At 38.8% G+C, this 57,671-nt stretch carries 55 protein-coding genes, 1 tRNA gene, 3 pseudogenes, 1 CRISPR repeat array and 1 riboswitch; of the genes and pseudogenes, 19 read left to right on the forward strand and 40 right to left on the reverse strand.

The features are described 5' to 3' along the window. Positions 1–63 precede the first annotated feature (63 nt). Positions 64–623: a CRISPR direct-repeat array (repeat unit 32 nt; unit sequence ATTTCAATCCACGCACCCATGAAGGATGCGAC). A gap of 168 nt (positions 624–791) precedes the next feature. The 10 genes from cas2 to OMHG_RS07990 all read right to left on the reverse strand — a co-directional run bounded on the left by cas2 (position 792) and on the right by OMHG_RS07990 (position 10,860). Next, on the reverse strand, positions 792–1,082 hold the full coding sequence (gene cas2, locus OMHG_RS07945) for a CRISPR-associated endonuclease Cas2 (RefSeq protein WP_010649891.1): 291 nt from the start codon (positions 1,080–1,082) through the stop codon (positions 792–794). A 9-nt stretch (positions 1,083–1,091) separates the two neighbouring features. Beyond that, positions 1,092–2,123 (reverse strand): type I-C CRISPR-associated endonuclease Cas1c, encoded by a 1,032-nt coding sequence (cas1c, locus tag OMHG_RS07950; RefSeq protein WP_010649893.1) that lies wholly within the window; start codon positions 2,121–2,123, stop codon positions 1,092–1,094. Next, positions 2,107–2,778 carry a CRISPR-associated protein Cas4 gene (cas4, locus tag OMHG_RS07955; RefSeq protein ID WP_010649895.1) on the reverse strand — a complete coding sequence of 224 codons (672 nt, stop codon included), beginning with the start codon at positions 2,776–2,778 and terminating at the stop codon, positions 2,107–2,109. The genes cas1c and cas4 overlap by 17 nt, the downstream gene beginning before the upstream one ends. Next, positions 2,768–3,631 (reverse strand): type I-C CRISPR-associated protein Cas7/Csd2, encoded by an 864-nt coding sequence (gene cas7c / locus OMHG_RS07960; RefSeq protein WP_010649897.1) that lies wholly within the window; start codon positions 3,629–3,631, stop codon positions 2,768–2,770. Before cas7c ends, cas4 begins: the two co-directional genes overlap by 11 nt. Positions 3,632–3,650: 19 nt before the next feature. Next, positions 3,651–5,534, reverse strand: coding sequence for a type I-C CRISPR-associated protein Cas8c/Csd1 (gene cas8c / locus OMHG_RS07965; RefSeq protein ID WP_010649899.1), 1,884 nt, complete (start codon positions 5,532–5,534; stop codon positions 3,651–3,653). Positions 5,535–5,538: 4 nt separating this feature from the next. After that, positions 5,539–6,249 carry a type I-C CRISPR-associated protein Cas5c gene (gene cas5c / locus OMHG_RS07970; RefSeq protein WP_010649900.1) on the reverse strand — a complete coding sequence of 237 codons (711 nt, stop codon included), beginning with the start codon at positions 6,247–6,249 and terminating at the stop codon, positions 5,539–5,541. 234 nt (positions 6,250–6,483) lie between these two features. Beyond that, positions 6,484–8,919, reverse strand: coding sequence for a CRISPR-associated helicase/endonuclease Cas3 (locus OMHG_RS07975; RefSeq protein WP_010649902.1), 2,436 nt, complete (start codon positions 8,917–8,919; stop codon positions 6,484–6,486). A 325-nt stretch (positions 8,920–9,244) separates the two neighbouring features. Next, on the reverse strand, positions 9,245–9,628 hold the full coding sequence (locus OMHG_RS07980) for a DUF2512 family protein (RefSeq protein ID WP_010649904.1): 384 nt from the start codon (positions 9,626–9,628) through the stop codon (positions 9,245–9,247). A gap of 332 nt (positions 9,629–9,960) precedes the next feature. Next, positions 9,961–10,260: a hypothetical protein gene (locus OMHG_RS07985; protein ID WP_010649906.1), complete on the reverse strand. Its 300-nt coding sequence runs from the start codon at positions 10,258–10,260 to the stop codon at positions 9,961–9,963. Positions 10,261–10,347: 87 nt separating this feature from the next. Further along, on the reverse strand, positions 10,348–10,860 hold the full coding sequence (locus OMHG_RS07990; RefSeq protein WP_010649908.1) for a YehS family protein: 513 nt from the start codon (positions 10,858–10,860) through the stop codon (positions 10,348–10,350). Between the two features lie 175 nt (positions 10,861–11,035). Between OMHG_RS07990 and OMHG_RS07995 the strand changes: the two genes are divergently transcribed. Beyond that, the gene (locus OMHG_RS07995; RefSeq protein ID WP_010649910.1) at positions 11,036–12,217 is read left to right on the forward strand and encodes an alanyl-tRNA editing protein; all 1,182 of its coding nucleotides are present in this window, start codon (positions 11,036–11,038) and stop codon (positions 12,215–12,217) included. Between the two features lie 277 nt (positions 12,218–12,494). Here OMHG_RS07995 and proC read toward each other — a convergent pair whose 3' ends face one another. Next, positions 12,495–13,295, reverse strand: a complete 801-nt coding sequence (proC, locus tag OMHG_RS08000) for a pyrroline-5-carboxylate reductase (RefSeq protein WP_010649911.1) — start codon at positions 13,293–13,295, stop codon at positions 12,495–12,497. A gap of 196 nt (positions 13,296–13,491) precedes the next feature. Beyond that, on the reverse strand, positions 13,492–14,145 hold the full coding sequence (locus OMHG_RS08005) for a hypothetical protein (RefSeq protein WP_010649913.1): 654 nt from the start codon (positions 14,143–14,145) through the stop codon (positions 13,492–13,494). 173 nt (positions 14,146–14,318) lie between these two features. On the opposite strand from OMHG_RS08005, the gene OMHG_RS08010 reads away from it, so the two are divergent. Both OMHG_RS08010 and OMHG_RS17510 read left to right on the forward strand, forming a co-directional pair. Then, a complete protein-coding gene (locus OMHG_RS08010; protein ID WP_010649915.1) occupies positions 14,319–14,546 on the forward strand; it encodes a hypothetical protein in 228 nt (75 codons plus the stop codon). Between the two features lie 159 nt (positions 14,547–14,705). Further along, entirely contained in the window at positions 14,706–15,452 is a 747-nt protein-coding gene (locus tag OMHG_RS17510) for an EAL domain-containing protein (protein WP_010649916.1), read from the forward strand. A gap of 36 nt (positions 15,453–15,488) precedes the next feature. Here the strand turns inward: OMHG_RS17510 and OMHG_RS08020 are convergent, their stop codons facing one another. From OMHG_RS08020 to OMHG_RS08075, 12 genes are all read right to left on the reverse strand, one after another. Further along, a complete protein-coding gene (locus tag OMHG_RS08020) occupies positions 15,489–15,800 on the reverse strand; it encodes an STAS domain-containing protein (protein ID WP_010649918.1) in 312 nt (103 codons plus the stop codon). Positions 15,801–15,816: 16 nt separating this feature from the next. After that, positions 15,817–17,889: a FapA family protein gene (locus tag OMHG_RS08025; protein WP_010649920.1), complete on the reverse strand. Its 2,073-nt coding sequence runs from the start codon at positions 17,887–17,889 to the stop codon at positions 15,817–15,819. 19 nt (positions 17,890–17,908) lie between these two features. Continuing rightward, complete coding sequence (locus tag OMHG_RS08030; protein WP_010649922.1) at positions 17,909–18,742, reverse strand: PP2C family protein-serine/threonine phosphatase; 834 nt, start codon at positions 18,740–18,742, stop codon at positions 17,909–17,911. Continuing rightward, positions 18,743–19,069 (reverse strand): STAS domain-containing protein, encoded by a 327-nt coding sequence (locus tag OMHG_RS08035; protein ID WP_010649923.1) that lies wholly within the window; start codon positions 19,067–19,069, stop codon positions 18,743–18,745. 12 nt (positions 19,070–19,081) lie between these two features. After that, entirely contained in the window at positions 19,082–20,662 is a 1,581-nt protein-coding gene (locus tag OMHG_RS08040; RefSeq protein WP_010649925.1) for a methyl-accepting chemotaxis protein, read from the reverse strand. Between the two features lie 5 nt (positions 20,663–20,667). Further along, entirely contained in the window at positions 20,668–22,122 is a 1,455-nt protein-coding gene (locus tag OMHG_RS08045; RefSeq protein ID WP_010649926.1) for a class I adenylate-forming enzyme family protein, read from the reverse strand. Continuing rightward, the gene (locus tag OMHG_RS08050; RefSeq protein WP_161603062.1) at positions 22,119–23,438 is read right to left on the reverse strand and encodes a phosphopantetheine-binding protein; all 1,320 of its coding nucleotides are present in this window, start codon (positions 23,436–23,438) and stop codon (positions 22,119–22,121) included. The genes OMHG_RS08045 and OMHG_RS08050 overlap by 4 nt, the downstream gene beginning before the upstream one ends. 18 nt (positions 23,439–23,456) lie before the next feature. Continuing rightward, on the reverse strand, positions 23,457–24,371 hold the full coding sequence (locus OMHG_RS08055; RefSeq protein WP_010649928.1) for an ATP-binding protein: 915 nt from the start codon (positions 24,369–24,371) through the stop codon (positions 23,457–23,459). Between the two features lie 53 nt (positions 24,372–24,424). Then, positions 24,425–25,111 carry an SDR family oxidoreductase gene (locus tag OMHG_RS08060; RefSeq protein WP_010649929.1) on the reverse strand — a complete coding sequence of 229 codons (687 nt, stop codon included), beginning with the start codon at positions 25,109–25,111 and terminating at the stop codon, positions 24,425–24,427. After that, positions 25,101–25,928, reverse strand: coding sequence for a 6-carboxytetrahydropterin synthase (locus tag OMHG_RS08065; protein WP_010649933.1), 828 nt, complete (start codon positions 25,926–25,928; stop codon positions 25,101–25,103). The genes OMHG_RS08060 and OMHG_RS08065 overlap by 11 nt, the downstream gene beginning before the upstream one ends. 14 nt (positions 25,929–25,942) lie before the next feature. After that, complete coding sequence (gene folE / locus OMHG_RS08070) at positions 25,943–26,518, reverse strand: GTP cyclohydrolase I FolE (protein ID WP_010649935.1); 576 nt, start codon at positions 26,516–26,518, stop codon at positions 25,943–25,945. A gap of 98 nt (positions 26,519–26,616) precedes the next feature. After that, a riboswitch (cyclic di-GMP riboswitch) is annotated at positions 26,617–26,706 on the reverse strand. 255 nt (positions 26,707–26,961) lie between these two features. After that, entirely contained in the window at positions 26,962–27,324 is a 363-nt protein-coding gene (locus OMHG_RS08075; RefSeq protein WP_044476872.1) for a response regulator, read from the reverse strand. Positions 27,325–27,707: 383 nt separating this feature from the next. Between OMHG_RS08075 and OMHG_RS08080 the strand changes: the two genes are divergently transcribed. After that, positions 27,708–29,489: a putative bifunctional diguanylate cyclase/phosphodiesterase gene (locus OMHG_RS08080; protein WP_010649940.1), complete on the forward strand. Its 1,782-nt coding sequence runs from the start codon at positions 27,708–27,710 to the stop codon at positions 29,487–29,489. Here the strand turns inward: OMHG_RS08080 and OMHG_RS18760 are convergent. The 3 genes from OMHG_RS18760 to OMHG_RS19445 form a co-directional block, all read right to left on the reverse strand. Further along, entirely contained in the window at positions 29,449–29,679 is a 231-nt protein-coding gene (locus tag OMHG_RS18760; protein ID WP_081498510.1) for a DNA-3-methyladenine glycosylase I, read from the reverse strand. The two genes, OMHG_RS08080 and OMHG_RS18760, sit on opposite strands and share 41 nt — an antisense overlap. 63 nt (positions 29,680–29,742) lie before the next feature. Next, positions 29,743–30,726: an oxidoreductase gene (locus tag OMHG_RS08085; RefSeq protein WP_010649941.1), complete on the reverse strand. Its 984-nt coding sequence runs from the start codon at positions 30,724–30,726 to the stop codon at positions 29,743–29,745. An 886-nt stretch (positions 30,727–31,612) separates the two neighbouring features. Then, positions 31,613–31,942 (reverse strand): dihydrofolate reductase family protein, encoded by a 330-nt coding sequence (locus tag OMHG_RS19445; RefSeq protein WP_147629034.1) that lies wholly within the window; start codon positions 31,940–31,942, stop codon positions 31,613–31,615. Between the two features lie 768 nt (positions 31,943–32,710). Here OMHG_RS19445 and OMHG_RS17875 point away from each other — a divergent pair. Next, a pseudogene (locus tag OMHG_RS17875) lies at positions 32,711–32,896 on the forward strand (tyrosine-type recombinase/integrase); the annotation flags it as partial. Between the two features lie 288 nt (positions 32,897–33,184). Here OMHG_RS17875 and OMHG_RS19450 read toward each other — a convergent pair. Both OMHG_RS19450 and OMHG_RS08090 read right to left on the reverse strand, forming a co-directional pair. Further along, a complete protein-coding gene (locus tag OMHG_RS19450) occupies positions 33,185–33,310 on the reverse strand; it encodes a hypothetical protein (RefSeq protein WP_081498522.1) in 126 nt (41 codons plus the stop codon). 229 nt (positions 33,311–33,539) lie between these two features. Beyond that, the gene (locus OMHG_RS08090) at positions 33,540–34,421 is read right to left on the reverse strand and encodes an AraC family transcriptional regulator (RefSeq protein WP_010649945.1); all 882 of its coding nucleotides are present in this window, start codon (positions 34,419–34,421) and stop codon (positions 33,540–33,542) included. Positions 34,422–34,688: 267 nt separating this feature from the next. On the opposite strand from OMHG_RS08090, the gene OMHG_RS08095 reads away from it, so the two are divergent. Continuing rightward, positions 34,689–34,958 (forward strand): Atu4866 domain-containing protein, encoded by a 270-nt coding sequence (locus OMHG_RS08095; RefSeq protein ID WP_010649947.1) that lies wholly within the window; start codon positions 34,689–34,691, stop codon positions 34,956–34,958. Continuing rightward, positions 34,958–35,689, forward strand: coding sequence for an SDR family oxidoreductase (locus OMHG_RS08100; RefSeq protein WP_010649949.1), 732 nt, complete (start codon positions 34,958–34,960; stop codon positions 35,687–35,689). The genes OMHG_RS08095 and OMHG_RS08100 overlap by 1 nt, the downstream gene beginning before the upstream one ends. A gap of 442 nt (positions 35,690–36,131) precedes the next feature. Here the strand turns inward: OMHG_RS08100 and OMHG_RS08105 are convergent, their stop codons facing one another. Next, a complete protein-coding gene (locus tag OMHG_RS08105; RefSeq protein ID WP_010649951.1) occupies positions 36,132–36,416 on the reverse strand; it encodes a hypothetical protein in 285 nt (94 codons plus the stop codon). A 1,133-nt stretch (positions 36,417–37,549) separates the two neighbouring features. Here OMHG_RS08105 and OMHG_RS08110 point away from each other — a divergent pair. Next, the gene (locus OMHG_RS08110; RefSeq protein WP_010649953.1) at positions 37,550–38,221 is read left to right on the forward strand and encodes an Ltp family lipoprotein; all 672 of its coding nucleotides are present in this window, start codon (positions 37,550–37,552) and stop codon (positions 38,219–38,221) included. A gap of 1,021 nt (positions 38,222–39,242) precedes the next feature. On the opposite strand, the gene OMHG_RS08115 is transcribed toward OMHG_RS08110, so the two are convergent. The 3 genes from OMHG_RS08115 to OMHG_RS08125 form a co-directional block, all read right to left on the reverse strand. After that, on the reverse strand, positions 39,243–40,121 hold the full coding sequence (locus OMHG_RS08115; RefSeq protein WP_010649954.1) for an alpha/beta fold hydrolase: 879 nt from the start codon (positions 40,119–40,121) through the stop codon (positions 39,243–39,245). Positions 40,122–40,237: 116 nt separating this feature from the next. After that, a complete protein-coding gene (locus OMHG_RS08120) occupies positions 40,238–40,765 on the reverse strand; it encodes an AAA family ATPase (protein ID WP_010649956.1) in 528 nt (175 codons plus the stop codon). A gap of 279 nt (positions 40,766–41,044) precedes the next feature. Further along, positions 41,045–41,117: transfer RNA gene (locus OMHG_RS08125), tRNA-Val, on the reverse strand. Between the two features lie 335 nt (positions 41,118–41,452). On the opposite strand from OMHG_RS08125, the gene OMHG_RS08130 reads away from it, so the two are divergent. The 6 genes from OMHG_RS08130 to OMHG_RS08155 all read left to right on the forward strand — a co-directional run bounded on the left by OMHG_RS08130 (position 41,453) and on the right by OMHG_RS08155 (position 47,758). Beyond that, positions 41,453–43,183: an ABC transporter ATP-binding protein gene (locus OMHG_RS08130; protein ID WP_010649959.1), complete on the forward strand. Its 1,731-nt coding sequence runs from the start codon at positions 41,453–41,455 to the stop codon at positions 43,181–43,183. Next, a complete protein-coding gene (locus tag OMHG_RS08135) occupies positions 43,173–44,990 on the forward strand; it encodes an ABC transporter ATP-binding protein (RefSeq protein ID WP_010649960.1) in 1,818 nt (605 codons plus the stop codon). The genes OMHG_RS08130 and OMHG_RS08135 overlap by 11 nt, the downstream gene beginning before the upstream one ends. Before the next feature lie 149 nt (positions 44,991–45,139). After that, entirely contained in the window at positions 45,140–45,865 is a 726-nt protein-coding gene (locus tag OMHG_RS08140) for an alpha/beta hydrolase (RefSeq protein ID WP_010649962.1), read from the forward strand. Positions 45,866–45,991: 126 nt separating this feature from the next. Then, positions 45,992–46,504 carry a YjcG family protein gene (locus OMHG_RS08145; protein ID WP_010649963.1) on the forward strand — a complete coding sequence of 171 codons (513 nt, stop codon included), beginning with the start codon at positions 45,992–45,994 and terminating at the stop codon, positions 46,502–46,504. Positions 46,505–46,506: 2 nt separating this feature from the next. Further along, positions 46,507–46,932: a GNAT family N-acetyltransferase gene (locus OMHG_RS08150; protein WP_010649965.1), complete on the forward strand. Its 426-nt coding sequence runs from the start codon at positions 46,507–46,509 to the stop codon at positions 46,930–46,932. Between the two features lie 115 nt (positions 46,933–47,047). Further along, entirely contained in the window at positions 47,048–47,758 is a 711-nt protein-coding gene (locus OMHG_RS08155; RefSeq protein ID WP_010649966.1) for a YetF domain-containing protein, read from the forward strand. Between the two features lie 46 nt (positions 47,759–47,804). Here the strand turns inward: OMHG_RS08155 and OMHG_RS08160 are convergent, their stop codons facing one another. Next, positions 47,805–48,056 carry a hypothetical protein gene (locus tag OMHG_RS08160; protein WP_010649968.1) on the reverse strand — a complete coding sequence of 84 codons (252 nt, stop codon included), beginning with the start codon at positions 48,054–48,056 and terminating at the stop codon, positions 47,805–47,807. Positions 48,057–48,337: 281 nt separating this feature from the next. Between OMHG_RS08160 and OMHG_RS08165 the strand changes: the two genes are divergently transcribed. After that, a complete protein-coding gene (locus OMHG_RS08165) occupies positions 48,338–48,808 on the forward strand; it encodes a CotY/CotZ family spore coat protein (protein WP_010649969.1) in 471 nt (156 codons plus the stop codon). A gap of 240 nt (positions 48,809–49,048) precedes the next feature. On the opposite strand, the gene OMHG_RS17515 is transcribed toward OMHG_RS08165, so the two are convergent. Both OMHG_RS17515 and mgtE read right to left on the reverse strand, forming a co-directional pair. Next, positions 49,049–49,519 (reverse strand): CotO family spore coat protein, encoded by a 471-nt coding sequence (locus OMHG_RS17515; protein WP_010649971.1) that lies wholly within the window; start codon positions 49,517–49,519, stop codon positions 49,049–49,051. 140 nt (positions 49,520–49,659) lie between these two features. Continuing rightward, positions 49,660–51,046: pseudogene (gene mgtE, locus OMHG_RS08175) on the reverse strand (magnesium transporter). A 228-nt stretch (positions 51,047–51,274) separates the two neighbouring features. Here mgtE and prpE point away from each other — a divergent pair. Beyond that, positions 51,275–52,015 (forward strand): bis(5'-nucleosyl)-tetraphosphatase PrpE, encoded by a 741-nt coding sequence (gene prpE / locus OMHG_RS08180; protein WP_010649973.1) that lies wholly within the window; start codon positions 51,275–51,277, stop codon positions 52,013–52,015. Here prpE and OMHG_RS08185 read toward each other — a convergent pair. The 4 genes from OMHG_RS08185 to yjbM are packed head-to-tail and all read right to left on the reverse strand — an operon-like array spanning position 51,999 to position 54,376. Further along, positions 51,999–52,667, reverse strand: a complete 669-nt coding sequence (locus tag OMHG_RS08185; RefSeq protein WP_010649975.1) for an RluA family pseudouridine synthase — start codon at positions 52,665–52,667, stop codon at positions 51,999–52,001. The two genes, prpE and OMHG_RS08185, sit on opposite strands and share 17 nt — an antisense overlap. A gap of 2 nt (positions 52,668–52,669) precedes the next feature. Next, a complete protein-coding gene (locus OMHG_RS19340) occupies positions 52,670–52,897 on the reverse strand; it encodes a hypothetical protein (RefSeq protein WP_010649977.1) in 228 nt (75 codons plus the stop codon). Positions 52,898–52,917: 20 nt separating this feature from the next. After that, positions 52,918–53,721 carry an NAD kinase gene (locus OMHG_RS08190; RefSeq protein WP_010649979.1) on the reverse strand — a complete coding sequence of 268 codons (804 nt, stop codon included), beginning with the start codon at positions 53,719–53,721 and terminating at the stop codon, positions 52,918–52,920. Positions 53,722–53,767: 46 nt separating this feature from the next. Further along, positions 53,768–54,376, reverse strand: coding sequence for a GTP diphosphokinase (gene yjbM / locus OMHG_RS08195; protein ID WP_044476826.1), 609 nt, complete (start codon positions 54,374–54,376; stop codon positions 53,768–53,770). 135 nt (positions 54,377–54,511) lie between these two features. Between yjbM and OMHG_RS08200 the strand changes: the two genes are divergently transcribed. The 3 genes and pseudogenes from OMHG_RS08200 to OMHG_RS08210 all read left to right on the forward strand — a co-directional run bounded on the left by OMHG_RS08200 (position 54,512) and on the right by OMHG_RS08210 (position 56,679). Next, positions 54,512–55,084 (forward strand): CYTH domain-containing protein, encoded by a 573-nt coding sequence (locus OMHG_RS08200; protein ID WP_010649982.1) that lies wholly within the window; start codon positions 54,512–54,514, stop codon positions 55,082–55,084. 297 nt (positions 55,085–55,381) lie between these two features. After that, positions 55,382–55,767: pseudogene (locus OMHG_RS08205) on the forward strand (globin domain-containing protein). 18 nt (positions 55,768–55,785) lie between these two features. Then, a complete protein-coding gene (locus tag OMHG_RS08210; protein ID WP_010649988.1) occupies positions 55,786–56,679 on the forward strand; it encodes a ClpXP adapter SpxH family protein in 894 nt (297 codons plus the stop codon). The last annotated feature ends 992 nt before the right edge of the window (positions 56,680–57,671 follow it).

Here is a 57,671-nt window from a genome sequence, read left to right on the forward strand (position 1 = left end):
CAATCCACGCACCCATGAAGGATGCGACGAAAATACAATCAGGACTATCTCTTCTTAGTTTGTATTTCAATCCACGCACCCATGAAGGATGCGACCATTCAAGTGAATCATTTAAATGCTGATACACAAATTTCAATCCACGCACCCATGAAGGATGCGACCAATGCATGATTTTTGCTTATTAAATTATCCATATTTCAATCCACGCACCCATGAAGGATGCGACGGTATTTGACGAGATAAAATCACGTTGTTCCGGTATTTCAATCCACGCACCCATGAAGGATGCGACAAGAGTCAAAAGGGGGATTAATGTGGGATTTTTATTTCAATCCACGCACCCATGAAGGATGCGACTGGCTACCATATCGCAGCCCCTTTTGGTTAAAAGATTTCAATCCACGCACCCATGAAGGATGCGACCGAGAGAAATAAACGGTAACTTGATGATTTCAGTGATTTCAATCCACGCACCCATGAAGGATGCGACGCGATAGAATTAAGGTTTTTGATGACTTCATGGGAATTTCAATCCACGCACCCATGAAGGATGCGACAAGGTATACCGATCTATGACAACACCAAACGCAAATTTCAATCCACGCACCCATGAAGGATGCGACGGCGATTTTATCTAAAAATAGTCTTAAAATATATCTATTTTTAAATAAAACCTCCATTTTCTTCTTAGAAGAAGAACATAGGTTTCTAAATTATCCTTTATTTATCGCAAAACGAGAAAATTCATAGTGCGAAACGAACTAGAAAATTGTGTGTACTACATGTTCGCACTAGAAAATTAAGGGGCCTTCCAAATCAAGCGATTCCTTAATTCCGACATGTTCGACCTTTGATCGATAGTTATTCCCTAATTGGTAAAATCTCAAACTGTCTTGATCTTCATCGATCATATTGATTAATTCCAGTTTTAATGAAGTAAATTGTGTAGCATCCACAACACATTCGAAAACAGAATTCTGCACACGCTGCCCATAACTTTGACACTTTTTAGCAACTCTTCTTAACCGTTTCCGTCCATTAGCATTTGTGGTACTCACATCATAAGTAATTAATACTAGCAAAAATAACACCTACTTCCACAAAAATGGTGGATATTCATCTATATCATCTCGCAGATAACGTGCTAGCAATAATGCCTGAGCATGTGGGACTAATCCCCATGAAATCTTTTCTCCCAGATAAGGGTGGGTTATCTTCTCTTGCTTCTTATTTTGCCAGGCTGCCACAAACTTTTTCCTTGCCTCATCTTTCATAATGACTGCGCCATTTTCTTTCTTGTGGAAGTCCTCTTTATTCACTACCTTTTTATTTATTAATGAAAGGACGAATCTATCCGCATAGACACCACGCAATTCTTCCATCACGTCTAAAGCAAGGGATGCTCTTCCTGGACGATCACGATGCAAAAATCCTACATACGCGTCTAGTCCAACACCTTCTAAAGCGGAAGACATATCATTAGCCAGTAAAGTATAGGCAAATGAAAGCATTGCATTGACATTATCTACTGGCGGTCTGCGATTACGATAATGAAAATAGAAGTCTTCTTTTTGCTGCAAAATAAATTGATCAAATAATCTATTGTAATTAATAGCCGCTTGACCTTCTAACCCTCTTAACCTATCTAAATCTTCACATTCCCTTATATCTTTCAAAATAGCCGATAACTGTTTGGAAATATTTTTGAATTGAGCCACATCTATCCGTAATGGATAGTCTCTGGTCATTCGTTCAATGATCCATTTATTATTGTAAATTTTCCCTATGATAAAATTACGGGCAATTTTTGCCGATGCAGCTTCATCATCTGACACGCGATATTGTCTTTTCCGTAAAATTACATTACCCTTGCTCTCACCTATTACTCTAGCAAGGAATCTGCCATTCATCGTGAAGAACTGTAAAGAGATATTCCGTTCTGCACAGTATCCCATCAAAGCAGGACTCGCACCTGTATAGCCAAAAGATACCACAGACTCCAAATTATGCAAAGGGACCCTTCCCAGCCTTTCATCTTCCTTAAGCAAGACAATATTATCCCCATCCAGCGATAAATAAACATTCGGCTGTGTGACAAACAGCGTATTAAGAAGTTTCTTCATCGTATATTTTCCCTTCTATATAACTTTTCACAGAACGTTTATTCATCAGTTTTGGAAGACAAATATTTTGAAGGGAGCAGCTTTTACAAAAGGGACCAGTCTTCACTTTTGGAGTATGTCTGCGTTCAAAATAAACCCTCATCTCGCCAGCTATCGATTTTACTTTATCCTTTAATTCTATTGTTATAGGGACTTCTACTCGATGCTTTATTTCGTTATAGTATAGAAACCCTTTATTGACCTCACAAAGAAGCATTTCTTCCAAGCAAATTGCTTGTGCAGCTAACTGCAGAACATCTTCGTCTTTCTGTTTTGGCTTACCGCGTTTATATTCAACAGGGTAAGCCATATATTTTCTATCAGAACCAGATAATTCTATACCTCTTTCGTCCGCAATAAACTCTACCACATCACAAATACCGGATATCTGGAGCTCTTGTGACTTAACCGGCATACCTCGAACAATCAGCTTATCTCCACGTTTCTCACGGATAAATGGTTTGTCTGCTTTCCTATGTAGATATTGCCCCTCGACTGTTCTTACATTTTCTTCCCATTGCTGCTCAATGTGAATAAGAGCCCATTGGCGTTTACAAAATTGAAAATGCTGAATACCAGATAACATCAGAAAATCTTCTTCCTCATTAAAGGCCATCAATGACCTCGGCTTCTAGTCCTTCCAACTCATTCAATTGTACCGTATAATCATCGAATGATTTGGGTTCATCTACATTTGAGCTTATATTTACCAATCGATGCACTTTTGCCGATGAATACTGCCCAAGTTTTGAAGAATGTTCCCACCAAAATACTTTATGAACTTCCATACTGCCTTCAGGCCGCGCAGAGGAAGTATCATTTTCAAATAAGCTCACAAGTGCTTGTTTCACTTTTTCAGCATCTTCATTTGAAAATCCTGTCTTCTCTGCCAATTGTGTATTAATGCTGCCATAAAAAACATAGGTTCCGAAATCAACTCGGTGCTTCATCCCCATCGTGTCGGATCCTCTTTCTTTACCAGATTCCGAATTTACGCTCTTTGTAATCTGCATGCTGGTAATATCAATAGGGTCTACACTTGTAGCTGTATGAATCGAAACTGGTCCTCTGACACCAACAGATACACCCGAACCTTTTCCTTTCCCTTTAAATGCAAATACTTGCCCAAAGCTACGAACATCCAACCACTCAGCGCAGGCTATTTCTGCAAATTCCTCATTCATGCTCTCTTTTGCTTTCAGTATTTTTTCCAATTCAGTTTGTGCTTCCGCTCTATCTTTCAAGCTCTTGTAACTATCCGTTTTTCTATCATTGGACTGAACAAAAATAGCTTCCCCCATATCCTGCAAGCGGTTCCTTATTTTACGCTTTATTGCCACATCCGAAATTTCCCCATAACCATCATAATTCTGTCTTGGCCGGTTACCGTTTAATGGATCTCCATTTGGATTTGCATTATTAACTGTTAAAACAACAGCAAAATCGATTTTATGATCTAAGATTGTCATATTCTTTTCCCCTTCTCTATTAATTAGTTACTTCTTCTGCAGCCTCTGTTTTTTCTTCCTTTTTCTGGTATAAAGCATGGCGTTGACTATAGAATCCAAGCAAGTATTTTCCTGATAACGGCTTATTGTTAAAATCATCAAAATCAATAGCAGAAGCCACTTCATCTATCATTTTTGATAGATTGTGTCCATTCGCACCCAATCTGGCTTGATAGGGCTGCAAGCTCTCTTGAATGGTTTTCCATGTCCTTGCAGGATGTTTTGAGAAAGAATTCATATATCGTATAGCATTACTTGATCTATTATCATCCGATTTTAGTGCACGTCTCTCTAAAACATCCGCAATTGCCAGTAAGCGTCCAAATAAATAATCGCGATTCATATTCTCCGTATCTAAAGCCACTGTATACCCCTCCTCATGTCTATTAATAACTGCACACGTAATACTTAAGGTCTTCTCCCATTCCCATTTTTCCATAGAAACTGGATTTGATGCTCGCTGATAGCAGCTCTTGATTATATCAATCGGTATCTTTTTATCATCTACAACACAAGGCAAGATACGTTCCATTAATCCCTTTACTACCTTTTCATTAGCCCTTGGACCATATGCTGCAAAGGCAATATCCTTGGTTGCTGGCGCTCCCGTAAATTCGATACCCTTTCGATAGCGGTGTTGCCAGATACACGTTGAATGCCATTTTTCTAATCGCTTAAAATAAAGCTCTTTATCCAAATTCCGGTAATAAAGAACCGCCATTCGGCCGGTGGTCGCCGAATCTAAAATCAGAATATTTATATTTGATTTTGTGGTTAAATCACTTTTATATCCATCCAGCATTTTAGCAAATCCTCGAGCAAAATCCTGATTCGTGAAAATTTTTTGTGACGCTTCCTCCTGAACAGGAAAATGCTTTGCCAAAATATCGAATGGGTCTTCCGTTGGGTCAGGCACATCTGGATTATCATTACTCCATACTAAGAAGACACGATTATCTATCGTTTTCCCTTGTCGGTGGATAAGCCACTTTAATGCATTATGAGCCTTTTGGGAAACTTCATAACTGATGCTGGCAACCTCATTGCTTTTGCTGAATCTCCCTCTATAAGTAAAGCCACTTGTATCATTGGCAGATATCAACTTTGCCTTATCCCCGGCATTTCTGATTTTATTTGCGTGCCTTTCCGTACTTGGCAATACTTGTCCAGTAACAAAACATAAATCTTCGTCGCCAAGCTGGTCATTATAAAACTTGATGAAAGAATCATACATGTCAGGGTCATTCCATACCTTCGTCAATATTTCTGCTGGCGAGTGCACATTGAATCGAATGAAGGCAGCATCCTGCCCGCCGGTAATCACTGAAAATATTTCCGGCTTTTGATCATATAAGGCTTCATATTTCTTATCCCAGGTTCCAATAAGCTGTTCATCTTCATCCAAATACAGAACCTTTTCTTTCACCAAATCTTTAATCAATCTCTTTTTATTCAAATACGTATAGATGCTTTTAACTTTTGAATTGCCGAATGGAGAATGTGCCCAGTTTTTCAATTGCTGGATATAGGTTGTGAAGGGTTCTTCCTTTTTTATTTTCCCGCCATATGCGACAAAGTCTCCAGCTACATAGCTTAATTTGTCATGTAATGGATAAGGAGCTACTTTTGACCCGGCTCTGCTTCCGGACTCTTCTGTAGAAGGTATGACCGTATTCACCTTTCCGATAACATCCGCACTGTGAAAGTTCCCATCTTCTGTAATGTTCACTTCAATATGCGCATTTTGTGTGGTATGTGATACTGGCAGTAACATATATTCTTTATCATTTCGTTTTTTTTCAATGATTCCCACTTGTTTCTGATTTGCCTCATAGGTCTCATATAAATTCAGCAGCCAGCTCATTTACTCACCTCTTTTCATATTGATTGTATAATTCCTCAACAGATTCCACATTTGTTGAATCGAATTTTTTAGGTTCCATTTCTGCGATTGGCCGTACGTGATCACATTGATCTGGTCTGATGAACTGGATGACACCGTTCTTCATCACAGGGTTCCAAAGCCGGACTTCCATCTGGTCTCTCCCAGTTTCATCTGGATAATTAATTCCATGGACCATTGTACCGAAGTGAAGATCGCCATAGTTGTCGTAAAACCCTTCTCCTTCCCCAAAAACACAAGGCTCTACATAAGCCTGACACTCTCGGGAACCTAAGAAGATATCCCTTCTGCCTCCTGCATTCAGTGATCGCTTTAGGATATTATGGTGCTTGTGTTCGTTACGATCAAATGCCATATCAGGACGGTGCTCGTTAAAGACAAAATGAGCTCTAACCTGGTACCTCACATTTCTTAGATACGTATAGTTAGCGAGTGTGTTTCCACCTGTGTATTCAATTGGACGGACGCCCTTCGATTCCATCTTAATAGAATTCATAACCCTGACTTCATCAATGATCATAAGCAAAGTGGGTTTCCAATATATCGATTCTGTAATTCCTTTTAACGCTTGATAGGTTGGAGCCTGATAGGAGAATTTTTCACCACCCATTTTCATAAGCGGGTCTGTAAACAACGCATAATCTCCATACACTTCAAATTCAATACAATTCCTCATTATATTCACCTCCTTTCTTTTTTAAAAAATTTTCTTATAATTATCACCTCCTCCCTTTTTAATTTTCTTATAATTCTTATTATAAAGATAAAATCTAAAATGTCAAATAATATAATATATGAACTATATAATTTAGAGTGTCTCATGTTATAATAAATTGTCGCTTTTAAAGCGCGGATTGAAAAATATAGTATATTATTTGAAAACCTATCTTTAAACGCAAAGGATAGGTTTTTAAAATACAAGCGAATCAAGCTGTCCATCATTTTCAAGTACAAGTCCAAATTCTTCGCTATATGAGCCATCTTTCAGTGCAAGAACATTACCATCCAGATAGCTTACCATCCCTCCATTTTTACTTAGTGCTTCCTTTTCAAACTCATAAATGCTAATTGTATATTGCTGTGCTCTTTTTAAGAAAGCCGATAGATCCTCAATGGATTGATTACTGTTTAACTCTGCAATAATTTCTTTTGCATTTCCATAGGGAACGATAACAGAGGTGGTCTGATTGGAAATCACATGAAAGTTTTCTGCAGCTGTTTTATAGCTGTTGGTTATGATAAGATCCAAATTTTTCCCGTATTTGCTCCTGTAAGAATTATAAAATCTATAAGCAGACCTTGGTGCAGATAACAATTCGGTCATTTCTATATCCAACTTTGTAACAGGATAGTTTAAATCTGCTTTAAATTCCGTATAAAATTCCTTGAAATATCGATCCATCGCTTGTTTAGATAATATACTTCCCCCATGAGCCTCTGGATTCCGCTGAATATCAACCAGAATTCGCCTTGTCACTTGCTTGCCCTTCTCAATCTCTTTTAATCGGCTTAAATTTTCTTCTTCATGATCAATAATATAGACATTTTGAATATCCTTTTCCCCATGACGGTTACACCTGCCCGCAGCTTGGGCAATGGAGTCTAAACCTGCCAATGAACGTATAACACAGTCAAAACTTACATCAACTCCAGCCTCAATTAATTGTGTACTAATGCAAATTACTGGCTGTCCTTCCCGAAGATGATTTCTGACCTTTCCTAAAATATCGTTACGATGAGCCGCGCACATAGATGTGCTTAGATGATATAAAGGAACATCAAGATTTTTATCTTTTAATGATAAATATAAGTCTTTGACTACCTTCTTAGTATTTAGGATAACCAATATACTTTGGGCCGTTTTCAGTCTGGACCGGACAAACCCTGTCAGTTTTTGATTGTTATAGGTCTTCTGACTTGCTTCATCGATAATTTCCACTCGTTTAAACGCATTGATAACCGTCTCTAAGTTATCGATAATCTCAGCTTCTAGCGGGATATCCAATTTATGCTCTACAAAGTCAAGTGCTGGTTGCGTAGCAGTACATAGAACAATACTGCAGTGTGCCTTATTCTTTAAAAAGTTTAATGCCTGGTTGAATAAGGAAATACACGATGTCGGCACCTTCTGGACTTCATCGAATATGATAATTGACTCACTCAGATTATGTAACCTTCTTATATGCCTGCTTCCCTTTGCGTAGAAAACATTCAAAAACTGAACCATCGTTGTGAAGATGATTGGAGAATCCCAACTATCCTTTGCCAATTTCAATTTTTGCTGAATATTGATCATGCCATCTTGTAATTCGTCCTCAATAGAATCATCCTCAATTACATTTGAATGATGTTCTAAAATATTGGAATCATCTTTAAGGATGTCCCTGACTTCCTTTGCATTTTGCTCAATGATGGTTGTATAAGGAACGACATATATGATGCGTTTTTTATTATGAAGCTTCCCATGTTTCAAAGCATACCGTAAGCTAGCTAATGTCTTTCCTCCTCCGGTAGGTATAGAAAGTGTATAAATCCCAGATGCTTTTTCTGCATGTTCATCACTTTTATCAGACATTTGCTTTCTAAGCATATTGATAGGCGAATCTGAACCTGGCTTATTTTGAAATGAATCAATCTTGTTCATCAGCCGCTGATAATAGGTCTGAAATAACTCTCTATGATTCGGTTCCGGCTCTGCTTCCTTATTTTCTTCAAATAATCTCGTATTTGTACGGTCAGCATCGATTAGTGCACTATAAACAAATTTCGTTAGAAACATAAACTCTTTCCCTAAATCTTCCGGACGGGAAGCTTCCAAATAGGACTGAATTTCTGTTGCTGCCTTGTCTACGTATGCCTCGAAATCCTGTATCCCAATAACCTGGCTAAAAAATTGCTGTTTGGTATACTCAAATTCTGGCAATTCCTTATTTTGAACTCTATTAAGATAGTTGGAATCCAACTCGGGATTTAGAAAATCCTGCAGATAGCTATGATGTGAAATAATTGCATTAGCTGTAACTTCTGCTAACACTCCTTTATAAATATTTCTTTTTACAGCTTCCTTTGAATGGAAGGACTCGTGTAAGAGTTTTCCTCCGGCAGTTGAGTGATCCACACTCCCTCTTTTTGGCGGTGCGTCAGGATTATTCACCGCATCCAAAATATACGTTCTAAATTCAAATGTATATTTACCAAGGTCATGAAGAAGCCCTGCAAGACCCGTGACATGTTTAATGCCAATCTTTTCGCCATACGATTCTGCCAAATCTCTAACTTCCAATAAGTGCTCTTTAACAGTTTGAATCTTACTGTCGATTTCTCTAATATGCGCAATAGAATTCATACCTATCCCCCTAAATTTTATTTATTCTGAAAATAACAATTATACTTAATCAATGTCGTCTATAAGATTTTAGGCTCTATATGTAACTTTTTAAAAGTATTTATCTTTTTTTGTCTTTATTACTGTTATGGTACTATTTTACCATATAGGGATATTATTCCAATGGAAATTTCTACTTTTATTATAATGTACAAGGTGAACAATAAACTGCACACCCTATAAATAGAATTGTATTTTTTTATTTTGTGCACACAATAAGCCAAGGATGCATCAGCAAATGTGCATCCTTGGCTTCATTATTGTTTATATTCACTTTTCCCCGTCTTTAATGGTTTGATGATGTTTCAAACCGGTGGCTGGTGCCTAGATTCTTCTTCAATATATAGATATGGAAGAAATATTCACCTATCGCCATGATTAGTGCCGAGATAATGGCAGCTCCTGCCAAAGTTCCCGCAGCCATATCAGTTAAAGCCATTCCCAATAACCAAATCACTAGGAAAGCCAAGCCCAAATCTGCTGTAGTTGCTGTCATATTAGATGTTTTTGGCAAAATATAAAGATCTCCAACTGCATAGGAAACTATTCCTAGAATCAGTGTAATAAGGAATACATTCCCAAAGGACATTTCAAAACCCAATCCAAGGACCAAATAAAGGACTACAAGAGTCATGACCCCTTTGATTGCCAATGCTTTTCCATGAACCATCAGGTACCTCTCCTTTTTAGATCATTTTATTAGAAGTAATCTCTTCTTTTATTCCCGTTTTCCTTAAACTGCTCTGTTAACAAAATTCACTTTTGGAACCTGCAGGAATCCTAAAGAACTGATGGCAGGTCTTTTAAAGAATATCTATTCCTCAAAAAACTTGCCAAACTAGTGTTATATAAGTGTATACCCCCATCTGTCTCAATAAAACATATTATGAAAAAAGACAATCACCCGCTAAGTAGTGATTGTCCTTCGATTAAAGCTTGCCTATTAAACTCTTTGCTCTTATTAATGACCTTTCTAATAGGTCTGAAATAGATTCCCTACATTCATACAGACTTCTGTTCAAGTTCCTCTTCATGCATCAATTCAAGCTGTGAAGCTTTTATTTCATTGGCACGTTCTATCATGATCTTTCTGGTAAAATGAATTCCCTCGGCAAAATGATTGCTTCTTTCAATCCTTTTCTCCAGTTCCTTCAATCTTTCTTCTTTTTTGAAAAAGTCTGTTGCCAATATGGATTTATCAGCCAAAGTTATACGCAGCTCTTTTGCTTCTTCTTCCATTCTGAAGACTTCATTCTTTTTCTCCCGATACAAGCTGGATACTTCATCAATTAATCTGTTCAAGTTATCCCCTTCTCATCTCGTTTTTTCTCATTATATCAAATTATATTGTGAAATGTTCCTTTGCACATTAATTTGTTCAGGGTATTTTTACCTATAGCGCATGCTTAAGCCCTTCAAGAAATTTCTGGCAAACCTGTCACCACATTTTCTATAATTAGGATGCCCTTCTTTTCGAAGCAATGCACTTAATTCTCCCTTGTTAATAGTGACACCTGTATCTTTTAAAATTTCCAGCATATCCTCACTTGTTAATGCAAGTGCAATCTTCAGCTTCTTCATCAGTACATTATTGACGCTGCCATCATTCTGTATCATCATTGGCGGACGCTCTGGCTGACCCGGTTTAGGTTCCTGTTTACCCCTTTTAAAGATAATAAGCCCATTCAAAAACGATTCCAGCATGAAATTATCACATGGCATATGATCTGCATTCTCTTCATTAATCTGCTCGTCATCTTCCTTTACTTTGGTAAGGATTTTGCGTACATCCTCTTTGGTTGTTTCAATTCCTCCAAGCCGGAAGATTTCTATCATATCCGTATCTCTTATGTCGAGAGCATATCTCAATCTAATTAAAATATCATTATTATTCATATCCATTTTTTCCATTCCTCCTGATTAGTCCTGTTTGCACGGCGGTCATTAAATAATTAGTTTAACACGTTCCGGGGTCATTTTATAGTTTGACCCAAACCTATATTCATATAATTCTAATATTGGTGTTATACTTAGTTATAATTTAACAGTCGTAATAATTTGGAAGGGACTGGAATCCTTGACTACAAAACTCTACTATTCATCACCAAAGACTGATCAGTGGAAGACTAATATAACGGAAATAATCGAAATAGCGCATGGCTATGATGTCATCTTGGAAGAGACAGCCTTTTATCCGTCTGGAGGCGGGCAGCCTTGTGACTTGGGAAGCATCGACGGTATTACCGTCCTTGATGTCTATATGGATGGAAATGAGGTAGTCCATCGATTGGAGCATCTTCCCGAAACAAGCAATGTTACTTGCATATTAGATTGGACAAGGAGATTCGATCATATGCAGCAGCACAGTGGGCAGCATCTTCTTTCAGCTATTTGCCTGGAACTTTTTCAGACGAAAACAGTCAGCTTCCATATGGGGATTGAGCATGTGACTATTGATGTGGACCAGCCTAATCTGACGAACGAGCAGCTTATCATGATTGAAGAAGAAGTAAATAGACAAATCTATCAAAATAGAAATATCCATCCATATTTTGTAACCAATGAACAGCTTCTCAGTCTCCCGCTTGTTAAACCACCAAAAGTAACAGAAAATGTTCGTATTGTAGAGATTGAAGGCATTGAATATAATGCCTGTGGTGGGACACACGTTGCAAAAACCGGAGAGATAGGAATAATAAAAATTCTTAAGGGCGAAAGACTAAAAGACACTACTCGAATTCATTTTAAATGCGGCTTGCGGGCACTGCAGGAATTTCAGGCAACGATGCAAATCACCAATGCCCTTTCTGAAAAGTTCCATACCGGCAGAAAAGATATTCTCGATCGATTTGGCAAGTGGGAAGAGGAGCTTAATCAGCTTCATGCACGGATTGCCAACTTGGAAGAACAAAATAACAGCTATTTGGAAAAGGAATTGCTCTCGGAAACGGAAGGAAATATTATCAAACATATCTTCTCTGACAAATCGCTAAAAGAACTGCAAAAGCTAGCAGCAAAAATCGCAGCAGAACACCATGTGATTGTACTATTCGCAACAACAGCTGAAAACAAAATCGTCCTGACCCATGACGGTTCTAAAACCCTTTCATGCGGTGCATTCTACAAGGAGCACCTGCCCGCATTTAATGGCAAAGGCGGCGGAAGCCCTAAATCTGCTCAAGCCGGTTTTTCTTCAAATGAAGATGTCTTGCGCTTCTTTCAATTTGTCTATAAAGAGATTCAGCAGGAAATTTTGTGAAGCTGTTTTCTATTCCATTTGAATAAATCAACGCTATGGACACCCTCCGCACCCGGAGATTCCAGGGATTCAATTGGAGAATAATGGTAAATTACTGATGTAACGTGAAAATTACTGATATATATTCAATCGGGTATATATTCAACGCAGTTTGCGCCCATTTTATATATAATCGAAAAAGCCAATCGCGTTAATTATTTTCTCCGATTCTATTAATATCAATGTTTCCGGGCAGCCCTCACTACATGTAAGAGTCGCCTGGTCTTTTTGCATGACGCTATACCTGTTCCATCTTCTTCATATTATCTTTGACAGCCTGAATGACAGCAGTCCGAAAACCACTCATCTCCAGACTGGCAACAGATTCAATGGTTGTTCCTCCTGGTGAACAGACCTCATCCTTTAATTGTCCTGGGTGAACACCCGTTTCAAGTACCATTTTGGCAGAACCAAGCAGTGCTTGTGCTGCAATTTTGTATGCCTTGTCTCTTGGCATACCATGCAGTACGGCACCATCTGCCAGGGCTTCAATAAACATATATCCAAATGCTGGAGAAGAACCGCCAACAGCACTGGCAATGTTCATAAGGCTCTCATCGATTATCTCCGCCCTGCCGAAGCATTCAAACAGCTCTGTTATTTCTCTTTTGTCGTCTTCTGTTACAAATGAATTGAGACTGATGCTTGTCATCCCTTCGCCAACATCAACGGGGGTATTTGGCATAGCCTTAATCATTTTCACCTTTTTTTCGAAACGTTCTTCATTCTGTGCAATAGTTTGACCGGCTGCAATGAGAATGACGATGGTCTCGTCCTGAATATAATCCCTGATTTCCTCTATTATGGCGGGGTATACATCCGGTGTAGCAGATAGGAATACAATGTCGCTTTCCTGTGCAACCGTTCGATTATCTTCCGCTGTTTGAATCCCGTAGTTTTCTTCTAAATCTATTAATTTCAGTTTGGTGCGATTGGATGCATATACATCCTCAGGAACAGCATATCCAGACTTTATGATGCCGCCTATCATTGCTTTTGCCATATTCCCGCTGCCAATAAATCCTATTTTTCGTTTCATGCAAAAAATCCTTTCCTTATAAGCAAATATGTAGACTTAATTGATACATGCCAATATCACAGAAATACTTCTCTATCCTATCATAATTCCAGAGATTGTATCATGATTAAATATCCAGTCTGACAGCCAGGCTGCACTTCTTATTCGTTTACATGAAAAAGACTGCCCTCAACTGACGGCAGCCCTTTACCAATTACTAGCCCTGATAATCATTCATCGAACTGATAGAATCCATATGACTTGCAATCATGGCGATCAATGTGCTCGCTTCCTCTTTGCTGAATGTGATGATGGTTTCATCTTTTACTAAATCCTCTTCATCGTCCCATGTACGATTGATTCGTTTGATGACACCCTCACCCGTATCTTCTGTAATCCCGAACTGATAAGAGATTTCTTCTTCGTCTTCTTTATAGTAAGCTGTAACCTCTGGGGTTTCCCATTCAACATTGATTTCTTCAAAAAATAATTCATCTTCCCCCGATTTTCCGCCTTCTATTTCCGCCTCATCCTCAAGGCTATCTTCAATTGAAAAATCTTCCTCCATATAGTTATGGAAGCTTTCATGGACAGCATCGACGATATCCTCTATATCCTCGAGCATTATCTTGCTTACATGGCCGTATTCCAAGTCAATCGTTTGCATGTAGAATTCTTCATTAAAGGGATCAAAGAAGAGCGTAAAGAAATAATCCCTGTCAACTTCTCCACTGTCTGTAAAGAAGTCTATCCGCGGGTGTTTTGCCCCGCGCTCAATTATCATTCTGCCATTTTCGTCATATTTTTCACATATTGAATTGAGACTATCCTGCAATTCGCCGCAAACCCTGTCAAACCATTCTAACTGCATGTTAATTCCACCTTTTTCATATAGACTATGCTTAGTATGGCCTTTTTGCAGGAATTCTCTCGGCATTTTGCAATAGTTAATTTTTCCCTTTTCCCCCTATCAGAAAGAAGGTATGAAGATAAAGCTTTGGAACAGATTAACATTAGTGACTTATTTAGAAGGAGAGAGATAAATTGGATTATTTAACGCGAGAACAAGCAATTAAAAAGCTAAAGGAACAACTAAGAGAAGATATTGAGGCATATTTTATCGAACAAGAGAAATATGCAGGAGATCACGGAGATTCAAGTTTTTTAGTCCGTAATCGGGAAGGCGAGACTGTACAGGTTGGAATAGACTGGAATAAAGAAGCAGATGAATTGGTCTATACATTAAACGCGAGAGATTCGGATAACGCATGATAACTTGCACGATGAATTTCATCACCTCGATAAAAAGTCCTGTTTTTTGGTTTACATTTATCGAAACAAGGGAATAAGACCTATATAAATCACAGGAAAAAATTCCTCTTTGATACATAACAATCCATATAAACAGTAACATTACGAGGGGGCAGGAAATTGAAAAAAATTGAACAGATTAATTTAGACTATTTAATAGATAATCAAATGATTAACCATTATTTTCAACCAATATATGATATACAATTCAATGGAAAATTATCTGGGTATGAGGCTTTATTGCGCTCTAATTCAGTAAAAAGCAACGAAAGTTTGTTTCATGCAGCCCGAAATTCAAATAGATTATTCGATTTAGATACGGCGTCAATCATTTTGGCAGCAGAGACATGGCACAACCAAATGGAGAGATTATCTCCAAACATGAATCTATTTCTAACTATCCATCCATCAACAATCGTTTCACCAGGCTTTACCGTATTGTCTAGAGAAATTTTCAATTCGGAAGCGATATCACCTGAGCAAGTGGTATTCGTAATCAATGAACCTGCAATAGAAGATTATGCTTCCTTAAAAAGGGCCACTTCCAACTTAAAAAGTATCGGATTCCAGATAGCAGTGAGCAATGTCAGGAGAGAGGTTTCATCTATACAGCAATGCTTAGATCTACAACCGGATATCATAAGGCTTGATGCATGTCTTTCATTCAGACTAGCGGATTCAAGTCATCTGCAGCAGATACTTACTTCATTATTGGACTTCGGTGACTACAACTACCCAAGAATTGCAATAGAATGGATTCAAACCAACAGAGACTTTCCGGTGACAAAATCGTTGGGGGCTGCTTCTGATATTGGGCATCTATCAGAGAAACAAATTAGTAAAAAAAGAGACATTCCAGTAAGCTAATCGCTAATGGAATATCTCTGTTTATCCGATGCTTCTTTATATAAATACTTCATTCCCCAGTATCTCAGGCAATTGGAGAAGTTCAAATATACCAAACACTTCCTCATTCACATTGGAGATAGTAACCCTGATACTGTTTTCTTTTAAAGTATTCACAAGGGTTATTAATAATCCCATGCCTGAAGAATCTACAAATGGCACCTCTTCAAAATTGATATTGACTGACTCCGCATCTGTCAGTTCCGGCATGATTTCTTCATTAATGATTTCTGTACCCTCGATGTCCAGATCACCGTTCAGAGATACCTGATAAAGACTATCATCTTTCAAAACTGAATATTTAAGCATCCTTCATTCTCCCATTCTAAATTCCTTCAAATATTATCTCATCATTGCTATTAATACGGGCTGTAAAGTTCTTCTTTTCTTCCTTAAGTGCCATTATCTTATTTCCAATCTTTAATACGGTCCCTTCAAAAGCCCTTGTTATCTTAATTTGCTGGTCAATCGGTACAGAAATGACTGCCTTTGTCCCGCTATGTGAGCCAACTTCATTAATTGTTGCTCCCAAGCGGCCAAACACTTCTCCGCCGCGAAGTATCCCAGTCACCTTTAAATGTCCTCCCGCATGTACTTTCGTATTTATGCATCCTTTACCGATAATACTGATATCCCCGCTGCAATAAAGGCTGCTGTTGATCGTATCCGAAAGTGTAATATACGAATTCGGCTCAACAGGCACTTCACTGAATTCTTCTAATTCTTTCATTTTTTCGGATAGCTGAACAAGACGTTCCATTGTCGTTATCTGATTGGAGATGGTTAAAAAGATCTGTCTTATGGAAATAGCAACATGGTACCATTCGTCACTATCCAAGTAATCTTTCCCTTTTTCCGCCACTTCTTGATACTGCTTGGCATAGGATAGGAAGTTTTGGAATCTTTTCTCTAATAGAATCGTGATTAGCGGCTGCAATCCAGTAATGGCAAAATCGGATGACTTGAACGCTGGGGACTGCTGCAATTGCTTGATTAAGGCAATCATTTTATTTAACTGTTCATGCATCATTCCCAGTAATTGCCCCAATTCTACGATTAACATGCTGTTTTTACCTGCAGACAATTCAGAGCTGACTACATTTCCCTTTATGGTAATCGACTTGGAAGAAATCAAATTTGCCATGGCAGCGGATTTATGGACAAATATGTCTCCACCAGCCTCAACGGACATATTTTCTTCCACTTCGCCAACGATTTCAATATCTCCGTTAAACCGGATATTTCCAGAGGATAAATCAACATTGCCCCGATGAACAAGCTTCGGTATAATTGCCGCTTTCACCAGGTTTCCCCGTTGTTCGATAGAGGGCCTTCCAGCCTCTGTTGCTACAAGCCGATCATCTACTTCCACGAGATCCTTTAAGATCAGCTTCAATGGATGGGACTGTTTTGCCGGCAATGTTTCATTCTTAACCGTGATACCGGATCTGCCCGGAATTGGGGGATGGATAACTCCGATAATCGCGCCTTTTTCCACCGTAGGTATCAAATTGGTTTCTCTAAAATCGACCTTGCCTCTTTCATCTGCTATAAGACCGTTGTGTGGGTTGACATCCACTTTGATCTCCAGCCAGCCATCCTTTCCGGATTCTGTTTTCCTTCCTGCGGCGATCTCGAATTCACCTGGTTCCGATGTCTGTATCGCAGTCATAATTTCATCATGATTAATGCCGTATGTTATTTGCAGGGCTTCCATTTTTTTGATGACATCATCATAGGTTAAAGTGTTTTTGATTTCTTTCAACTCTTCGGATTCAATCTCAATATGTCTATTGGGGGTGACATCTTTTAATTTGTATGAGATTCTGCAGCCGGGGTCAATCTTAAGTAATGCTCTAAGCTTCTCATCTTCAAATGATAGGGACCATTTAGTATCGGTTACAATAGCATCTTCCAATTTAATCTTAATGCTGTCCTTTTCAGAAAGGACGGTGGATTTCTCCGTGACCACTTCGTTATTCTTAATCAACTGAATACCTTTACCGATTGTGACGGTTGAATATCCTGCAGGTGAATCTTTGACAGTGATTTGACCGTCTTTCACATATACAGTTCCTTCTTCCGCATCAGCAGCAGGTATTCCCGTTTGTTTCGTTTCTGATTGCTTATCCGCAGTTTTTTTCGATTCCCTTTGCAAAAGGGATTCAACCAGATCTTCAGTTGAAGAACTGGCATAATGGAACGTCGGCTGATTTGTTGGCTGGCGCTTTACAAGAGATAGCTTCACGATTGCTTGCTTCTTGCCTATCCCCATAAATCCCTTAACATCTTGTTGAATGATTTCTACATTTACATCCTGTTTTGCCGCCTCCATTATTTTAAGACCCAGCTGAATTGCTTCTTCGATGTTTCTTCCCCTTGAAACAATATTTTCCATTCTGTTACCCCCTTTCCATTTAATTCAGCACAGGGGAATTATAGCTGGTAAGGTCAGCTTTACCCTTGTTTAATTTCAATAGAACCATTGTAATATCATCCCTTTGCGGAGCGCCCTCAATAAATTTTTCGATGGAATTCACTACCGTTTGCTCAATCTCTTTCACTTCAAGCGAAAAGTTCTTAAGCAATGCTTCTTCTAAACGTTCAATTCGGTACATCTCACCGTCATTGTTTTTAGTTTCTGTAATGCCATCTGTATAAAGGAAAACAAGATCATTATCTTCTACCCCAACCGTATTCTCCGTGTATACCGTGTCCTTTAAGCCTCCAAGCATAACGCCGTTTACGTTGGGAACTTCCTTTAGTTCTTTCTCCGAATGAATGATAAGCGGCGGATTATGTCCGGCGCTCGCATAGGTGAACGTATTTGTCTTCATATCCCATTCCGCACATAGTACGGTTACGAAGGATCCTAGCGTACGAAGATCGGAATAGAGAGCTTTATTCATTGCTGTCAGCGTTTCACCAGGGCCTTTGGTACTTTCTGAGGCGCTGCGAAATGCGCCGCGAGTTAGAATCATCAGCATTGCTGCCGGAATCCCTTTACCCATGACATCTCCAATGACGATGCGAAGTCTGCCGTTTGGCAATAGATAGAAATCGAAATAATCTCCGCCAATCAGCCGTGCCGGAATCGACACACCAGAAACTTCCCCATTATCCACCTTAGGTTTTGGACCATTCAACAGTTTCATCTGAATGTTTTGTGCCATCTTAATTTCTCTTTCCAGTGTTTTGTTCATCTGTCCTGCCGAGCTAAGCTTATCAATAGAAAGTTCACGGTTATACAACTATTTCCCCTCCTTTTGCAGTGTCTCCAGAATCTGAAAGACACCAATTGTTTCAAACAATACACTTACCTCATCATTAATGCCTTCCAGTTCAACCTGAAACTGTTTGTCATTTGCCTCATGCACAAGATTAATAATCGAACCAATACCAGTAGAATCGATAAATTCCAATCCCTCAAAATTGATGATAACTTTATCGGTTCCCTCATCAATTAAACGTATTTTTTCATTAAAAGCTTCCATGGTCGCATAATCCAGAATTCCAGAAACGAAAATACGGCATGTCTTGTCCTTTATCGTTATTGCAACGTCAATCATTTCTTCCATTGGAATTCCTCCTTACTTTTGGCTATCATTCAACTGAAACTCTTCTAGGTTCTTAAGCAGCTTCTTCGATATATCTGACAATGATGATGATTGGCCATGCAACGATTTCAATAGATCCGATAACGTAATCGTCATCTCTGTTGTTGAGTTTGATTGTGTCTGAACCAGCTCACGTACTTTGGCAAGATGCATCCGTAATTCCTGATCTTTGGCATCTTCGGTAAGATGTTTCTCCATCTCCTCGATAATATAATTGATATCATCGGTCTTTTCCCTTGCCTCTGTAGTTGCCTCAACAGACATTGTATATACTTTATCTACCGAGTTGTCCGCTTCCGACTCCAGCAAATAGGCATGTCTTTCCGTTTGAATCGCCTGTTCCCTGGTATGTGTCAATACCTTGTTCAATGTCCCAGCCATCTTGTTTGCACTTTCCGACAGTTTGCCTAATTCTCCAATGTCACTGACATCGCTTCGTGCCGTAAAGTCACCCTTTTCCAGTGATTTAATCTGGGAGATGATTTTTGAGATATTGCTGTAAATCTTGTTGAAGAAGCGTGTCGTTGTCAGATACAGAATGACCAATGAAGCAAATCCGAAACCAATCAGGATCAGCGAATAATTCTTGAACGGAGCACTCATTTTGTCATAGTCAAGGGCAACATAGATTACCCGGCCATCATCATAAGGGATGAACATTTTATAGATCTTCTCCCCGTCGTGTTCGTCAATCCTGGTTATCCTCTCGGGATTTTCAGCCATGTTTACCAATACTTGATCATCCGTTACATATTCATAATCACCATAGACAACCTTCTCTAATGGTGGATACATTGCTTCTGCCAAGCTTGGATCAGCGAAGACACGCGGATCCAAAACTGCAGCCTCTTTGGCATATTCGTGCTTGCTGACCACATTTTCTATCCAGGAAGCAGGTCCGACTTCTTCTGTAAATTTATAGACCTCATCTGCTTCTATAAACGGACTTACAATATAATCCGTGCCTGGTTTATGATAGTATGCATATTTGAAAAATTGCGGTTCTTCTCTGGAACCCGACTGAGCAGTGTATAGCACTACGATATTCTCAGCGGAATAACTGGCAGGTGTCATCAATTCAAATTCTTCACCGCTCAGTAGATTTTCCTGGTCAGTATGCCCTTCATCACTAATACCTTTTAAGGTAAAACCTATTTCATCCGGCTCGGTTGACTTAACAACCGAAATAATATCATTTTCATCATAAGTGAAGATATCAACACCTGAAATGCCCATTTGATCCTTCACCTTGTTTAACATTTCCATGCTCACATCTTCGTAATTGTTCGGCAGCTGTTCCCCTATCCCTTCTGATATTAGTTCTATCCGATAGTCGATTTGCTGCTCAATTGCCCGTGACGCTAAATCTGTCTCTTTGATTCCTTGCTCCATTGTATTGCTGATTGTTTCCGCTTCATGCGTCACATTGGTATTTACCTGCCTGTTAATAATATAGAATTGCAGTATACCTGATACGACGGTTATGCTAACCAAAATAATGAATAACTTCAGATTAAACTGCTGACGTAATGTCCTGTTCCGCTTCTTAGCCATGTTCTTTACACCCTCTGAAAGCTCTCTCTATGAATTTTTCGCAAGGTGATTTTATCAACCTTACCATTTGTAACTGGAAATTCCTCTACCTTGATAATTTTGTCCGGTACTTTATACCCTGCAATATGCTGTGTGCAATAATAAGTCAAGTCTTTAACATCCACTTCCTCATTGGGGATAATGAATGCAATAACCTGTTCACCATAGACGGGATGGGCAACACCGATTACGACCGTCTGTTTTACTTTGTCATGACTAGTTAATAAAATCTCAATCTCACCTGGAATTATTTGCTGACCGCCTTTTTTTATCATATCTTTTTTGCGTCCGACAATTTCGATCTTACCTTTTTCCAATTCGGTCACCATATCTCCCATGTAGATTAAACCATCCGCATCAGAATATGTTTTATTCAGTTCCGGATTATTATAATAGGCAACAAAAGATGTCGGTGTTTTGATCAGTAATTCCCCATCCATAATCTTGTATGAATTCTCTTTCGGTATAGTAAATACTACCTTTTCTCTCAAATCGCAGTAGCCCATTGCTCCACCTTCAGAGCTTCCATACATCCCAACAAAGGAGCACTTTTCCATTAATTCAAATTGATTCATGTATTCTTCCGTAATCATTTCACCTGAAAGATGCACTAATTCTAAATTTACCGCAACACTCGGGCTTAATTCTTTCGCAACCTGATAAATTGCCTTAAAGATGGAAGGGGTACTCACTACTTTATTACAGTTTCTTCGTTCCATTAATTGAACCATTTTCAATAGATCGAAAGTATCTGGATAGATAACGGTTGAACCGCTATAGATTCCATAAAATAATGCAGTAATTCCATAGAAAGCTGTTGGAGGTGCGGTTAAAATGACATTATCAGTCGGTTTTAAGCCCATGTACTCCGGTAAAGTTTTATAAGCAGCTTCCAATATATCCGGACGATAGACCATCCCTTTCGGTACACCAGTGCTTCCTGATGAGCAGCAAATCAAACCAATCTCTTTCGTCTCAAGCGGCTTAGGAAGTCCTTCAATAGAATAGTCCTTCCATTCACCATCCGAATCGCTTTCATAGATAATTGTTTCTGTTTCCCGATTCCGTGCCCAAGAAAGAATTTCTTCACCAAATGCAAATCCATTAAACTGATCAATCGTGAAAAATACATGCGGATCCAGGTAATCCAGAATGTCTGTCAAGTCCTCTTTCCGATACTGCCAGCTAATTGGTATTACAATGGCCCCAAGCTTGTTTGCTGCCAGGACCAGTGCCGTGAAGGAAGATATCTCAGGTACGATTAATGCGACCTTCTTATTTCTTAGATCCTTCTCTTGTAGTTTATTTATATAGTAATCTACCTTGTTCTTAATATCATTGACCGTGTAATCACTGGAAAAAGTCGATAATATGACCTTTTCTCCTTCCGAATTAAACAGTCCGTCCATTATCGCCTTCATTTGGTGAACTCCTTTTCTATAACTTGGTATGCATTGGCAACGGTATGGATATTCTCTGCACTTATAAATTTATTGAAGCTTATCCCGGTTTCTTCTGCTAGTTGCACAAATAGATTCACCATGTTCAAGGAATCAATTCCTAAATCATCTCGAAATTTCGATTCCCTGGCGATATGTTCCTGAGGAATATTAGCTAAATCAGATATTAGTTTGGTAAATTCATGGAATGTCACGGTCTTGTTCTCCTTATCTAAAAACCATTCTATCGATAAATAGCGTACATTTGACAATTCAAAATTACAGCAATGTCCTTCATTCGGATACTCTACCAATTCTTTTGGTGACGGAAGACTATTGTAAAAATCATAAATATCCTGATCAGCAACCATGACATCCTTGTTTCCATGAAAAAGGATCACAGGACCATAATCTTTCGTGCTAGTTAAATTAGGCAGTACTCCGCTTTGCTGATGCTCGGTAATGAATGATATCCGTTCCCCAAAATAATTAGGAATCGAAAAACCATTTTCAATTGGAGGACTAACGGCAGCAGCCTTATCCACCTTTGGGTTAGCACTGCCATAAACCGACCAAGCAGCACCAGAGCTTGTCCCGAACAATTGAATCGGCAGATCCGGAAACTTACTTGCGGCATAATCGATTAATTTATCGACAAATAACTTCCAATTGTCTCCCCTAATGGCCAGGCCATTTTGCATGAAGGTCTCTCCCTGTCCAGGTCCATCAAAGCTAACAGTAATGAAATGGGAATCAATAAAATGCTGCTCATAGGAATAAAGCTCTTCCTTGGACGAATCAATCGGATTGATAATAATGATGCAGCCCTTAGGATTTTCAGGAATTCTTATCCTGCCGGGACATGCTATCCCATCTATGATCATCGCGTCAAATGTACAAGGAATCGGCGAAAGACGATCTGCCTTCTCAACAAGTTCAGAGCTTTTCTTATACAAGGCCATCTTTTCAGGGCATCTGTTTGGATATATCCAATAGGCAAGATTGTAATAAAGGGCCGCTAAACGATAGGAATTTTCCGCTGCTTCTATTAATTCTTCTTTTAAATTTTCTTTTAAATCTTCTTTTACGTCCTCTTCCAATACTGCTTCCTGTTTAATCAAAGCCTCCTTGCGATGCTTTTCTCCAAGCTCGCTGAATGCATTCACCCAGTCATCTATCGTCAGCAAAGTTTGCCTGACAGCTTCTATTTCAGAAAGAAGAATTCCATGTGCTACCCAGCGATCCCAGAATCCGTCAAAAAGTCGGGCAGTCATTAAGGTTTTTTCTATTGTTTTCATTGCATTGTTCATTTGCTTTTATTCCTTTCCAGCCTCTAATACTAGAATCAAGGTTGAACCTTTATCAGAAGTTTCAAGCAACACCTGATTCGCCATTTTCATCATTAACGTAAAGCCTTGTCCTAGCGACTCCTTGGTGGAGAATCCTGCCATTAAAGTAGCCTTCGGAAGAATAGCCAGTGGAAAGCCGGGACCTTTATCCTCAATAACAATGTTAAAAACATCTTCATTTTGATAAATCAGCATTTTTCCATACTCTGCATGCTTCAATATATTGGTAACAGCCTCAGAAATAATCAAATTATAGCTAAGTACCTTGGACGATTTCATCCCTGTTTTCGCGAAAGCTTCCTTCGCTACATTGCGCGCTTTGGGGACATCCTGCCTTTCCCTGATATCCATTTCACATAGGAGACCATTGCTTTTATACTTGGCAACATCCTGCTTACCAATTAATAGAAATCGGCCTTGTGTAGCAGCGTATATCACATCCCGGTATACCTGCCATGTTTTTTGGGATTCATCTCGAAGCTGTTCACTGAATTTAACGTCCGACTGTATCTCATTCAATACCCGCTCCAATACTGTCTTAGATGAATGGCCAGGATTGACAGACTTCATCTCTTCCTCTATCACTGCATTCGCAGCAATCCAATCAGCGGCCGAATCCGCCAACATCAAAAGTTCCTTTCTTACCCCATCTTCCAACTGCTCAAATGATTCATTGCTGAACGCGAGATAGAATAACGCTTCCCGTTCTCGTTCAACAATTTGGAGGGCTGCCGCACAGCGAGATACAATCCATCCTACTAAGGCTCTTTTTTTTACAAGTTCATAAGAATCTAAGTGCGTAAGCTCCGGCTCATACGATTCGGTTGTTTCTTCAACAGGGGTTGCATGCGCCTGCCGAATCTTATGAAATATTCCTTTCATACTTCATCTCACATCCCCCTTATAAGATTCCAAAAGGAGGCATAATGGTTATTTCATCCACTACAGCGTTTTTTGGGCTGACATAATAGATATGCGATATGTTCAACAATCGATTCCTGTGGGATCATATTTGACTTATCTAGGTCAAAATCCTTATCATCCCAAAAGGAGTTATCAATTGACCCTGGAAGAACTGCTGTTGTTCGGATACCTTCACGCCTTAATTCCGCCTGCAAAACCTTCGTTAGACCATAAACGCCAAATTTGGATGATGAATATGCTCCATTTCCCGGCAATGCCACGGTTCCTGCTATCGAAACGAGATTAATAATTTGTCCCGCTTGCTGCTCCTTCATCTTCCTGCCGGCATATTTACATGTTAAGTAGGTTCCACGAAGGTTGACCGCAATCATATCATCGAAGTCAGCGGTGTCCGACTCTAGGATGCTGGCAAAATTACCTACTCCTGCTGCATTTATCAGGCAATCTATACGGCCGAACCGCTCCACCGTTTGGGATACGAATTCCTGTACAGAATGTTCATCACGCACATCGAGCGGTATAAGCAGGACATTTTCACTGCCGCTAAATTCACTCGATAATAGATCGATGCTCCTTGCTCCAAGCACCAGCTTGGCACCTGCCTTTTCCAATACCTCTGCTGTTGCCTTCCCGATACCTCTGCTTGCTCCAGTTATCGCAATTACGCTATTCTTCAGTGGCGTCAAATCAATAATCATTTAATTCACCAGGCCCAAAGTATTCAAAATAGTTTTTCTCTGTCTCCCATAGCCCTATTTTATGCAGGTTCGGGATATGCGGCTGCAGCATCTCATATATGACTTTTGCAACGACCTCTGAAGTCGGATTCAGACCTTTGAACTCCTCTGTGTCCAAGTTCAGATGCTTATGGTCAAATTTCTTTAAGACAATCTTATCGACCGTTCCATCCAATTCATTTAAATCTGTAATCATCCCTGTTTCAGGATCCGGCTCACTTTGAACGGTTACATCGAGATAGTAATTATGTCCGTGGCCATGCGGGTTATTGCATTTTCCAAATAAAGCTATATTCTCTTCATCCGATAACTGCTCGCTATGCAAACGATGAGCGGCACTGAAATGATATTTTCTAGTTAAACTAACCATTCTTCCCTCTCCCTTTTCTGAATACAAATAAGGATTCTCATGTAACCGCAGCCGGTGAAGTTCACAGTCCTCCAATTTAGGTGCAATCGTATTCCATAGATACGTAACCATATTTTCTGTTGTCGGAATATGCTGCATGAAATACGAATGCTCCTTATTTAAAAACTTCCCATCAAGTTCTTCGGATACCACTTCACCGACAATTTGCTTAATATCCACGGTATTCACCACAATTCCTGAGCTTTCATTCAACTCACCGCGGACCATGACCTCTAGCTTATAATCATGACCATGGCCACTCGGGTTACTGCATAGACCAAATACGTCTTTATTTTTTTCTTTGCTCCACTCAGGGATGGAATAGCTATGCATTGCTGAAAAATCTATTCTTCTTGATAGATAAAGCATATGTCCACTCCTTCCTACTTGGCTGCTATATTTCTTTCAAATTCACGAACAAGGGTTTCCTGCTCTTTAAATATTCCTTTTTTAACAGTTGTGACAGTCGAAGATCCTGGCTTTTTCACACCACGGGCACACATACATAGATGCTGTCCCTCCAGCGTGACCATTACTCCTTTTGGACTCAATTCTTTTTCGATTGCCATAACAATCTGATCTGTCATCCGTTCCTGAACCTGTGGACGTTTTGCTGCTAATTCTACCAATCTGGCAAACTTACTAAGTCCAATAATTCTCTCCCCTGGGATATATCCGATATGTGCTTTCCCAAAGAATGGAATCAGGTGGTGTTCACAAAATGTATAATAATCTATATCTTTAACGACAATCATGCCATCATAACCTTCAGAGTCAAATGTAGTGGTCAATGCTGTTTCTGGTGCAACACCAATTCCGGCAAATACTTCCCTATACATTTTTGCCACTCGCTTCGGCGTTTCCTTTAATCCTTCACGATCAGGATTCTCACCTAATAGATACAACAATTCATGAATATGACTTTCCAATACATCTTTTTGCAATAATTCTTTCGCCATCTTTACATTCTCCTTCTTTTCCCATAAAAAATAGCCCTCCCAAAGAACGGTGGACTGATGGCCTTCATGAAAACATGAACCATTATAAGTCAACCCATTTCGGCAGTCTGGCAATCCTAGTCTTTTCTCAAGACCTTAGACCCATGACTTTGCGTCCTTACCTTTCAATAAGTTTGCTATTATCGCAGGAAAAATTAACTATTAAAATTCAAATACAATTTCATTATTATTTTCGGTTGCTTGTGATAAAAGGTTAAGTGTTTTAAAAAAAGTATTTTTTACCAGTACGGAAAAATCAGCTGGAAAGCAGAGATTTAACATGTATGCAGATACTGACACCTTATTCTGTACTATTCAGAATAAGGATATAGGCCCTGCTAATTGTTGAAGGCATTTTTTAGGTAAAAATCACTATCAACATCTGTCTGCTTCATATTTAATGGTTAGGTGTTTGATTCCAATTTCTTCAAAACACTTTCTAGCTGCTCGAAATTCGGTTTTGCCACAAAGTAACTCGCACCTAGCTTAATTGCTTCCACTACATTTGATTCCGTGCTCATGGCGGAACACATGATAACTTTCGCCATAGGATCAATTGCAATAATCTCCTCTAATGCTGCCAATCCGCCAATACGCGGCATGGTTATGTCAAGAAAGACAACATCTGGCCGAATCTGCTTAAATTGCTTGATTGCCTCTCCACCGTCAATAGCTTCGTATATATCGTGATATCCATACTGTTTAAGGATTCTTGTCAGCCAAGAACGCATAAATCTGGAATCGTCAGCAATTAATACCTTTTTCATAACAGCTTGCCCATTCTCCTGGTTTGCTGTTTCATCTATCGGTTTTTCTATCAATTCTTCGTTAAACATAGTCAAGTAAAAGCTCCTTTAAGCAATTTGAAAATGGATTCCGTCTAAACAACTTTGAATCATTCCATTCTATCTCTTACGATGATTTATAAAGTGACTATTAATATATCGTGCCATTTGGAAAAAAGTGTACCTTTTAATCAAAAATTTTTTAACAGAATGAATGAATGGGATAAAGATTTTAATCAAAATGGCCGATATAAGAGTAACTTCTTCTATTAATTCGGCGATATAATGGACATGGAAATGACAAACAAACCCATCTTAATTAACGCCGATACCTTAATCAAAAAAGTATAAAGGAGTTGAGTAGATTGGAGAAACAAAGTACAAACAAAAAACCATTAGCTACTGACAATCCTATAAGAACCTTATTTGTCAATGGGCTTGGTTTAATCTTAACCTTCCTTCTCGGGTACAGGTCCGGAAAGATCGATTCACTCCAAGAGAACCCAACGAATATTTTAAACAATAATGGCTTTACGTGCTGGACGAGAAATATAAAGACGGGTGAAGCAACCGTTTCTATAAGTGATTCCATGACCTATGGATTCTCCAGCAGGGATTTAGATAATTATCCCCATTTGTTCCTTGGTTCCATTCACCCTAATGATAATTCAATCCTGCTTGATGCCATGAACCTGCAAGAGGCCGGGAACAAAACCACCGTCTTATACCGCATCTTTACCGCGGATGGCGAGATTCGGTGGGTAGAAGATCGAGGGACCCCCGTCTTCAACAAACAGGGTGAGGTAACGAAAGTCGAAGGGGTTATCTTTGACGTCACGAGTCACAAGAAAACCGAAGAAAAAATGAATGATATGGCCTATAAGGATACGTTAACAGAACTTCCCAACCGGAATTGGTTTCAAGAATATCTGACGTCCATTGTAGACAAAAGACTTCCCGCTGCGATTATGTTTATTGATTTCGATAATTTTAAACGGGTCAACGACACATTAGGTCATCGCGCTGGTGACTCATTACTCAAACAAATGGCGGCCAGACTGCAATCCTGCATCAGAAAAGAGGATATTGTTTCCCGCCAGAACGGAGATGAATTCCTTGTCTTGCTGGAAACGGATAATATAGCCGAAATCAAAAGGATAGCAGAGAAAATCATTCGTAAAATGAACCATCCTTATAAATTAAAGGGAACAGAAATAATGTCTACGCCAAGTATTGGCATCAGCCTCTTTCCAGAGAGCGGCCATACTGCAGAATCCCTAATCGAGATGGCAGATTTCGCGATGTATCTGGCGAAAAAAAGCGGAAAGAATACCTATCAGTTTTATAATGATCAGCTGAATCAGCAAATGAAGCGGAGGATGTTATTGGAAGCCCATTTACATAGAGCAATCTCCCGTAAGGAATTTGAAGTTTATTATCAGCCTCAAATTGACCTTACCAGCGGGGAGCTGGCTGGCGCGGAAGCATTATTGCGATGGGAATGTGAACTTGGCAGGATTTCACCAGATGAATTTATTCCAATTGCTGAAGATACTGGATTAATAATACCGATTGGCGAATGGGTACTGCGTGAAGCCTGTCGTCATAGCAAACGGTTTAAGGATAACGGTCTTGTATCCTTTCCGATTTCAGTTAATATATCAACGAAACAGCTTGTGAATCAAAACTTTGTAGCACGGATAAAAAGGATTTTAGCAGAAGAAAACATCGATCCAAGATTACTTACACTCGAAATCACAGAATCCGCCCTGCTTTATTATGAAGACGCCAAAAGCAATATCTCGGAATTGCGGAAATTGGGTGTGGGTATTTCTCTCGATGATTTCGGTGTAGGCTATTCTTCACTCAATATGATTCGCAATATTAATATAGATGAATTAAAAATCGATAAATCTTTTCTGAGTGATGCCCTGATAAATGAAAGGGTTCGTTCACTACTGGAAACGATTATACTGATAGGTAAAAAAATAGATGCAAAAGTTGTGATTGAGGGAATAGAAACAGCGGAAGAGCTGGAATTATTATTGTCACAACGGGTATATGGCCAAGGATATTTCTACAGCAAGCCGCTGCCTGTATCTGAATTTAAAAAATGGTATTTTGCCTTTTATGAGAAGGAGAAGTGATATTCACTTCTCCTTCCTGCTTTATTAACATTTTCTTCAAACTAAGATTTAAAGGATAGACAATATTCCATGACAGACCTGATTGGGCACCTTCCAGTGTAAGCATTTTAAAGATATAGAGGTTATCATATGCCTCATTTCCTATTTCAGTATTTCTATAGCATGATATATTCGCATATAGAAAACCCATGAATAGCAACTGAAATTTGCAGAAGCAGTACGCATGGGCTGTTTTGTTATAATAGACAGTTTATTAAATGGTAAATTTGACTCCTGTTAAGGATTCGCTTAACTTCCATAATAGTTCAGCAAACTCAGGATTGATGGCCCATGCTTCAACACCTTCTGGGTCTGGACTGCTGGCAGATCTAGCTTTGGCAATGTCAACATCCTCACAATATACCCCACCAAGCCCCTGCAGTGCTGGACTTACCGCACACCAGACACTTGTAGCAGCTCCTTGCTCAATGGTTTTAGTTTCATTGTGCTGTTCATTCGACACAGGCTGACCATGCTCGTCCAATACAGGCTTCGGTCCAAATTCTTCCTTTGTTAAATCTCTTCCTAGATTCGTATCGGGAATAAGACCCGGATGGACCGAAAAGGCACGGACTCCATATTCTTTCCCGCGTTTATCCAACATGAGGGCAAATAATATATTTGCCGTCTTTGACTGTGCATAGGCCTTCCACTTATCGTATTCTTTATCCTCGAAGTTAGGATCATTAAAATCTACTGCACCAAGCCGATGACCACGCGAAGACACAGCAACTACACGCGCATTGCCTCGCTTCAATGCAGGCCACAGTCTTGCTGTCAGATGAAAGTGTCCAAGATGGTTTGTGGAAAACTGGGATTCGAATCCGCGATTATCACGTCTTAACGGCGGAGCCATTATACCTGCACTATTTATGAGAATATGCAATGTATCGTGATTTTCAAGAAATTGCTCCGCAAACCTATCGATCGAGGCAGGATTCATCAAATCCATTGCGGCGATTTCAACATTCGGTATATCCTTCAGCGATTCACGACCCTTCTCAAGGGTGCGTACAGGAACAATTACCGTTGCTCCAGCATGCGCCAGAACACGAGTCGTTTCAAGACCAATTCCCGAATACCCTCCAGTGACAATAGCAACCTTCCCTTGCAAATCGATATCTTTTATCACTTCTTCAGCAGTTGTTTTCGGATCAAAGCCTGAATGAATCGGCATTTGAGCTGTATTTTCACTCATTCGTAGGGTCACTCCTTCGATGTAATCTTATACTTTATTTAGTATTATCCTAATTTATTCGGCAATGATTATTTATTTAAATTCTATCAGAGGATATGACCATTACTCAACTTAACTGTTTGGGTTAAAACCCGCCGTATTGACGGTCTACTTGTTGTATTGAAAGCACCCGACAGTTTAAGATCCTAAAACGTAAGAAACGATCATGTTTTTCCATAATCGAACCCTCTAATAAATGAATAATGAAGACACTCACTAACCCTTACAAATCATTATAATATTTCCATCAGGACCACTAATGTTAAAATAAGCGAAATCATTAAATCTAAAAATACTTGATTCTACTCGAAAACCTAGCTTCTTAACATAAGCAAGAGATTGTTCAATCGCTTCCGTATGAAAATTAAACAATGGATACTAAGAAGGAATAGTTTCTCTTTTACACCAACTGGACCTGCATCCAAAGTTAACCCAGTGTAATGATTAATCTTTAGGTTATGAACAGGTTTAGATAATTTTATTAAATCACTTGTCTGACCAAGCAGTTGACTATACCATCTGATTGATTTTTCTTAATCGCTTACGTGAAACAAAAATAGTGTTAATTTGGTTTTTGATTGGGCTAATCATTTCTATTCTCCTCGTCAATGCTTAACATCCTCCTTTAAGATTGAAAGGTTGCTTCTTTGTGTAAAGCAATTGTTATTCTCCACTGTTTTATTAAAGCACCAAATAGTTGAAGAAGCCTTCTCTTCAAATTCCAATCTTCTTCATTAATGGTCGATCGTCATATTGTCTTCACTACAGTGATATTAAAATTAAGTAGCACTTTCGATTGAACCAAAAGATGTGGAAGCTTTTACTAATAATAATCCGAATAAATCTGTTAAACAGAATTATAAATTAGAACGACTATGCCGGATTTAAACGTGTGTATCTCTACAAGACTCAAATTTTTCACATGTGAATTTTCTTTAAATAGACGTTCCCCACCACCTACTACAACTGGATGAATCATGAGTCTGTATTCATCAACGAGGTCATACTGCATCAGGGAATTAACTAATTGACCACTACCATGAACTGTAATATCTTGACCAGGATCCTGCTTTAACTTAGATATTTCTTCTGCTAAATTGCCTTTAATCAGCCTCGAATTATTCCATTCTACTTCCTCCAGTGTTGTTGAAACAACATACTTTGGTACATATATTATACCCCTCTAGGAATATTCTTCTAAAGGAATATTATCAGATTTAACTATAGAATAAAGTTTGATCATCCATACCTTCTAAAAGTTTTATCCTATTGAAAATTCTCAATTTCACGATTACAACATATAAAACAGCCGCGAGTATAGCTTGAACCAATAAATCTGCTTGTACAATAGAGCTAATCTCAATTAAACTAATTATTGTTAGGTGGTTTATAATAAAGTTCGATCAAAATGGATTTTTCTTTTTTAAATTAATATTATTTATCCAAATGATTGCTTAAGCTAGACGGGGAAAGACCTGGCGCCCACGGGATAATACTGTCCACGGGTTGGCATAACAAATGAAGCTATGACACTACCAGTGATGTAGGGGCGCACCGGCGAATCAATTAAAGGAGCTGTGATCATATGGATCTTGTTATTGGTCTGGATGTCTCAAGCGAAAGCCAAGTCCAAGCTTTGGTATAAAAAGCCCCGCCTCAGCAAGTAGTCAAAAAGGGACTTTTTAATTTATAATTATTCAGTTGTGCGAGTTGATTGCTCGAAAAGGGTATCCCAGAAAGAAATATCTTTCTCTTCTATAGATTCGTCAGCGATAGCTCTTGTTGTAGCCTTAAGTGGTTCTAATGTCTGTTTGGTTAGGTAACCATTGCTTTATTGAGGTAAAAATTCTGGTGTCTCAATCCAACTTATAAGTTGTCCGAAATCGGAATACTCATAAAATTTTAGTTCAATCATATTATTGGATGCCTCTTTTCTTTTTACAGTGCAGGAATAAGTAAAACCATTCACCCTCACTTGTTAAGGCATAGTTACACAACCCATCTGTTAAATAATGGTGCCCCACTAAAAGTTATACAAAGTCTACTAGGTCACGAAAAAAGCGAAACTACAAGAATTTATGCAGAACTAAGTGGTAGATTACGACAAGAGTTTTATAGGAAGTATTTTTAGAATATAAAAGAGCAACATAGATTGTATCAGCGTTGCTCTTTTTACTATTGCACCTTTTAGTTGAATAAGGAAAAGAGGCGCTTATTCCATAATCGGGCCCAATTGTCAAAAATAATGGATGCTCTTCATTAAGTTCACATGGAGTTACATCCAGAATGATACTTTCATCTCCTTATAAGCTCGGACCAGTAATTTTAAATGACGATTACTCATTTTTGCTTTATGTATGTCTTCGTCTCTTCTCTAGTTAAGTGCTCAATTCCACTTATTTTTATTTCTTTTATTGAATTATTCGTTCCTAAAAGCACTAATTGCCTGCAGTAATATTTTACAAGTAATATCAAGTCCTTTTACGTCTAGAGATTGGTCTGATTCTGCTATTCCTTTTTCTTGAGCAGTCTGTAACGATTCAATTCAATTCAATTCTCCCACAAAATATAACGAATTCAACGGAGAAGGAGAAGATTTTCGAAAGATTGAATATGGTATATCTTTTTTCGCAGACTCTAAATAGGTATCCAAGCCTTTTTTCTTTTTACATTTAAAATAGTTTTCTATTTAGCTCATTGGATTCACTATTCCTATGCCCTTCCACTTACATAGAAAAACCCCTTCTAGTCTCGATAAACGTATGCTTCTTTTATTACAACATTTCCCGCAGACGTCGTATGTCTTTCATTGGGGGCAGACCAAATTTACGGCTGTATTCCCGGCTGAAATGAGATGGACTTTCATAACCTACCTGAAACGCTGCCTCAGCCGCTTCCAGGTTTTCCGTTAAAAGCAATCGGCGTGCTTCCTGCAACCGAAGTTGTTTCTGAAACTGGATTGGGCTCATACCCGTGACTTCCTTGAAATGATTGTAGAAGGATGAAGAGCTCATTCTGGCTTCTTTCGCCAATTCGTTTACCTCTAAGGGCTGTGCAAATTCACGGTTTAACACCCCGATCACCTTTGCAATCCGTTGGGCCTGACTCCCTACAAGTGTAAAACGCTTCAAGGAATCATTCCGGTCATTCTGTAAAATCCGGTAAATGATTTCACGTTTGATACCATCGGCAAGGATTGGTATATCCTGTGGAGTTTCCAGTAGCCTAATAAGCCTTAATACCGCTTCAAGGAGCGAGTCATTTATTAGGCTGATTACCAGACCACGTCCCGGGGACTCATTAGAAACTACTTGACTCGATGACTGAACGACTTCAAAAATCTGGTTCATATCAAGCTGCAAATTTACGCATAAATAAGGGTTTTCGGACGATGCCTTTATGATCTGTCCCGTAATCGGCAAATGAACGGAAGCAGTCAGATAACTGGCAGAGTCGTACTGATAGCTTTCATCCCCAAGCATGACCAATTTTGATCCCTGGGCCACTACACATAGGGAAGGTTCATAAACAGAATAAACGGGTTCAGAAATCTGGGTGGTACGAACAAATCGCAATCCTGATATAGACGTTTCATACGTTCCATCCACCTTTACATTTCTCTCGACCAACTCCGCTAATTTCTCAATTCGCTGCATGAAACATTCCTCCGCCTTTCCAGTTACATTTATGGATCTCTTGCTCACTATACTATAATTTATTGGAGTATTAGGCAACAATTGTATATTTTCCGACTACCCCCTCTTTGGGGTAAAAGTTCATAATGAGTTTATGGTCAGACACTTCAATTAGATGGTATGGATTTGATCAAGTTTCAGTTACGTTCTTGGATCACTTTATTTGCATTTCAATCCTGCCAAGATTTGAGTGTCAACCACCTTTTATATATGAGAGGAGATTATAAAATGAAAAAAGAACTTATAAAAAATTCTCATCCCTATGTGGGGATGTGGGTGACCGCGGACGGCTATATTCGGCACGAACTGCTTCCAAACGGCAGATACGATGAAGCCCGCGGCAACAACGAAAGCGCATATCAAGGCAGCTATATCGTCAAAGACAATCATATCGAATATGTCGATGATACAGGCTTTACTGCCAATGGTGATTTTATCAACGGGGTTCTTTACCATGCAGGTATGGTGCTATATCTGGAAGAAGGGAGCAAGGAATAATGTCTGTACTTAATGGAAAAGTGGTTGTGATTACAGGGGCAAGCAGCGGAATTGGTGAGACAGCAGCCCGAATGCTCGCAAGCATGGGCGCTCATGTTGTGATCGGGGCTAGACGTGTGGAAAGACTAGAGTCATTGGCATCAGACATTCAAGGGGCTGGCGGTTCTGTAGTCATTCAACAGCTTGACGTGACAGAACTAGAACAGATGCAGGCAATTATAGGTGCAGCCAAAAGTCGCTTTGGAAAAGTTGACGCCATTATTAACAATGCAGGGGTGATGCCGCTCTCTTCGCTGGAAGCATTAAAAATTGATGAATGGAACCGGATGATTGATGTCAACATACGCGGTGTCCTCCATGGCATTGCCTCAGGTCTTCCGGTCATGAAAAAACAAGGTTTTGGACATTTCATCAACATCGCATCCATCGGCGCCTACGAAGTGACCCCGTCGGCAGCTGTCTACTGCGCGACCAAATATGCCGTACGTGCAATAACGGACGGATTGCAGCAAGAGACTGTAGGCCTAGGGATCCGTGTGACCCTTGTATCGCCAGGAGTAACGGAATCAGAACTAGCTGAGAGCATTACCGACAACCAGGCTAGAGAATTCATGAATGAATACCGACGTAATGCTCTGCCGGCTACGGCTATTGCCCGTGCGATTGTCTATGCACTTGAACAGCCTGTTCATGTCGATGTAAGTGAACTGGTCATTAAACCTGCAATGTAAATGAAACAAAGAGATATCAGGAATGCAAATAGAAAAATATAGCTTTCTCCGTTCACGAATTAATTTATCATTTTTCTGACTCCATATCATCACAGAAAAGGATTGTATGTAGTAAAATATCCTCAAATCCTCACACGATAGGGACTTGAGGGTATTCCTTTTTCCTACGTATACTTCTCTTTTAAAGTACATTCATTCATCACTTTAGGTTAGTTACTCCACAATATGGCCGATCGTTGAACACAAGTTAAACATCGACCTTCAACAAAACTGCATCATTAGTAAAATAATTCCATTTTTATAATACCGAAATATCAAAAAACACTCCAAAAAAGAAGACGATTTTTTTGATGATCGGCTTGTTCAACTCTTGCACCAGTTAGTTATATATAAAGACTTACACAATAATTGCATATTATATTAATGATATGACAATAAGTAATTATTTCTTACCTTTTATTTCTAAAAGTATAGGTGCTATATTTAGTAAGATAGAAACAATTGTCAAAAACCATAATGCCCTTTCCATACCAGGTACTACATCCCCTAAAGCTGACCAATCTTCCACCTTTACCCACCGAGATACAAGGCTATATTCTGAACAGAGTGTTAATGCTGTAAATGATAGTCCTATCGCCATAGCGAGCTTATAATCCTTTCCTGCTGCATACCTATAAAGATTTACAAAAGTTGCTACTATTGCAATGACGCCAAATATTATAAACATAACTAACCTCCATATATTCTTGTCGTGTAATAATACTGATGTATATCATCTCAATTTTATACATTCTATTTTTTTGGACATTCATACATCAAGTTTTATTTTATATTAGATGCTCTTCCTTTTGTGACAAACCTTCCACTATAGTTCGATAAGGAAAGCAAGCTAGCTCTTATATTAGTGGACTAGTTAGATAAAAGTTATAGTTCCTTCTCCCTATTCTTCTAACCTTATCATTTAATCATAATTTTTATAATAATCAATTATAATTTCTCATCTCTTGGTAAAAGCTAATAAACCATAAAAATATAGTCTCACCTAGTTCCCAATAATGATTATGATGTTGTGATGTGTTTGAATTGGCTCTAAAAAAATCTGTGACTGTTTTGTCGCTGCTAATCAAAGTCAGGTAAAAACCAATTTGTACTACAAAAATAAAAAAGCCTGTTCCCTTTGGTGTATAAGGGATCCAGACTTCTGTTCTAAAATAATTTCGATTGGGTTCGAACCAACCACCTCTACCCTGTCAATTATTTGCTAAAATTAATTAGAAAAAATAAGTCAAAGAAATGCGTTTTAATAGGGTTTTGAATGTTCTAAAAAACCAGGTAAATAAATATAAGCCAGAAAATTAGTTATGAGACATTTTTGTGTCTGATAGGTAAGTGAGTAGTCTGTATTACTAAATTTTATCCAGCAGTACGTAACATATTCTTATTAAGTGAGTTTAAAGATTCAACGATATAAACTTATGCAGCTCATGTAAATTTTATCTAGTCAAAAAATCACAATCTAAATCTCATCAAAAATCAAAGTGAGTAAAAAGTAATATTTCAGTGGTTATTTTGTTATAAAAATGAAATATATATGGTAAAATTTAACTAGAAGTCTTATTCAACTACTAGCCGTTTAATTGAAATTAGATTTTAGTGAAAATGGATATAGAAGTTCGAGAAGCAAAACTTTTAGAAGGGGACGAAGAGTGATTTAAAATAAGGAAAGAAAAAGACTTCCAGATGTAACGGGTTCTTTTAGGAAGTGCAAGCAACCAAATAACATATTGTTTCGTACTTTAATTAACATCAATTTATTTATAAGTTATCAATGTATAGCTATATAAGAAGGGGGAAAAAGAGATGAATAATTTATTTCTTTTATTATTTTTAATATCTGTTTTAGCATTAATTATATGCTTAATTAAACCTAATGTTGTTTTGCGATGGTTTCCTGAAGCCAAAAGAAGCAGGAAATATGTGGCGATGTATTTTGGGATTGCAACAGTAGTATTTTTCATTTTATTTGGAGTGACTGCACCTCCCACAAACGAGAGTGCTGATAATAACGAACAAATAGAACAAGAGAAAGCGGAAAAGATAGAAGAAAAAGAAGAGGAAGAAGAGAAAGCAAAGGCGGAGGAAGCTGAGAAAAAGGCAGAAGAGGAAGAGCAAGCAAAGATTGAGGCAGAAAAGAAAGAGGAAGAAGCAAAAGCACAGGCAGAAGCAGAGAAAGAACCAGAAATGTCACTCTCACAACAGAACGCAATTCGTCAAGCTGAAAGCTATCTAGATTATACAGCCTTCTCTAAGTCAGGTTTGATTGACCAGTTAGAGTATGAAGGATATCCTACTGAAGAAGCAAAGTTCGCAGTAGAAAACATTGAGGTAGATTGGAGAGAACAAGCGGTGTTGCAAGCCCAAAGTTATCTTGATTACACATCATTCTCCAGAAGCGGCTTGATTGACCAATTATTATATGAAGGCCATAGTGAAGCAGATGCAACTTACGCTGTTGATCAAGTCGGACTATAATAAAAATTTTGAAGCAACATAAATGTTGAAGTGAAGAAAAATAAAAGACTTTCAGATAATAGGCTATTTAAATAATTATGTTATTCCGTTATTGGGCGCGTTTTGAAGAAGAAATTAAACAGCAAGGAGCTTGGAGACTTTTCCAAGCTCTATTTGTTTCACTTAAAATGGGAGTGTATCAGCTTTGCTCTTTTATCTATTGCACCCGTTATTGAAAAATAATTATATTTTCATCGTACAAATTTTATAGAAGATATGACCATTAACTTCAATTATTCCTGTATAGACACCCTTTCGCAAATTGTAATAAATCGTCCAACGAGGAAATGTTCTTTCGTTCATTTATTTTGCCTCAAAGTTCTAGGGGCTTACTCACCTACCATACCGTCGTTATCACGATCGTCCATATATTCGTATACCAATGTTATATTTAGGTTAGAGGAGGACAATGCTTGATATAAAAAGAACCACACATAATAGACATATCTAAAATGTGTAATCTTATTTTGATTTCTTATTCAACTAAAGCACCAGTTATTTTAAGTATAATACTTCACAAATTATTAGACTAAATTGACAAATCTCTTGTTTTCCTATTGGCTATAGAGACTTTCCATCTACAGAAGTTAGGTCATTAATCTCCTTAAAGTTTATATTTTTACTGACGAAATTCTTTAACTCTTCATTAAAATCCTCTTTAGATAATGAATGAAAACACTTCATGTTCTTATCGTAATTATATCAACGAGCTTCTGTACTGTCTTTTACAACTGAATCAACGTGAATTCTTTTTTTCTATATAATTTTCTCTTGTTGTTTTAATCCACTAGATTTTTCAAGTATATTTACCTCAAAATGTTTAATGAATGGCATTTTTTACACTCCTCAACATTTGCTTTTTCAAAAAATCTTACTTCACCTGGTGTTAGGGATTTCTTGTTTTAAATAAAACTGTCCTATAGCGAAATGGTACTATCCTTTATTCAAGATAAGCACCAGTTTGTTTAATAAGAAATACGTTTTAATAATTCTCTTTTAGAAACTCTATAATCTCATTGTTGATTTTTATTAAATGTTCTTCTGACGGAAAATGTCCCATATTATAGGTTTTAAAAGCAGTTAAATTCGGTACGATTTCCTTAGCAATCTTGTTCAGTCTGCTTTCGGGAAAGAAGATATCTTTTTTCCCTGCTATGATTATAGTGGGTGAGCTGTAATTTACTAATTCTTTCCTCGTTGTTAATTTAGGCATTTCTTGTTCTAGTCTGGTGTATTTAAATACATCGCCAATAATTGTTTTATCAATATCTCGCATACTATTATCCGACATATTACCAGTAATCTTATTAAGATATTTTTCTAATGAGGTAGCATTAAATAGGACTAAGGGAAGTAAAACATCCTTAATCATTTTAATTTTAGAACCTAATCTTATTCCTGCTGGTGATACTAATACAGCACAATCAATTTTATTCGGCATAAATGCAGCTAACCTTAAAATAATTCCAGCACCGTAGGAAGGACCGATAAATGCACTGCTATCTATATTTAAATAATTCATTAACTCATCAATCCATTGAGCAAAGCTATTATCCTTCGCTGAAATTCTATTTTCATCACTGTATCCTGGATGACCAATTGTATCTGGCGCATAAATTCTATACTTATCTATTAGTGGTGTAAACCAAGATAAAGTCATTGGGTTTATACAATTACCACCTTGAAATATAAAAATGGGCTTTCCTTCTAACGGTCCAGCTACTAGAATATGCGTTTTACCAAAACTGGTTTCAACATATATTCGTTCGACATCAAAACTAAATGTATTTATGTAATTTTCATAATGCTGATTAAGAAATCTTTTTCCTTCTTCACTTTTATAAATGGTTTCTTTTCCCACACCATCACCCCAATTACATATTAAAATCATATTTTAAATACGAACATAAGCAAAAATGGTTTCATTTTCTGCTTTAACTTTTTTCAACTAACCTGCCACGTTAGTTTAGTAAGAAATCAATATTTGAATGAAGGATTCTCACTTATATTCAGAAAGATTTCATCTAAGTCTGATGGCTGTAAATAGGTTGTATTATAGAAAAAGCGTTTATCTATTCCTTCACTTTCAAATTCTTCCACTAATTCTAAACATCTTGCTCCCATCTGATGTTCTTTAATCCTTAAAGCATCTCTTCTTAACAGTTCATCACTATTGACCCATAAAACAACATATATAATTTCTACGTTTTTTACATCATCGTGAATTTTTTGAGAAAATTTTTCTACATCTTCCGGGAAAGCAACATAATCAATGATTACATTCTTATTCGCCTGGATAAAATTGATACTTAAGTCGGCAATATTTTCCCAAATTAATGAAAGCAATTCTTCACTTTTCCAAGGCGGAAGATATCCGCCAACAACCATATGATTGATTAAGTCACCTTCAATATAAGCACTATGGTCAAATTGTTCAGCAAGCCCCTTTGAAGTTGTGGATTTACCAACTCCTGCTGGACCAGATATAATATAAATTTTATTCATTATTTCCACCCACTTTTTATATGTACATATTATAATTCAATGTTAAAACCTTGAAGTCCTTCTTAAACTAACCTGCTTCGTTTGTTTAAGTACATCTTTTCACAAATCTACAAACATAGTTTAGCGAAATCCTTCATCCCCCTAGATAAATCTGATAATGGATGCTAATTCTATTACTAAAACACTTGTTATTCTTATTTGGACAACAATTGGACAACAAGAGTATTCAATTTACATAAAAAAACGCTCAACCCCTTACAGGTCAAGCGTTTACTGGTATGATTCCGATTGGGCTCGAACCAACGACCTCTACCCTGTCAAGGTAGCGCTCTCCCAGCTGAGCTACGGAATCGTATGTAATTTAATAATAAAACTATAACCGGATAATGCAAAACTGTCAATATACAACTTTATAATAAATTTTTCAAATTCCTCTACCATACTGCCAACGATGCATATCCCTTCGCTTATCATTACGGAAATCCTAATCTGCTTTCTATCTATTCATATTTTGCTTCTCGCCAGCCCTTCCCCTTTCTCCAGAATCCCAGATAACTATTTTCCCGTTCACACCCTTATCGGTAAAAACAACTTCGAAACTCGAAATACAACACTGGATAATATCTTGGATTGAACTTATAATAGTAAAAAAATTGTTTTTTATCTGAGATTGAGGGTGGGTCGCTTTTGAGAAATGTTTTATCCTTTATGAAACCATATAAACTTCCTGCTGTCGCGGCATTTCTATTAATGCTTACTGAGCTTTCAGTGGAATTGCTTCTTCCGTTATTTCTTGGAAAGATGATTGATCAGGGTGTGATGAATCAGGATATAAATAATATTGTCTTATGGGGAAGTATCATGATCGGTCTTGCATTTCTTTCTTTGATTGCCGGTATGCTGAATTCATTTTTCTCCTCGCATGTAAGTTTTGCGTTTGGATATGATATTCGTCAGAAATTATTTGAAAAGATACAGGAATTTTCATTTGCTAATTTGAATCAATATCCAACATCAGGGCTTGTAACGAGATTTACAAATGATATTAGGCAAATGCAGAATACTGTCTTTATGGCTCTTCGGATCATGGCTAAAGCTCCTTTGACCGTATTCGGCGGTGTGGTGATGGCTTTTATGGTAAATGCGAGATTGGCCGTTGTATTTCTGGTAACAGTCCCCCTCCTCATCCTTTTCCTGGTTTGGGTGCTTAAATTAGCCAGTAAGATGTTTAGCAAGGTTCAGAACAATGTCGATCTGGTAAACCGTGTGATGCAGGAGAATCTGGCTGGAATGCGATTGATTAAAGCATTTACAAGACGTGATTATGAAGAGGGTCGCTTTATGGAAGCAAATACTGGGCTTGCAGATTCCACCCGCAAGACCTTTCGCTTTGTTGAAGCATCGATGCCTATCCTGCTGTTTGTAATGAATTTAAGTATTATTTTTATTTTATGGTACGGAAATACACAAACCATCGCGGACCAGGCCAATGTTGGCGAAGTGGTAACGATGGTGAATTATGCACTGCGTGTATCGATGGCCATCTCCATGTTCTCTTTCATTATTATGGCCATTTCCAGAACAAAAGCTTCTGCACATCGAATCGATGAAGTTCTTTCACTGGAGACGGACCTAGCAGAAAACCTGGATGCTGATATTACCATGTCAGTCACCAAAGGAAAGGTTGAATACCGTCAAGTATCCTTCAAATACCCCGGGGCAGAAAAACCATCATTGTCGGATATTTCATTTACAGTGGAATCTGGAGAGAAGCTTGCTGTCATTGGTGCAACTGGCTCTGGGAAAACATCGTTGTTCCAGTTGATGCCAAGGCTCTATGACGTTAATGATGGGGAAATTCTGGTGGATGACAAAGCTATTGATGGTTATACATTTAATCAGATTCGCGGCAGTATCGGCTATGTTCCGCAAAGTCCCCTGCTATTCAGCGGCAGTATTTCGGATAATATTGCATGGGGGAAAAAAGACGCAACAAAAGAGGAGATCGTTCAATCCGCAAAGGATGCGCAAATACATGAGACGATTATGGAATTGCCGAATGGATATGAAACAAGAGTTGGTCAAAAAGGAGTTAATTTATCTGGCGGTCAGAAGCAGCGTATATCCATTGCACGTGCGCTGATCCGCAAACCAATGATTTTGATGCTTGATGACAGTACCAGTGCACTTGATTTAGCAACAGAGTCGCGACTCTTGCATGCTATTGAGAAATACAATTGTACGATGCTTATCATTACACAGAAAATCTCCACAGCTAGTACGGCTGATCGAATCTTGTTGATGGATAAAGGCAGGATCCTTGATATTGGTACACATGAGGAATTATTGGAAACATCAGGACTATATAGAGATATCGTCGAATCCCAGTTTGGAAAGGAGTATGCACATGCGAAGTGATTCATTGAAAACTCCTTTTCAATACGAAAAGATTCCTATTGATAAAACGGATGCAGATAACAAGAAGAAAGCCAAGAATATGAAGGCCACACTTAAAGGCATTTGGGATTATTTATCCGTAGAGAAAGGAAAACTGTTCCTTGTCATTCTAATGGTGATGTTTAGTTCTGGATTAAGCCTTCTCGGTCCTTTTATGGTTGGAATGGCCATAGATGAATTTATCGTGACTGGAGAGGCTGCTGGTCTTGGCATTGTCTTAATCTGGCTGATTGTTGTTTATTTATTTCATTCCCTATCGATTTTCCTGCAGAGCTTTTGGATGATTGGCATTGCCCAAAACACGGTTTACTCCCTGCGCAAGGATTTATTTAAACAATTCCACCGTCTGCCAATCTCCTATTTTGACAAGCGGCAGCATGGTGAATTGATGAGTCGTTTGACGAATGACATTGATAATGTAAACAATACCTTAAATTCATCGGTGATACAGATTTTTTCAAGTGTTCTTACCCTTATTGGAACAATTGCGGTCATGCTTTATTTAAGCCCAATTCTAACCGCTGTTACGATGTCTGTTATTCCAGCCATGTATTTTTCAATGAAATGGATTACTTCCAGGACCGGTCCGCTTTATAAACTGCAGCAGAAGAAACTGGGAGAGGTGAATGGTTATGTTGAGGAGATTGTCTCCGGACAGCATGTTGTGAAAACCTATTCTCAAGAGGATAAAGTAATCGGTGAATTCGAGCAGCGAAATGATGAACTGAAGAAAACAGGATTCTGGGCCCAGACAATCGCTGGCTTTGTACCAAAAATCATGAACATGCTGAACTTCCTGAGCTTCGGTTTAATCGCATTGATTGGTGGTATTTTAGTTATTGTTTCTGATTCGCAGCTTGTGACAGTCGGTATTATCGTCATCTTCACAGAGTTTGCACGTCAATTCACGCGTCCATTGAATGAACTTTCTAACCAATTCAACTTACTGTTGTCAGCTATCGCTGGAGCAGAACGGGTATTCAGCGTGATGGATGAACCGCAGGAAGAATTGGATGAGGCAGATACAGTGGAGATTTCCACTACAAAAGGCAATATAAAATTTGACCATGTCCGGTTTGGTTATGAAGATACAGCGATTTTAAAAGATATTAGTTTTGAGGCAAAACCTGGGCAGACTGTTGCCTTCGTTGGTCACACTGGTGCTGGTAAAACAACGATCATTAACCTGATCTCCCGCTTTTACAATTATGATGGCGGCAGGATTCTGCTGGATGGTATTGAACTGAAACGAATTAAGAGAAGCAATTTACGTAAACATATGGCATTTGTTCTGCAGGATGCTTTTCTCTTCCATGGGACAATCCGCGAAAATATTCGATATGGCAGACTGGATGCGACAGATGAGGAGGTTGAAAATGCCGCCAGAGACGCCAATGCACATGAATTTATCATAAACCTCCCTGATGGCTATGAAACGATGCTTGATCAGGATGGCAGTGGTATCAGTCAAGGGCAGAAGCAGTTGCTCACGATTTCAAGAGCATTGCTTGCAGAGCCGGCGATTCTAATTCTTGATGAAGCTACCAGCAATATCGATACAATTACAGAATTGAAGATTCAGGATGCATTAACAAGGCTGATGAAAGGCAGAACAAGCTTTGTCATTGCCCATCGTTTAAATACTATTCAGGAAGCGGATATGATTATCATGCTGGAACATGGTCAGATTATCGAAAAAGGCAGCCACGATGAGCTGATTCAACAACAAGGAAAATACTTCAACCTATACAAAGGCCAACTGCAATAGGTGCCTGTCACTTCCCGGTTCTTGTCATAATTTGTCGACAGAGTAATTTTTCCGGGAAGTGACAGGCAATATGGATAGTGATAGACTGAAAGAAAGCGTGTGCATCAAAGGATTAATCCATAGATAACTAGTCAATTGAGGTGAATGTCATGGGAAGAAAAGGTAAAATGATTGAAAAGGAAATCGAAAGCAGTTACTTAAATGAACCAATGACAATTAAGATTTATCTGCCGGAGTCTTACTCCCCTCTCTTTAAATATAATATCTGTATCATGCAGGATGGAAATGATTATTTTCAAATGGGGAGAGTTGCAACATTAAGCGATAAGCTGCATAGCAGCAAGGAAATGACGAATACCGTTTTTGCCGGAATCCATTATAAGGATAAGTATGATCGCCGGAAAAAATACCATCCAAGCGGGGAACAAAATGATGCCTATACCAAATTCCTTGTCAAAGAGGTCGTTCCGCTTCTTGATGAGATCATCCCTACTTATCATATGGGGCAGTCGCGGGCATTAATGGGAGATTCCCTGGCAGGGACATTGGCGCTGATGACAGCAATCAGATACCCCAACACATTTGGAAAAGTAGTGATGCAGTCACCTTACGTGGATGAAAATGTATTGAGCACTGTCAAGGATGCAGAAAATCTTCATTCCATAGACATTTACCATACTATCGGAAAAGATGAAACGGAAGTCCATATGACAGATGGCAATATTGCTGACTTTCTTGAGCCAAACCGTGAATTAAATAAGCAATTGAAGACGAAAGGCACTACCTATTATTATCATGAACTGGAAAATGGAGACCATTCATGGAAATATTGGCAAAAAGATATGCCGCGTATTCTAGCGACGATGTTCAATTAATTTTTTCTTAAGCATTTTTTTGCTATACTGATTGCTATACTGATTGCTGAATTGAATTGAATTGGAAATTGAAACAGAATAATCGATACTTGCTACATGATAAAAATTTAGGCAGGAGGTTTTCTTATGAATTACGGTATTGCTATTTTCCCTTCGAAGCCGATCCAAGACCAGGCAAATGCTTTCAGAAAACGTTATGACCCTCATTATTCTTTGATTCCACCTCATATTACCCTAAAGGAATCATTCAAGGCGAACGATGAAATGCTTGATAATATAACGACAGAACTTAAACGTATTGCCGACGCAGCAGCACCTTTTCAAATCAATATCAACAAAGTCAGAACCTTTTCGCCTGTCACAAACACGATCTATTTTAAGGTGGAGCCCGTTCAGCCGCTTTTGGATCTGCAAGCATTGATGCATAAAGGTATATTCGAAGATACCAATACGCATACATTTGTGCCGCACATCACAATTGCCCAGGACCTTGTGCATGACGAATTTATGGATGTTCTTGGAAGGCTTCAAATGGAGGAATTCCATTTTGAGGATACTGTAGATCGTTTCCAATTGCTTTACCAGCTTGAAAATGGTTCATGGACCGTTTACGATACATTTGTTTTTAGAAAGGAATAGGTATGGAAATAAAAATTGTAGAGACAAGAGAAGAATTAGAGCATGTATATAAAATAAGAATGAACGTATTTGTTAACGAACAAAATGTCCCTCCGGAAGAAGAGCTGGATGAACACGATGCAACGGCAACCCATTTCATCGCCTATGATAATGGATTGCCAGTAGCTGCGAGCCGGCTCCGATTTGTGGAAGAATACGGGAAACTTGAACGTATTTGCGTAGCTAAAGAACATCGTGGTAAATCCATCGGCAAGCAAGTCATCCTTGAAATGGAAAAGGTCATCCGGGATAAGGATTATAAAAAAGCAAAGCTGAATGCCCAAACACATGCTGAAAATTTTTATAAGAAGCTTGGATACGAAACCATCTCTGGTGAGTTTCTCGATGCCGGCATTCCGCATGTCACCATGGTAAAACAAATGAAATGATGCGTACCACGCTAGTCGTGGTGCGTTTTTCTTTTTGCAAAATTGGTCCCATACATGATTAATTATTTCCTGGTTACAATAAACCTTGAATGTTTTTTATGAGAGGACTAGGCTTATGTCGGATTACTTTTCCATGTTTATTGAAACATTATTTGGCTTTTTGGCATTATTTATCTTAACTAAAATTCTTGGTAAGACACAGATTAACCAGATTACACCTTTTGACTTCATTTCAGCTCTTCTATTAGGTGAACTGGTTGGAAATGCACTGTTCGATCCTGAATCCGGCATTCCAGAAATATGCTTTGTACTGATTGTTTACGGTGTATTAATGTACGTTTCAGAAATTATTACACAAAAATTTAAAAGAACAAGACATCTAATCGAAGGAAGTCCATCCATTGTCATCTATAACGGCAAGCTTATCCGTGACACCATGAAAAAAAACAAACTCGATATCAACCAGCTGCAGCACTTGCTGCGGGCAAAAGATATCTTCTCATTACAGGAAGTCGAATTTGCAATATTGGAAGCGAACGGGACTTTATCCGTCTTGAAAAAGTCAGATTATCAGTCCCCTAATCGAAAAGATCTTATGCTCGCTCCACTGGAGGTTCATTTACCGATTACCTTAATCAATGACGGCGAAATCATTTTCGATAATCTAAGGGAAAAGAATCTGACAGAAGATTGGTTGCTCGAAGCAATAAACAAGCAGGGATTCCAGCATATTACAGATATCTTCTATGCGGAATATGCAGAGAACAAAGAACTGTTTATCCTCCCCTATCATAACCGAAACCATCAAAAATGGAATATGAAATAAAAAACACTCCAATCAATGGAGTGTTTTTTCGCCTTGCTTATGCTTTTTATGCTTTGTCATTGAAAAGATTGCCTTTGCCTGTCAGTTCCCCAAATAGGGCGTGTGAAGCGTTTTGCAGTTTCGTTTCTTGTTGCTGCTGCCTGTTTAAGGAATCATATTTGCTTGAGATTTCCTGATGCCTGTTATCCAAGATAACTTTAAAGGGACGTTCAATGAAATGTTTGTTTTCTTTTTCCTGTACAACCCGCTTATGATAGTCATTATACTGATAATGATCAACCGGTAATATGTAGCCCATCCCTCTCACCTCGCATCAAAATTAGTTGCAATAATATTCGCATAAAAGATTTGCTTTATGACCGTCATTGAACTTCTCTATTCCTCTATACCCGTTTTAAAAAGAAATAACCTCTTATTTCTAATTTATTTTATTTATTCTTTTATCATTATATGCAGCGACGGCATATTTTCCTCTTCATGGAGCACGGACAAAAATTCCTATATATGCCCACACCATCTAGGTGATGACACATATCCTATAAGGAAAGTAAATTCATTTATCGAAAGGAGTTATTTTTCATGGGTTGTGGAAAAAATTTTGATACAGGAAACTGTGTAGCAGATATTTTAAAAGACATCGTGGAAGCACAAAATGATATCGTGGAAAATTGCTGTGATACCAGTTGTGACCAATCCATCAGTGATCTCTTAGGTGAGTCTGATAGTGGAAATGGTTTAGATACAGTACCAGTGATTTTATATTGCAAGGACTGTAAGCCATTTAAAGGATTTGGTGCTCCAAAAGACAATGGGCACATCGGTGATATCGTAGCGAGTTTTATTTTCCGGGTGAAAAAGGTCGACGATGATAACTGTGCTGTTCTTGAATTGCTATTAAAGAATGGTGAAAATTGCGGACATGATCATATGAAAGACCCAGCAGATCAAAGCACACATCAACTCGAAGCAACAGGAATCTGTATCACCGTTAGTCTTGACTGCTTCTGTCATGTTACTTGTCTTCCAGCAGTCAGTGCATTTAATAACTAATCCACTTCAAAACACCATTAAGGAGACTTTCTCCTCTAATGGTGTTTTTTTAATTTTTGATTTAGTTGAGACTATACCTGCTATCTCCAGACATTTAAAGTTTAAAATCGCAATAAATACACGCAGTCTCCTTGGAATTCCCCAAAGATTCTGCGTGCATGTCAAGCTTCCCTGGGCAGCAGGAAAGCAACAAATATAAACCAAGCTGCCGTTTTCCAGTAGCCGTGAAAAGCGTCCTATCTAAAATCCCAATAGCTGAACTTCATTTATATCATCGAGCAGTACTTGAATCGGTGTTTTTCTGTTGCTGGCTTTTATTATTACATTTTTGTCTTCCATTCCGAGCACGACGCCGCGGTATGTTCTCCCATTGGCTTTTATTTCACACCTTACCTTTGGTGCATATTCAGGCCGATCCAGGAAATAATTGATTCGTTCTCGTACATTCATTTCCTTGAAATTCTTTTTGTTTTCCGGCTCCTTTACAGAATCCGATTTGATAGCAGTAGGGGCATTTCCCTTAAAACTATTCTGAAAAGATGACTGTCGTCTTTTTGCCTTCTGCGGTGCCACAGCTTCTTCAGCTGTTTTTTCGACGTTATCTTTTTTCTTATTGCTCATATAATGGTGCTGCATCGGTGCCTGTGCTGTCCCAATGTCAGGCTGATGAATATAAAGCAGTGGGTCATTGGCAAATTTCTTCTTCACCATCTATCCATCTCTCCTTCCTTTATTCCTCAACCCATTATATGAACCCAGTAAATGAAATGTTAAAAGTAGGTGCCTGTCACTTCCCGATTTTTGTCGAATAAAAAACACCTTCCTGGTTCGGTAAGGTGCTTGCTTCCATGTTACATAAGATAGCCCATAAATGCGGTGGCCATTCCAAAGTAAATGAGTATGGATATGATGTCATTTATGGTTGTAATAAATGGCCCTGATGCTACTGCAGGATCAATATGGAATCTGTGCATAATCATCGGTATTAGTGATCCAGCTAATGTAGCAACAATCAGAGACGCCATTATAGAGAATCCTACAAGGAATCCAAGATAGATATTTCCTTGCCAAACGTAAATCACAATAGCCAGCAGAACACCACAGATGGAGCCGGTAATAATCCCGGTTGCCGCTTCACGAATAATTAATTTCATCTTTCCCTGGTTGCCATAGTCCCCTGTTGCAATACCACGAACAGCAACCGCCAATGCCTGTGTGCCAGTATTTCCGGCCATCCCGGCAATCAGCGGAATGAAGATGGCAAGTACGGCCACCTGATCCAAAGTTGCCTCAAATCTTCCAATAAGGCTTGCTGTGAAAAGCCCAAGGAACGATAGGATAATCAGCCAAGGGAGACGCCTTTTGGCCGATGTAAATGCTGTGTCATCCACTTTATCGGTATCTGACATCGCTGCCAGTCTGGAATAGTCCTCGCTCGCCTCTTCTTCCATAACGTCGAGGATATCATCGACTGTAATGATTCCCAGCAGATGATTTTGAAAGTCAACAACAGGTAATGCTAGGAAGTCATAGTCTCTAAACATTTGAGCCACTTCCTCCTGGTTTTTAGCAACAGATGCCGCGACGACTTGTGTGCTCATTATCTCTTCGACTAAGATTTCATCATCAGCCACAATCAGATCTCGAATCGATACGACCCCAACAAGCTGTTTATCATCATTAAGTACAAATAAATAGTAAATGGTTTCTGCGTCCGGCGCTTCTTTTTTCAAAAAGCTGCATCGTTTCTTTTACCGTTTGATCCTGGAAGATAGCAACATACTCGGTCGTCATTATACTACCGGCTGTCTTCTCTTCATAGTGCAGTAATTTTTTGATTTCATCAGCAGCTTCTTTATCCATTATTGTCAGGAAACTGGCTACTTCTTCTTTATCCAGCTCATTCAATATGTCTACCGCATCATCGGCAGGCATTTCAGAAAACACCATCGCAGCCAGGCGTGGATGCATTTCAGTAAAATACTCCGTTACATTTTCCAAATCGATATTAATCATGATTTCAGCAAGCTCTTCAGGAGATAAGTACTTATAAATATTGATCCTATATTCTTTTTCCTGTTCCTTAAAAAACATGGCCTGATCGTATGGATGCATCTCAAGAAAATCCTCACGGAATGATTCGATATCATTATTGGATAATGAGGATTGTACTTTAAGGAAATATTCCTGGTATTTCTCTTCATATTGTTCTTGATAGTTATGATGACTCTTTCCCATATCCTCACTTCCTCTCTGGCATAAAATAGACAATAATTTAAACTACTTTCCCTTTATCGCCTTCATTAAACAATAGGCTGCTTCTTTTAAGTATGAAAACAAAATAATATCCTGTAAAATGGATAACAATATCCGTATATAGTATGTGGAATTTCATCACGTTTCCACCGGATTATATTAAATAATATTATAGAAGAATGCAACCATAAATTGATAAGGGGTTTTTTCATGAAAATTGATGTGGTCGGAGATGTTCATGGCTGTATCGATGAGCTGCAGGCGCTCTTTTTGAAAATGGGATATGTCTTCGAAAAAGACATCTATATTCACCCACATGGAAGAATTCCTGTATTTGTCGGGGATATTACAGACCGCGGACCGGATTCGATAGCTGTCATTAAACTTGTTTACAACATGGTCGTTAAACAGCAAAAGGCACTCTATGTACCCGGAAACCATTGCAATAAACTCTATCGTTTCTTCTTAGGAAATAAAGTACAGGAAAAACATGGCCTGGAAACAACTGCAGCCGAGTATCGCGCCCTGCCTGCGCGCGAACAGAAATTTATCAGTCATCAGTTTATTACATTATATGAACAGGCGCCACTCTATCTTCAGATTCCTGAGCTAAACGTCATCATTGCCCATGCCGGCATCAAAGAAAGCCTGATTGGCCGAACCGATAAGAAGGTAAAAACCTTCGTATTGTACGGTGATATCTCAGGAGAATTTGATACAGATGGACGCCCTATTCGCAGGGACTGGGCAAAGCATTATCAAGGAGACAGATGGATTGTGTATGGACATACTCCTGTAAAGGAGCCCAGAATGGTCAACAAAACCATCAACATTGACACAGGCTGTGTTTTTGGCAATAAACTGACGGCCTTCCGCTTACCGGAGGAGGAAACAGTTACCGTACCCTCCAATCAAGCCTTGCTCGAGGAAAAGTTCAGACATTTTTCTTAAGCTCAATTCCCTGTAGCAGCAGTTTCATATCCTCGGGCAGCTCCACTTGCAGATGAATAGCCCGCTTTGTAAGCGGGTGTCTAAAGTTTAAATCAAAACAATGCAATGCTTGTCTGCCCATTAACTGTAAGGTGCCGCCATAAAGGTCGTCACCCGCCAGCGGATATCCCTCATTAGAGAAATGCACCCGAATCTGGTGAGTTCTTCCCGTTTCCAGTTCAACCTCTACCAGGCTGTGGCCGGCCAGCTCCTGCAATTTTTTATAATGGGTGACTGCCCGCCTGCCCGAATCATTTACTTCCCGTTCGATAATGGAACCCGCTTTCCTGGCTATCGGTGCATCGATTGTTCCTTTGGTCTGGGGGACCCCTTCCACAACAGCCATATATTTACGGTTTATCTTGGCTGCTTTCTGAGCTTCTGAAAACAGCGAATGCGTATAGCGATCCTTCGCAATCAGGACAAGACCAGAGGTATTTGCATCCAATCTGGTTACGACATGGACGGTAGAATCATTCCTGCCGCAGGACCTGTAATAGGCAATCAATCCATTCGCCAAAGTCCCGGTGAAGTGCTGCGGCGACGGCATGGTAGCCATTCCTGGAGGTTTATTTATGACGATGACTGCCTCATCTTCATATACGATATCCAAATCTATTTTTCCGGTTTTAATGCTGCACTGACCTTTTCTTTTGGAAAACGAATCTCCAGCACATCACCCGCCGATAATGCATAGCGTACGTTTTTCTCGACCCCGTTCACCTGGATGTTCTTTCGTTCGAGCTTTACTGCTGTCAAGATTCTTCTGGAAAACCCATGAATTTTTTGTAAATACTCACGGATAATCATCCCATCATACTGTTCGTCGATGATCCACTTCATTTCAATTCTGCCTCACATTCCTATTTATCATCTGACACAAAGGAATCACGAACCCTGTTCCAAAAAGGAAACTGCCTGAATCGTGCAAAACGGATTCTTTCTTTCGCAACACGGCATTGAATCGATTTTACATTTTGATAATTCTTCGTAAAATGATCAATTTGGATCAGAAAGCTGCTATCCACCATGGGCTTTAAAAAGCATGTATGGTGTTTGGGCAAGATTAATGGTGAACCGATCGTCCGGAACACCCGGTTATTGATCGATGCATTTTCCGTAATCTGTATTGCCTCAAGCGAAGGATGAAGAATCGCTCCACCCAATGCCTTGTTATAGGCGGTACTTCCGGATGGGGTGGAAATACAGATTCCATCTCCGCGGAAGGTTTCAAAATGCTCCCCCTTGATTTCTACATCAAATACGACAGAGGACCCATCAGCCGTCTTAATCATCGCCTCATTGAGAGCCAAATATCGATCTTCATTGCCACCTTTTTTACCACGGATAATAACCTCGAGCAGCGGATATTCCACTGTCTGGAATGGCGTCTTCGCTATTTCAATGATTAGCTTTTCCACTTCATCAGGTGTCCAGTCCGTATAGAAACCTAAATGACCCGTATGGACACCTATAAATGCCGTGGATTCAAGCCGGTGTACATACCGATGAAAAGCCTCCAGAAATGTTCCGTCACCACCAACAGAAATAACAAGATCGGGTTCGACTTTATCGTATGTCAAATCAAAATCTGATAAATATTGCTTCATCATTGCTTTCAGCTTATTGGATCTTTCATCACCTTTAGATACGATTTTAAATTTCATCCATTATCTCCCCTTAGATTGTTTTTCTTTTCCGGCAAAAGTATGACTACTTTCTGCGGAATAACCGTTGTGCTTCATGGATTTCGTTTCTAATTTTAGACATTTCTTCATCGAGTTTAAATGCCGCCTCGGCTGCACGTTCTAGCCTTGATCGAACTTCTCCCGGCAATCTTCCTTCATATTTATAATTTAACGAGTGCTCATTAGTTGCCCAGAAATTCATAGCGAGTGTACGTATCTGAATCTCTGCCAGAACCATTTTCTGGCCATGGATTGTTGCAACAGGATACTCGATAATCATATGGTAGGACCTATATCCACTGGCCTTCTTATTTGTAATATAATCTTTTTCCTCGATTATAGTAAAATCATTTCGTGTTTGCAGCATATTGATGATTGTATAGATATCCTCTACAAATTGGCACACAACTCGTACCCCTGCAATATCCTGAATCTCTGAATCGATATCATCAAGAGAGATATTTCTCAGCTCAGCTTTTTCAATAATGCTTTGAATCGGTTTAACACGTCCGGTCACAAATTCGATTGGTGAATGACTGGATTCCAATTCATATTGCGATCGCATGCCTCTCAGTTTCACTTTTAATTCTTCCACGACTTGCTTATAAGGTGCTAAGACAGCTTCCCAATTCATGTAATCACCCTTAAAATTCAAATAATAGCCATCCCTATTTTACCATATTGGATGAAAATCGCTAATCTTTGCATTGATTGTTTCGTTTAGACATAATGAATAAAAGCCTATTTCACAAATTGGGGGACATAAAAAATGACACAAGAAATAGAAATTGAATATAAGAATCTATTGCTCAAGAATGAATTTGAACAATTACTGAACAGCCTCCCTTTTCCTGAACAAGGAAAAAACCAAATTAATCATTACTTTGAGACAGAAGACCTTTCTCTTAAAGCAAACGGCTGTGCACTCCGAATTAGAGAAAAGGGCGGAAAGTATCAATTAACCTTAAAAGAACCGCATCCAGATGGTCTTCTTGAAACACATGATTCTCTCACAGAGCAAGAAGCAAGGAACTGGCTAGAAGGAAATATAATCACCAAAGAACACACATCCAAACAGATGCAAAAAAAAGGGATATCTATAGAAAACCTTAAGTACTTTGGCAGCTTGACAACATTGCGCAGAGAAGCAGCCTACGAAGGAGTGCTCCTTGTACTAGATCACAGTCATTATCATAACCAGGAAGATTTCGAATTTGAACTGGAAGCTCCATCTAAAGAAACAGGTTCAAACGTATTCAATCAGATATTGAAGGATCATCAGATAATAAAAAGGGAAACACCGAATAAGATAGAGAGATTTTTCTATTCCATGGAAAAATAACCATTATTCCCTGTAAATATCCGAATCACATTTGTTGCTCATAAGTGATTCCGTTGCTACAATATATACAAACAGTTCGAAAGCGAACAAGCGTACATGTAATGCCGTACAAATCAACACATTGCTTCCGGCCATTGTTATTGGACGCATCAATCCTTTTGGGAAAAGTCAATATGCGCCTGAAGGCATTGCTATCATAAATATACTGAGGAAATTTGAAGCAATCCAAGCCGCTGTGTTTTATAGAGAAAATTATACAGACAATAATTATATTTTCTCATTTCAAGGAGAGTTGTTATGGAACAGATTAGTAACCGAACAATTTATGAAGCCATTGGCGGATTCGATACCATACAAAATCTAGTAAACGCCTTTTATAACCGAGTTGAAAATCACCCAGCATTAACCCCTATTTTTCCAGAAGATTTAACGGAAACCGCTAGAAAGCAAAGTCTTTTTTAACCCAATTTTTCGGTGGCCCACGACTCTATGAGGAAGAACGCGGGCATCCAATGCTCAGAAGACGTCATTTGCCTTTTGAGATCACTCCATCAAGACGGGATGCTTGGCTTGCATGCATGGCAGAAGCATTAAGAGAAGCTGAAATTGATGAACCATATCGAACGGCTATATTTGAAAAATTGACCCTTACTGCAAACCACATGATGAACACGCCGGAATAAGAGAAAGGAGAATTCGATGTGAGTTGGAATCAAACTGGGCTTACAAGCTCAAATCATACAAACACATCGGCCAATTATAGCTATATAGATTATGTACAAAAACCGATCGAAATCTATGTATTTATAGATCCACTCTGTGCGGAGTGCTGGTCTCTTGAGCCATATTTGAAAAAGTTGTCCGTGGAATATGGGAGATTTTTCACCATTCGCCAAATCGTAAGCGGGCACTTAACCTCCTTAAATACAGATACATTTGATAAACCAAGGAAATTGAAAGACATTTGGGAAAAAACCGCAAAGCGTACTGGAATGAGCTGTGATGGAGATCTATGGGAAGAAAACCCTGTAACATATCCATGGATTGCTTCTTTAGCAATTAAAGCTGCTGAACTTCAGGGGAAAAAGGCTGGAAGATTATTCTTTCGTAAACTTCAGGAAAATCTTTTCTTGAAAAAGCAGGATATCTCTGACGGCGACGTACTTATCCAGTGTGCCCTTGAAGCCAAGCTGGATATTGAAGAATTTGAAAAGGATCTTTTCTCGTCATCAGCCAAAAAAGCTTTCCAGTGTGATTTAAAATTAACACGTGAAATGGAAGTTGACTACATTCCAACCATTGTATTTTTCAATCAGGTAATTGAAGAAGAAGGCATCAAGATTTCCGGACTTTATCCTTACGAAATATATGAGCTTGTCTTGAAAGAAATGCTGCAGCGCACACCGATCCCTTCTGTCAAACCGACTTTAGAAGAATTTATGCAATTTTATGAGGTTGTCGGATCAAAGGAAATATCTGTTGTCTATGACTGGTCAATCTCAAAGACAGAGAAAGAAATGAAGAAACTCCAATTTAAGCGCGTTGTAGAGAGAATTCCAGCAAAATACGGATCTTTCTGGAAATATATTAGTTGAACAAAAAGCCTTGATGAAAGGCTTTATTTTTTTTGGGGATTTTTTGATTATTGTAGTTGGTGCGATTGTAAAAGAAAAATAAGAAATGATATCTTCCCCGCCCAAATATAAAAAAAGACAAAAAAATAAAGGATATACGGGGCAGCGTATATCCTAATTCCATCTTTGTATATATACAAAGGGGGATGGGAGAAAGTTTCATGATCAAACAAAAGGGGTATTTGTTTGTATTTAACTTACAATATTATAATAACAAGAACTCTTTTATGGCGCAAGGCTTATGTGCATGTATTCACAAAATGTTCACTTCTAATTCACACATTTTTAACATATAGTAGGATAACTGAAAATTTACTATTGGGAATGGACTGGGAGCAGAGGGACAATCACAATGCGACCGGAGTGGATGCTGGTCTGTTCCCTTTCACGAGAGGGCTTCGCGGTTTTCGGTGGGTTGGCGGATTATTCCGCGGTTCTGAGCTTTATTCCGCGATTTCGCGCTTTATTCCGCGGTTCTGAGCTTTATTCCGCGATTTCGCGCTTTATTCCGCGGTTCTGAGCTTTATTCCGCCGTTCTGAGCTTTATTCCGCGGTTCCGCGATTCTGTTACTCTTTCCGTGATCCTGCCATTTTTTCCCGCCGATCGCCACTCTCTCGCTCTTTTACACGCCGACCAACCGCTTCCCCGTTATTCAATCCATGGCGGTGCTGCAATTTCCGCCGGTCTTACTATAACAATAGGAGTGTGTTTAAAATGCGTGAATTATATCCTATCTTTTTCCTCGTGATAACGATATTTGCCTTTTTTTTAAACCTTTTTGGATTGATGAAGCTTATTCCGTTATATGTTACACTGCCATTATTTTTTATATCGATTTATATAACACTTCTTTCTATGACAAATCGCAATACAAAAAGTTACCGCAGATTAAGATAGGGGAACCCGCCTGAGCAGGTCCCCCTATCTTTTTTTATTTGTTTTCTCATCCACA

The organism is Oceanobacillus massiliensis str. N'diop, assembly GCF_000285495.1.
GTDB lineage: Bacteria > Bacillota > Bacilli > Bacillales > Amphibacillaceae > Oceanobacillus > Oceanobacillus massiliensis.

Bases quoted from the DNA above. Each gene is read 5' to 3' on its own strand.
- cas1c (WP_010649893.1), bottom strand. From the start codon at position 2,123: ATGAAGAAACTTCTTAATACGCTGTTTGTCACACAGCCGAATGTTTAT.
- cas4 (WP_010649895.1), bottom strand. From the start codon at position 2,778: ATGGCCTTTAATGAGGAAGAAGATTTTCTGATGTTATCTGGTATTCAG.
- cas7c (WP_010649897.1), bottom strand. From the start codon at position 3,631: ATGACAATCTTAGATCATAAAATCGATTTTGCTGTTGTTTTAACAGTT.
- cas8c (WP_010649899.1), bottom strand. From the start codon at position 5,534: ATGAGCTGGCTGCTGAATTTATATGAGACCTATGAGGCAAATCAGAAA.
- cas5c (WP_010649900.1), bottom strand. From the start codon at position 6,249: ATGAGGAATTGTATTGAATTTGAAGTGTATGGAGATTATGCGTTGTTT.
- OMHG_RS07975 (WP_010649902.1), bottom strand. From the start codon at position 8,919: ATGAATTCTATTGCGCATATTAGAGAAATCGACAGTAAGATTCAAACT.
- OMHG_RS07980 (WP_010649904.1), bottom strand. From the start codon at position 9,628: ATGGTTCATGGAAAAGCATTGGCAATCAAAGGGGTCATGACTCTTGTA.
- OMHG_RS07990 (WP_010649908.1), bottom strand. From the start codon at position 10,860: ATGGATATGAATAATAATGATATTTTAATTAGATTGAGATATGCTCTC.
- proC (WP_010649911.1), bottom strand. From the start codon at position 13,295: ATGAAACGAAAAATAGGATTTATTGGCAGCGGGAATATGGCAAAAGCA.
- OMHG_RS08005 (WP_010649913.1), bottom strand. From the start codon at position 14,145: ATGCAGTTAGAATGGTTTGACAGGGTTTGCGGCGAATTGCAGGATAGT.
- OMHG_RS08020 (WP_010649918.1), bottom strand. From the start codon at position 15,800: ATGCTTAAATATTCAGTTTTGAAAGATGATAGTCTTTATCAGGTATCT.
- OMHG_RS08025 (WP_010649920.1), bottom strand. From the start codon at position 17,889: ATGGAAAATATTGTTTCAAGGGGAAGAAACATCGAAGAAGCAATTCAG.
- OMHG_RS08035 (WP_010649923.1), bottom strand. From the start codon at position 19,069: ATGGAAGAAATGATTGACGTTGCAATAACGATAAAGGACAAGACATGC.
- OMHG_RS08040 (WP_010649925.1), bottom strand. From the start codon at position 20,662: ATGGCTAAGAAGCGGAACAGGACATTACGTCAGCAGTTTAATCTGAAG.
- OMHG_RS08045 (WP_010649926.1), bottom strand. From the start codon at position 22,122: ATGAAGGCGATAATGGACGGACTGTTTAATTCGGAAGGAGAAAAGGTC.
- OMHG_RS08050 (WP_161603062.1), bottom strand. From the start codon at position 23,438: ATGAAAACAATAGAAAAAACCTTAATGACTGCCCGACTTTTTGACGGA.
- OMHG_RS08055 (WP_010649928.1), bottom strand. From the start codon at position 24,371: ATGAAAGGAATATTTCATAAGATTCGGCAGGCGCATGCAACCCCTGTT.
- OMHG_RS08060 (WP_010649929.1), bottom strand. From the start codon at position 25,111: ATGATTATTGATTTGACGCCACTGAAGAATAGCGTAATTGCGATAACT.
- OMHG_RS08065 (WP_010649933.1), bottom strand. From the start codon at position 25,928: ATGCTTTATCTATCAAGAAGAATAGATTTTTCAGCAATGCATAGCTAT.
- folE (WP_010649935.1), bottom strand. From the start codon at position 26,518: ATGGCGAAAGAATTATTGCAAAAAGATGTATTGGAAAGTCATATTCAT.
- OMHG_RS08075 (WP_044476872.1), bottom strand. From the start codon at position 27,324: ATGAAAAAGGTATTAATTGCTGACGATTCCAGATTTATGCGTTCTTGG.
- OMHG_RS18760 (WP_081498510.1), bottom strand. From the start codon at position 29,679: ATGGGTTTTCTATATGCGAATATATCATGCTATAGAAATACTGAAATA.
- OMHG_RS08085 (WP_010649941.1), bottom strand. From the start codon at position 30,726: ATGAGTGAAAATACAGCTCAAATGCCGATTCATTCAGGCTTTGATCCG.
- OMHG_RS08090 (WP_010649945.1), bottom strand. From the start codon at position 34,421: ATGCAGCGAATTGAGAAATTAGCGGAGTTGGTCGAGAGAAATGTAAAG.
- OMHG_RS08095 (WP_010649947.1), top strand. From the start codon at position 34,689: ATGAAAAAAGAACTTATAAAAAATTCTCATCCCTATGTGGGGATGTGG.
- OMHG_RS08100 (WP_010649949.1), top strand. From the start codon at position 34,958: ATGTCTGTACTTAATGGAAAAGTGGTTGTGATTACAGGGGCAAGCAGC.
- OMHG_RS08105 (WP_010649951.1), bottom strand. From the start codon at position 36,416: ATGTTTATAATATTTGGCGTCATTGCAATAGTAGCAACTTTTGTAAAT.
- OMHG_RS08110 (WP_010649953.1), top strand. From the start codon at position 37,550: ATGAATAATTTATTTCTTTTATTATTTTTAATATCTGTTTTAGCATTA.
- OMHG_RS08120 (WP_010649956.1), bottom strand. From the start codon at position 40,765: ATGAATAAAATTTATATTATATCTGGTCCAGCAGGAGTTGGTAAATCC.
- OMHG_RS08135 (WP_010649960.1), top strand. From the start codon at position 43,173: ATGCGAAGTGATTCATTGAAAACTCCTTTTCAATACGAAAAGATTCCT.
- OMHG_RS08140 (WP_010649962.1), top strand. From the start codon at position 45,140: ATGGGAAGAAAAGGTAAAATGATTGAAAAGGAAATCGAAAGCAGTTAC.
- OMHG_RS08145 (WP_010649963.1), top strand. From the start codon at position 45,992: ATGAATTACGGTATTGCTATTTTCCCTTCGAAGCCGATCCAAGACCAG.
- OMHG_RS08150 (WP_010649965.1), top strand. From the start codon at position 46,507: ATGGAAATAAAAATTGTAGAGACAAGAGAAGAATTAGAGCATGTATAT.
- OMHG_RS08155 (WP_010649966.1), top strand. From the start codon at position 47,048: ATGTCGGATTACTTTTCCATGTTTATTGAAACATTATTTGGCTTTTTG.
- OMHG_RS08160 (WP_010649968.1), bottom strand. From the start codon at position 48,056: ATGGGCTACATATTACCGGTTGATCATTATCAGTATAATGACTATCAT.
- OMHG_RS08165 (WP_010649969.1), top strand. From the start codon at position 48,338: ATGGGTTGTGGAAAAAATTTTGATACAGGAAACTGTGTAGCAGATATT.
- OMHG_RS17515 (WP_010649971.1), bottom strand. From the start codon at position 49,519: ATGGTGAAGAAGAAATTTGCCAATGACCCACTGCTTTATATTCATCAG.
- prpE (WP_010649973.1), top strand. From the start codon at position 51,275: ATGAAAATTGATGTGGTCGGAGATGTTCATGGCTGTATCGATGAGCTG.
- OMHG_RS19340 (WP_010649977.1), bottom strand. From the start codon at position 52,897: ATGAAGTGGATCATCGACGAACAGTATGATGGGATGATTATCCGTGAG.
- OMHG_RS08190 (WP_010649979.1), bottom strand. From the start codon at position 53,721: ATGAAATTTAAAATCGTATCTAAAGGTGATGAAAGATCCAATAAGCTG.
- yjbM (WP_044476826.1), bottom strand. From the start codon at position 54,376: ATGAATTGGGAAGCTGTCTTAGCACCTTATAAGCAAGTCGTGGAAGAA.
- OMHG_RS08200 (WP_010649982.1), top strand. From the start codon at position 54,512: ATGACACAAGAAATAGAAATTGAATATAAGAATCTATTGCTCAAGAAT.